We start from the raw sequence: 57,671 nt of genomic DNA, 5'->3' as shown, positions 1-57,671 counted from the left end.
ACCGCTCGGCATGCAGCGCGCTTTCCGGCCATCCCGCCATGCGTGCGTCCGTCATCACGCCCTCGATCATGCGCTCGGGTCCGCAGACATAGAGATGCGTGCCGAGCGGCTGGCGGGCGAGGATATCGCGGACCGAAAGCCGCTCCTGCCGCTCGCTGACATAGAGGTGGAGATTGTCGCCGTGTCGCGCCGCAAGCTCGGCGGCGAATGCGCCGCTTGCTGTATCGCGCATTGCATAATGAAGCTCGAAGGGCAGAGCGAGGGCATCGAGTTCCGCTGCCATGGCCGCAATGGGCGTGATGCCGATGCCACCGGCAACCAGGATATGCCGGCGGGCGGTGCGGTTCAGGGCGAAGAGGTTGATCGGCGCCGACAGGCTGAGGTCTGCTCCCACGGTCAGGTGATCATGGATGAAGGCGGAGCCGCCGCGCGACTGCGGACTGCGCTGTACTGCGACCTCATAGGCCGCGCCGCCGGCAAGCGTCGAGCCAAGGAGAGAGTATGCGTTGCGGATCAGCCGGCTGCCGCCATCGATCGTCAGCACCGTATGGGAACCGGCCGAATAGGCCGGCAGGGCCTGCCCGTCGCGCGGGGCCAGCCGCAGGCGCTTGACGGTCGGCGATATCGCTTCTGTCTCGATGACCCGCACGGGAAACTGCACGCCGCCGCTCATGCTCCGAACGCCTCTGCCGGCGGGATGTCGCCCGGTGCCTCGGCATCGATGGAAACGCCCATGAAGGCGCCGAGACGGCGGGAATAATGATCGCGCACCAGAAGGTGGATACCGCAATGGGCGCAGGTGGCGGGGCTTGCCGATACGCCGTCGGTGAAGCCCTTGCAGTGAACGCACTGGACGCGGCGGGTCGGAGCCCCACGATGTTCGGTCTGGATGGCGTCCGCATCGATGCCCTGATGCAGGGCCTCGCTGGTAACGCGACCGATGAAGTCCTCGCTGCCGCTGACATAGAGCCGGGTGCCCATGGTCGCCGTAGATAATAACGTCACGAGTTCGCCGAGCAAATCCTCGGCACTTGATGCGACGCTGAGCGCCTCGCAGGACAATGACGCCAGAAACGTCTCCTGCGTGCGATCGGTGCGGTACGGCGCGGGTGAAAAGAGGATGGTTGTGCGGGACAGGGCCTCGTGATCGCCGAAGGCTTCGATCACGGCGGACGCGCCTTCACCTTCGGCAATGGCGATGTGCCGCATGGCGTGGGCAACCGGAGCGAGGGTGCCGTAGAGGGGCCGGCTTTTGATAGGGGAAGGCTGCATGATCGTGTCTCGAAAGGATGTCAGGCTATCCGGGGGAGGACGGCGCCGTGAGACGCCGTCCTTTGTGCTGCAGGGTGTCAGGCGCTGAAGAACCAGTTGGACAGGAACACGACGGCCACACCGGCGATGAGCGTGAGGTAGGGGAGGATGCCGGCCTTGCGGTTCATGGTCTCGCCGGGCTTCACGCCGAGGTCCTCCAGCATTTGCGCGGGGAATTGTCCGCGATCCTGGATGTAGTGGCGGTAGAAGAAGACCGGGATGATCAGCGCCGCCGTGATGATGCCCGCCCAGAGCGCCATCGGGTTCCAGACTTTGGCGCCGGCGCCCATGAAGACGGCATTGAGGAAGGCGAAGATGCCGCCGAGTGCAAGAAGGACGGTCGGCGCCCTGTAGGGTCGCGCGATGTGGCCGGAGTCGATCCGGTGCAGCCAGCCGGCGTTCAGGTTGAGAAAGTTGAAGATGATGTAGCCGCAGTTCGACACCGCGAGGATGAAGAAGAAGCTGGTGGCATCGGCGCAGGCGATGGCCAGCACGACGAGATTGACGATGAGATCGGTCCACATGGCCCGCGTCGGCGCGCCGTGCTCGTTGACGTGGGAGAGGTACTTCGGCAGCCAGCCATCGACCGAGCCCTGGTAGAGCGTGCGCGAGGAACCGGCCATCGCCGTCATCAGGCAGAGCATGAGCGCGAGGATCATCAGCATGACCAGCAGGCTCTCGATGAATGCGCCGCCGCCCACCATGTGAGCCATTGCCGCAGCCACGCCGGAGCCATCGACGATCGGCGTGGCGAGCATGCCGTCGAGCCCGAGGACGCCCTGGAAGGTGAAGGGAACGAGGCTGAAGAGCGCGAGGCAAAGGAGGCCGGAGAAGAAGATGGCCTTGAACGTATCCTTGCCGGGATCGCGGAATTCGCTCGTGTAGCAGACCGCGGTCTCAAACCCGTAGGTCGACCATGCCGCGATGAACATGCCGCCGAGAACCAGCGTCCAGCCGGCGATGTTCCAGGCGCCGGGTTCCGGCGCATAGGCCGTGGCGAGCGGCACGAGCGGGGAAAAGTTCGACCAGTTGACGCCGCCGGTGACGAGCGGCACGACCCCGACGATGACCATGGGGATGATGACGACGAGGCCGATATATTTCTGCACCTTGGCGGTACCGAGAATGCCGCGATGCTGCACGGCGAAGGTGACGAGCATCAGGATGGCGCCGATGAAGAAGGCGGCATTGAGCGACAGGGAGACGGGTCCGAGCGTCGTCTGGAAGAGTGTCCAGGTGCGGATGGACGGCGTCAGTGCCGATACGGCGGCGGCCGCTTTTTCCGCATCTGGCACCGTCAGCGTCGCGCCATTGGCGGCGATCCAGTCGATGACGGAAGCGCTATCGACGGCCGGGACCGGCGCAAGCGCGTTCAGGATATAGGCGGCGGCGATGGAGCAGCCGAGCGAGAGCACAGGCGACCAGGCAAACCAGTTGCACCACACCGAAAGCGGCGCGATGGGCTTGGCATAGCGAACCCAGGCAGAGGCGCCGTAGATGGACGCGCCGCCTGACTTGTTGGGGAAGAGGCCGGCGATTTCGGCATAGGTGAAGGACTGGATGAAGCCCATGATCATGGAGACGATCCAGACCGCGAAGGCAAGCGTGCCCACCGTCCCGGCTATGCCGCCGATCGAGAAGAGGACCAGCGCCGGCACGCCGCTCGCGACCCAGAAGGCCCCTGTCCAGTTGATGCTACGATGCAGTTTTCCTGGCTCCGAAATCTCGGAGCTTATCACTGTGGTTGACATAGCTGTTCCCCGCCACGTTCTGTTTTGTATAAGTCGGACTGCTATTGGAGCCGATGAACATCGGCTTGCATGCGCAGCGGACCCTGTTCATGGCGGATCCTTGCTGCATACCTCGTACGGGATCGGGCGATCCCGTATGCCGTGCTCGCTTGCCCTGTTACCGCGGTGCCGGATGTTTGACCGGACCGGCTATCGGGTTCTTGCGGGGATCATGCTGCCGAGTTTCCGGTTTGTCAAAGGTTATTCTTAAAGAGAAACAAATTTTCTTCTTAATTTTTAGACTTGCCAATTTAATAGGCAGAATTCATGTTTTCGGGCAACGCTTGGTTATTCCGCAGGTCTTTGCAAACCGAATAGAGATTGCAGCACAGAGGACCGCCCTTCATAATGATGGGCCGTTTCCCCATGTTCGGGAACGCAGCCCGTGTCGCCGCAAAGCTTGTCCCAGCATGGGCCTTGCGAACTGGCACCCTCTTCAATCAACGGGAGACGATGTGTCGGAACCGGCCAAACCTGCGATATCCAAGCCTGTCATCCTTGCCCAAGACCCGCACGCGTTGCGCGAGCCGAAGGAAAACAATCTCGAAATGGCGATCGGCCATGAGGTGCGCGCCTATCGCAAGCGCCTCGGGATTACCGTATCGGATCTCGCAGGTGCGACCGGTCTGTCCGTCGGCATGCTGTCGAAGATCGAGAACGGCAACATCTCTCCCTCATTGACCACGCTTCAATCCCTGTCGAAGGCGCTCGGTGTGCCCCTCACTGCGTTCTTCCGCGGTTTCGAGGAACCGCGCAACGCGATCTTCGTCAAGGCCGGCGAGGGCGTCAACATGGAGCGGCGCGGCACCCGGGCCGGGCACCAGTACAGCCTGCTCGGCCATATCGACAACAATTCGAGCGGCGTCACGGTGGAGCCCTATCTGATCACGCTGACGACGGAGTCGGACGTGTTCCCGACCTTTCAGCATGAGGGAATGGAGTTTCTCTACATGCTGGAGGGCGCGGTCACCTACCGCCATGGCGACCGGACGTTCGATATGGAGGCGGGCGACAGCCTGTTCTTCGACGCAGACGCGCCGCATGGGCCGTGCGTGCTGACGAAGCTGCCCGCTCGATACCTTTCCATCATCTCCTATCCGACCAAGCGGAATGGAGGCGACGGGCCATGATTGCCTTAAAAGAAAAAAAGTTTCTTGAGGATTGATATCTCCAACCGTGCATGTTAGCCATTGTCCATCGAAGAACAGGATGGTGGCGATGTGCGGCATTGTGGGATTGTTTCTGAAAGACGAGACGCTGCGGCCGGAACTCGGCCGGTTGTTATCGGACATGCTGATCACGATGACGGACCGGGGCCCGGATTCCGCCGGCATCGCGATCTACAACGCCCCTTCGGCGGGAACCTGGAAGTTGACGTTGCAGTCGGCCCAGCCGGACGTCGATTTCGCAGGTCTTTCCGAAGCGCTTGAAGCCGGAAACATTTCCGCCCGCGTTACGCTCAAGGATACGCATGCGGTCGTCGAGACGACGGCCGCCGTTGCAGATGTCCGCGCGTTCCTTGGCCAGACTCGTCCGCAGATCCGTATCATGGGAACCGGCGAGAGCGTCGAGATCTACAAGGAAACGGGCCTGCCGAAAGATGTGGTCGACCGTTTCGACGTTCGCTCGATGGGCGGAACGCACGGCATCGGCCATACGCGCATGGCAACGGAGTCCGCTGTAACGACGCTCGGCGCGCATCCATTTTCCACGGGGGCCGACCAGTGCCTCGTCCATAACGGCTCGCTGTCCAACCACAACAATCTGCGCCGAACGCTGATCCGCGAGGGCATGACCTTCGAGACGCAGAACGACTCGGAAGTCGCTGCGGCCTATCTCACGGCCGAAATGGCCAAGGGCAAGGATCTCGGCGAGGCGCTGACCGGCGCTCTGGACGATCTCGATGGCTTCTTCACCTTCGTCGTCGGCACGAAGTCCGGCTTCGGCGTGGTGCGCGACCCCATCGCCTGCAAGCCGGCCGTCATGGCCGAAACCGATCAATATGTCGCCTTCGGCTCGGAATACCGGGCGCTGGTCAACCTGCCCGGCATCGAGACTGCCCGCGTGTGGGAGCCGGAGCCGGCCACCGTCTATTTCTGGGATCACGAGAAGGCTGCTTGAGAATGCCGACATTCGACCTGTCCTCCACGCCGCTGCGCGAGCTCAACAGTGCTCTCCACGCCCTTTCGAAAGGTGCCAACGACACGGCGTTCGACGTCGTCAATCCGCGCGGTGCGCACGCGGTAGCCGTTGGCATCGATGCGCCCGTTACCGTCGAGGTGCGTGGCTCCGTCGGCTATTACTGTGCCGGCATGAACGACGGTGGGGCGGTCACCGTCCACGGTTCGGCGGGGCCGGGCGTGGCCGAGAACATGATGTCCGGCACGGTCGTCATCGAGGGCGATGCCAGCCAGTATGCCGGTGCGACCGGGCAGGGCGGTCTTCTCGTCATCAAGGGCAATGCGGCCTCGCGCTGCGGCATTTCCATGAAGGGCATCGACATCGTCGTCCATGGCAGCATCGGGCATATGTCGGCCTTCATGGGCCAGTCCGGCCATCTCGTCGTGCTGGGCGATGCGGGCGATGCGCTGGGCGACAGCCTCTACGAGGCGAAGCTCTTTGTGCGCGGTACCGTGAAGAGCCTCGGCACCGACTGCATCGAGAAGCCGATGCGGCCGGAGCATCTGGAGACGTTGCGCGGGCTGCTCGAGCGGGCCGGGGCCACCGATGCGAAGCCGGAGGAGTTCAAGCGCTACGGTTCGGCGCGCACGCTCTACACGTTCAACATCGACAATGCCGACGCATACTGAAGGCCCGAGGGAACATCCATGAGCTATCACAACCCCTATACTCCGCCGCGCAAGTCGGCGACCTTCGACGATGCGACGCTGGCCGAGATCCGGCGCGCGGCCGCCACCGGCATCTACGACATTCGCGGAGCGGGCACGAAGCGCAAGCTGCCGCATTTCGATGACCTCCTGTTTCTCGGTGCCTCGATCTCTCGCTATCCGCTGGAAGGCTACCGGGAGAAGTGCGACACCTCCGTCGTACTCGGCACGCGGTTTGCAAAGAAACCCATCCGCCTGAAGACGCCGATTACCATTGCCGGCATGTCGTTCGGCGCACTTTCCGGCAATGCCAAGGAAGCGCTCGGACGCGGCGCGACGCTGGCGGGCACCTCGACCACGACCGGGGACGGCGGCATGACCGACGAGGAGCGCGGGCATAGCGAGATGCTGGTCTACCAGTATCTCCCGTCGCGCTATGGCATGAACCCGCGCGACCTGCGCCGCGCCGATGCGATCGAGATCGTCATCGGGCAGGGCGCCAAGCCCGGCGGCGGCGGCATGCTGCTCGGCCAGAAGATTTCCGACCGCGTCGCCCAGATGCGCAACCTGCCCAAGGGCATCGATCAGCGCTCGGCCTGCCGCCACCCGGACTGGACCGGCCCCGACGATCTGGAGATCAAGATCCTCGAACTGCGCGAGATCACCGACTGGGAAAAGCCGATCTACGTCAAGGTCGGCGGCTCCAGGCCCTATTACGACACGGCGCTTGCCGTGAAGGCCGGAGCCGACGTCGTGGTGCTCGACGGCATGCAGGGCGGCACGGCGGCGACGCAGGACGTCTTCATCGAGAATGTCGGCATGCCGATCCTCGCCTGCATCCGCCCGGCCGTTCAGGCCTTGCAGGATCTGGACATGCATCGCAAGGTGCAGCTTATCGTGTCCGGCGGCATCCGCTCGGGCGCGGATGTGGCCAAGGCGCTGGCGCTCGGCGCGGATGCGGTGGCCATCGGCACCGCCGCGCTGGTCGCGCTCGGCGATAACGATCCTAAGTGGGAAGAGGAATACCAAAAGCTTGGCACGACGGCCGGTGCCTATGACGACTGGCACGAGGGCAAGGACCCGGCCGGCATCACCACGCAGGACCCGGAACTCGCTGCCCGCCTCGATCCGGTTGCGGCCGGGCGCCGCCTTGCCAACTATCTCAAGGTCATGACGCTGGAGGCACAGACCATCGCGCGCGCCTGCGGCAAGAACCATCTGCACAATCTGGAACCCGAAGACCTCTGCGCGCTCACGATGGAAGCTGCCGCCATGGCGCAGATCCCGCTTGCCGGCACCAGCTGGTATCCCGGTAAGGGAGGCTTCTGACATACGCATGATGCGCCGTTCTATCCAGAGATGAAGCAACCAGACTTCACCGGATAGGCCGCTGCAAGACGACAAAGCCGGTCCGCATCTGGGAGGGTGCGGCCGCCTTCAAGACGTGTCTGATAATCCACAAGGGGAACGACGTGACACTGGACCTCTCGACCTATGCCGCAGAACACGGCATCCGCTATTTCATGATCAGTTACACCGATCTTTTCGGTGCCCAGCGCGCCAAGCTGGTACCGGCGCAGGCCATCGCCGATATGCAGGCGGATGGCGCGGGCTTTGCGGGCTTTGCGACCTGGCTCGACCTGTCGCCGGCCCATCCCGACCTCTTTGCGCTGCCGGATGCGTCCTCGGTCATTCAACTTCCGTGGAAAAAAGACGTGGCCTGGGTCGCGGCCGATTGCCGGATGGACGACAAGCCACTCGATCAGGCACCGCGTGTGCTTTTGAAGCGGCTGGTGGCGGAAGCCGCCGAGATGGGGTTGCGGGTCAAGACCGGCGTCGAGCCCGAGTTCTTCCTCACCTCGGCCGACGGCTCGATCATATCTGACACATACGACACGGCGGAAAAGCCCTGCTACGACCAGCAGGCGGTGATGCGCCGGTTCGACGTGATCGCGGAGATCTGCGATGCGATGCTGGAGCTCGGATGGAAGCCCTACCAGAACGATCATGAGGACGCGAACGGCCAGTTCGAGATGAACTGGGAATATGACGATGTGCTGGCCACAGCCGACAAGCACTCGTTCTTCAAGTTCATGGTCAAGTCCATCGCCGAGAAGCACGGACTGCGCGCCACCTTCATGCCGAAACCGTTCAAGGGGCTCACCGGCAATGGCTGCCACGCCCATATCTCGGTCTGGGATCTCGCGGGCAAGACCAATGTCTTTGCCGACAAGGATATGCCGTTCGGCCTGTCCGCGACCGGAAAGACCTTCCTCGGCGGCATCATGAAACATGCCTCCGCACTTGCCGCCATCACCAACCCGACCGTCAATTCCTACAAGCGCATCAACGCGCCGCGCACCGTTTCAGGTGCCACCTGGGCTCCGAACACGGTGACATGGACCGGCAACAACCGCACGCACATGGTGCGCGTTCCCGGCCCCGGCCGGTTCGAGCTTCGCCTGCCTGATGGCGCCGTCAATCCCTACCTGCTGCAGGCGATCATCCTTGCGGCCGGCATGTCGGGCATACGCTCGAAGGCCGATCCCGGTCCGCACCACGATATCGACATGTACCGTGAAGGCCACACGGTGACGAACGCGCCCAAGCTTCCGCTGAACCTGCTCGACGCCCTGCGGGACTACGAAAAGGACGGCGAGTTGCAGGCGGCGATGGGCAAGGATTTCTCCGCCGCCTATCTCAAGCTCAAGCATGGCGAGTGGACGAGCTATTGCAGCCATTTCACGGCCTGGGAACGCGAAACGACGCTCGATGTCTAGGTATCGGACGCTCTTCCAACGACCCGCAAGTCCGCTTTCAACCTCATCGTCGCACGCATCACGAAAGGACGCGTCTTGAACCCGTTCGTTCTCACCGTCACCTGCACCTCGCGTCGCGGCATCGTCGCCGCCATCTCGACCTATCTTGCTGACAAGCACTGCAATATCGTCGACAGCGCCCAGTTCGACGATCTGGAGACCGGTCGCTTCTTCATGCGCATCGGGTTTCGCTCGGAGGATGGCCTGTCACTCTCCGTGATCGAGGCGGATTTCGCCGCTGTCGCGCAGCCTTTCGCCATGGACTACCGGTTTCACGATCCGGCCACGCCGATGAAGGTCGTGCTGATGGTCTCGCGCTTCGGGCACTGCCTCAACGACATTCTCTACCGCTGGAAGATCGGCGCTCTGCCGATCGAGATCGTCGCCGTGGTTTCCAACCATTTCGACTACCAGAAAGTGGTGGTCAATCACGACATCCCGTTCCACCACATTCCCGTAACCAAGGCCAACAAGCCGGAGGCGGAGGCTCGCATCCTCGCGCTCATCGAACAATCCGGTGCCGAGCTCGTCGTGCTCGCCCGTTACATGCAGGTTCTGTCGGATGCCATGTGCGAGCGGATGTCGGGTCGGATCATCAATATCCACCACTCCTTCCTGCCGAGCTTCAAGGGGGCTAACCCGTACAAGCAGGCCTACGGGCGTGGCGTGAAGCTGATCGGCGCGACCGCGCATTACGTGACGGCGGAACTCGACGAAGGCCCGATCATCGAGCAGGACGTCGCCCGCATCACGCATGCGCAAAGTGCGGCGGACTACGTGTCCATCGGCCGGGACGTGGAGGCGCAGGTGCTGTCCCGCGCCATCCACGCGCACATCCACCACCGTGTTTTCCTCAACGGCAACCGCACCGTCGTCTTTCCCGCCAGCCCTGGCGGCTACGCCTCCGAGCGCATGGGCTGAGCCTGCGCCGCGACACCTGACGACGAAACGAGAGCGACGTAACTATGACCGCAACGATCATCGACGGGAAAGCTGAGGCCGCAAAGCTTCGGGCGGACGTGGCGCTGGGTGCGGCGGCCTTTGCCGCCGCGTATGGGCGCAAGCCAGGGCTTGCCGTGGTGCTTGTCGGCAACGACCCTGCCAGCGAGGTCTATGTCGGCTCCAAGGTGCGGCTGACGCGCGAGGTCGGCATGGAAAGCTTCGAGCATCGCCTTTCCCCCGACATCCGGCAGGAGGACCTCCTGTCTCTCGTGCGGCAGCTGAACGCCGACCCCTCTGTCGATGGCATTCTCGTGCAGTTGCCGCTTCCCGGTCACCTCGATGCCGGCAGCGTTATCGCGGCCATCGATCCGGGAAAAGACGTCGATGGGCTGCATCCGGAAAATGCCGGTCGGCTGATGAACGGGCTGCCGGGCCTTGCACCGTGCACGCCGCTCGGCGCGATGCTGCTGGTCTCGCGCACGCTCGAAACGGTCTCCGGGCTGAATGCCGTCGTGCTTGGCCGTTCGGTCCTCGTCGGCAAGCCCGTGGCACAGATGCTGCTTTCGGCCAATGCCACGGTGACGATGGCCCATTCCCAGACCCGCGACCTGCCGGACCTCTGCCGGCGTGCCGACATTCTCATTGCGGCGGTCGGCCGTCCCGAAATGGTTCGCGGCAACTGGATCAAGCCGGGTGCCGTGGTCATCGATGTCGGTATCAACCGGTTGACTGCGGGCGCCGATGGCAAGGCAGGCCGTCTTGTCGGAGACGTCGCCTATGAGGAGGCTCGGACGGTCGCCGGCGCCATCACGCCGGTCCCGGGCGGAGTGGGGCCGATGACCATCGCATGCCTTTTGCAGAACACGCTTCGTGCCGCGTCGATGCGCGCATCGGCCTAACGGTCTCCCCGGCCTGCGCGGCCCCTCTCAGTCTTCCAGAAACTCCGCGCTCATGCGGGCGAGATCGTCCCACAGGCTCTGGGCAAAGCCGCGCAGGACCATGATCTCGAATGTATCATCCCCCGTGCGGGTCAGGTGAGCGGCGATGTGGCCGATAAGCGCCGTCGTGGCGTGTCCTACAGGAAAGTTCGACAGCGAGAGATCGACAGCCGTACCCTTGGCCAGCATAGGCTCGACCATCGGGCCGGCGGCGCGAATACGGACGCGGCCAGCGCTCTGATCCACACCGAAGGCCTCCGGCTGAAGGCTCGCTGAGAGATCTGCAAGTTCGGCATGCGTCTTTGTCCGGTCGCCGACGATGAAGCACTGACCGGGACCTGCGGCGCGCACGGCATGCGGCGAGCCATCCGACATCGCCTCGAGCCGCGCCGTGAGATGAGGATCGCCGGGCTTACCCAGCACCTGGATCACATGCCCCTCCGGCAGCGCCTCGAGCATGATCGCCCGGCTGACGAGGCGTGTGCAGCCTTTGAGTGCGGCCTGCTGAGTGAGACGAAAATCAGACATGAAGCTTCTCGTTTTCCGGATCGAAAAAGACCGGATCGCACAGGCGGCCGGGCGTGAATTCATTGCGGATGCCATTCCAGATCGTCACCGTCTCGCCGTGGCGCGATGCGCCACGCTTGACGAGCGCAAGACCGATGGTCGATCCGATGTGGGGTGAATATGCGCTCGATGTGACATAGCCCTGGTCGTTTTCGAGAGTGGCTTCGGCGTTCAGCGCAAGAATATGGGACCCGGTGCGGAACGAGGTCTCGGGATCGAGCGGCCGAACACCCACGAGTTGGGCGCGCTCGGGATCCACAAGACCCGGGCGCCCGACCATGGCCTTGCCGATGAAGTCAGGCTTCGTGGCGGAGACCATCTTGCCGAAGCCGAGATCGCCCGCCGTTGCCGTACCGTTGATCTCGTTATGGGTGACGTGTCCCTTCTCGATGCGCAGCACACTCAGCGCCTCCACGCCATAGGGCTGGATGCCGTGCAGTGCGCCGGCGTCCATCAGCGCTTCGGCGACGCTCTCGCCATAGCCGGCGGGCACGGCGAGTTCGTAGGCCAGTTCTCCCGAGAACGAGATGCGGAACAGGCGTCCATGCAGAGCGCCGCCGAAGAGCGAGACCTCGCGGGCGGCAAGGAAGGGGAAGGCATCGTTGGACAGGTCCGCGTCCACGATGGTCTGCAGGATGCGACGCGCCTTCGGTCCCGCGATCGCCATCTGCGCCCACTGGTCGGTGGAGGAGGCGAGCCGCACATCGAGATCCGGCCACAGAACCTGCGCGCAGAACTCAAGATGGTTCATCACCCCGGCGGCGTATGCCGTCGTGGTCGTCATGAAATAGTGGTTCTCCGACAGACGGCTCGTCGTGCCATCGTCATAGATCATCCCGTCCTCGCGTAGCATCAGACCATAGCGTGCCTTCCCGACCGGCAGCTTCAGGAAGGCATTCGAATAAACGCGATTGAGAAACTCCGCGGCATCCCTGCCGCAGATCTCGATCTTGCCGAGCATCGAGACGTCGCACAGCCCTGCATGGGCGCGCACGTTCAGCACTTCGCGATCCACGCTCTCGCGCCATGTCGTTTCACCGGGGCGCGGGAAGAAGGACGAACGGTACCAAAGCCCGGTCTCGACGAAGGTAGCGCCGAGCCTGCGCGCCCAGTCATGCAGGGGCGAGCGGCGAACGGGCTGGAAGTCATGGCCGTGAGAGGCACCCGCCAGCGCACCGAAGGACACCGGCGTGTAGAACGGCCGGAAGGTCGTCGTGCCGACATCATCCGGAGAAACGCCACGCGCCTCCGCCAGAAGGCCGATGGCATTGACGTTCGACAGCTTGCCCTGATCGGTCGCCATGCCGTTGGTCGTATAGCGCTTGGCCAGCTCCACATGGCCGTAGCCCTCCTGAACGGCGAGATCGAGATCGCGCCGGTGCACGTCGTTCTGGAAATCGACGAAGGCCTTGCCCTTGACGCCGGGCACGGTCCAGAGCGGCCGGGCAGGGGGCGAGACGATGTCACCCTCGACGGCAATCGGGGCTGCCGGGGTGGTGTGGACGGATATCTCGTCCAGAAGAGCCATGGCTTTTCGCGCCCCGTCCTCAAAACAGGCGGCGATGCCTGACGTGGTGGCGACGGAACCGGCAAGATCGAGGCCGACGAGATTGCCAGGCGCAAGGAAGGCGGACTGTGCGTCCGACCATAGCGGCTTGGCCCCGCGATGGCAGGCGAGGTGGATGATCGGGCTGAAGCCGCCCGCCATGGCGAGCGCATCCACCGCCACGGTTTCCGTCTCCCCGTTCCGAAGCACCGTGATGGAGGAGAGTGCCTTGCCGCCCGCGGCATCCGAGACGACGGCACCCGTGACGACGCGTGCCTTGCCCTGATAGGGAAACGCCGCGTCAGCTCGACTGTCGACGATGATTTCGGGCACGATGCCGTGCGCTTCCAGATCGGTCGCCAGCGCATAGCCACTGTCATTGGTGGTGAAGATGGCAACCTGCCGGCCGGGCGCAACGCCATAGCGGTTCAGATAGGTGCGCATGGCACCCGCCATCATGACGCCCGGAATATCGTTGCCGCCGAAGACGAGCGGTCGCTCCTCCGCACCGGTCGCCAGCAGCGCCTTTTTTGCCACGATGCGCCAGAGGCGTTCCACTGCTCGTGCTGCGAGGGGCACCGGCACATGCTTCTGCACGCGCTCGATGGCTCCGAAGACATTGCCGTCGTACCAGCCAAACGCGGTTGTCCGCAGCAGCATCGTCACATTCGCAAGCGACGCCAGTTCCGCCATCGTCTGCGCGACGAAATCCTGCGCTGGCTTTCCGTCGATCTGCGCCGTCTCGGACAGGAGCATGCCACCGGCCGCCGCATGCTCTTCGACAAGAATGACCCGGGCGCCCGCGCGCCCGGCCGTCAGCGCTGCCGCGAGGCCGGCCGGGCCGGAGCCGATGACGAGAAGGTCGCAATGCGCCCAGCATTTCTCATAGGTATCCGGGTCTGCCGTGTAGCTCGCCGTGCCAAGTCCGGCAGCCTTGCGGATAAAGGGCTCGTAGAGTTTCTCCCACAAGGGCGCCGGCCACATGAAGGTCTTGTAATAGAAGCCCGCGCCAAGAAAGGGCGAGAGAAGGCCGTTCAGCGCGCCGATGTCGAAAGCAAGCGATGGCCAGCGGCTCTGGCTGCGTGCCTCCAGCCCCGCATAAAGTTCCTGCATCGTGGCACGGGTATTGGCTTCGGTTCGACCGCCTGTACCGATCGTCATCAATGCGTTCGGCTCGGCAGCACCAGCGGTGAGGATGCCGCGCGGCCGGTGGTACTTGAAGCTGCGGCCGAGGAGGAGGCGACCATTGCCGAGCAAGGCGGAGGCGAGGCTGTCGCCCGCGAAACCCGTCAGTGGCTTTCCGTCGAAGGTGAAGGACAGTGGCGTCCGCCGGTCGATGAGCCCGCCGGCCGGAAGGCGATAGGGCGTCATGGTCGTGCCTCTCCGGCTGCACCAAGCACGGCTTCGCGGCTTGCAGCGATCTCGTGCGTCGCTGTATCGCGCGTCACCACCAGCCAGCGGCGGCAGCCCGCCGTGTGGTGCCAGTGTTCGTCGTAGCGCCCGCGTGGGTTGTCGCGCAGGTAGACGTAATCCATCCACGCCGCCGGATCTGCATCCGCTGCCGGGCGCACGAGCGCCGCGCCCTTGATGGTGAATTCTTCCCTCGGTCGGGCGCCGCAATGCGGGCAGGGGACGAGACTGGCCATGTCAGGTGCTTCCTTGCAAAGGTTCAGTGAAGGTTGGGCTGCGCGCCCTGGCCTTTTTCGTCGATGAGATATCCGCGCTCGAACCGGTCGAGCCGCATCTGTCGCGTGGTGTCGTGCGAGACGCCCTTTGCCAGAAGATGGGCAAAGCAGAAGCCGGAGGCAGGCGTCGCCTTGAAGCCGCCATAGCACCAGCCGGCATTGAGATAGAGATTTTCGAGATGCGTACGGTCGATGATCGGCGATCCGTCCATCGACATGTCCATGATGCCGCCCCAGGAGCGCAGCACCCGGACGCGCGAGAGCGACGGGATCATCGCCTTGCCGGCTTCCGCGACATGCTCGACGGTCGCGAGATTGCCGCGCTGGGCATAGGAGTTGTAGCCATCGATATCGCCGCCGAAGACCAAGCCGCCCTTGTCGGACTGCGACACGTAGAAATGTCCGGCCCCGAAGGTCACGACGCCGTCGATGAAAGGTTTGAGGCCTTCCGATACGAAGGCCTGAAGCACATGGCTCTCGATCGGCAGCTTGATGCCCGCCATCTCGGCCACGCGTGAGGAATTGCCAGCGGCCGTAAGTCCGAGCTTGCCGCAGCCGATGAAGCCACGGCTGGTCTCGACGCCGGTGACGAGGCCGTTCTCGCGGCGGATGCCGGTGACCTCGCAATTCTGGATGATATCGACGCCACGCTGGTCGGCACCGCGCGCATATCCCCAAGCCACGGCATCGTGGCGCACCGTGCCGCCGCGCTTCTGCAAAAGGCCGCCCTGAATGGGAAACCGTGCATTGTGGTAGTCGAGGAAAGGCAGCATCTGCCGTACCGCCGCGCGGTCGAGCAGTTGCGCATCGACGCCATGCAGCAACATCGCGTTGCCGCGCCGCGTATAGGCATCGCGCTGGGCATCGGAATGAAACAGATTGAGCACGCCGCGCTGCGAGACCATGGCATTGAAGTTGAAATCCTGCTCCAGGCCTTCCCAGAGCTTCATGGACAGCTCGTAGAACGGATTGTTGCCGGGCAGCAGGTAGTTGGAGCGGATGATCGTCGTGTTGCGGCCGACATTGCCGGATCCGATATAGCCCTTCTCCAGCACCGCGACATTCGTGATGCCGAACGTCTTCGCGAGATAATAGGCGGTTGCCAGCCCGTGGCCGCCACCGCCGACGATGATCACGTCATAGTGCGCCTTCGGCTCTGGCTGGCGCCAGGCCGGCGTCCAATCCTTGTTGCCGCGAAGACCGTTCTTCAGAAGGGAGAGGGCGGAGTAACGCATGTCGGTGCCGTTGTGCCGGTCAATCGTGACCTGAGGATAGATCAGCGTCCGCATCGACGATTGCATCTATAGGACAGATTGATGTAGTTTTCGGTCATGCCACATTTGGATACACGCGCGCTCCAGCGCATGGGCTTCATATTGATGCCGAACTTCGCGCTGATGTCCTATGCGTCGGCGACCGAACCCCTGCGCGCGGCCAATATGCTGGCTGGCTTGCCGCTTTACGAGCCCGTGATGCTCTCACCGGGCGGCGGGCCGGTGCGCAGTTCCTCTGGCATATCGGTGGATTGTGCCGATCTTGGCGAAAGCGGTGCCGGCTGCCACACGATCTTCGTCTGCGCCGGCGGCAATGTGGTCGACTGGGGGGATCCGGGCGGTCTCTACGCGGCACTGCGTCGCTATGCCCGTCAGGGCATCCGCATCGGTGGCATTTCCAGCGGCGCCTATGTCCTTGCCGCCGCCGGGCTTCTCGAAAATCGCGATTTCACTCTGCATTGGGAACACGCGGCTATTTTCCGGGAGGCGTTTCCGCATCTTCAGCCCCGGCAGGCTCGATATGTCATTACGGGCGACCGCGTCACGTGCGGGGGCGGCGTCGCGCCGCTGGACATGATGCACAGGATGATCTCGGAGCGGATGGGTGCGGACTTCGCCCGCCGTGTCAGCGACTGGTACCTCCACACGGCCGTGGCGGAGCCGACGGCTTCGCAGCGCGGTTCCGCTGCCGAACGGTTCGGGACACATCATGCAGCACTTCTGACGGTGCTGGAGACGATGGAAACAGCCATCGAGCAGCCGCTCGACCGGGCAACGCTTGCGCGGCTTGCCGGCGTCAGTCCGCGCCACCTCGATCGCCTGTTTGCGCAAGAGCTCGGCCGTGGCTTCCTCGAAACCTACCGCCTGATCCGCCTGACCCATGCGCGGCGCCTGCTGGAACAGAGCTCGCTCTCCCTTTCCAGTATCGCCTTCGCAACGGGCTTTTCCAGCGCCAGCCACTTTTCCCGCGCCTGCAAGGCTATCCTCGGGCAACCGCCGGGCGCGTTCCGGCACAAGGGGATGGGAGCGCGTTCTGGGATCGCGTGAGAGAGGTTTCGCAGCCTTTGTTCCCGACGCTTTTCGACAGATGACCGCTTAAAGCAGCGTCTTCTGCGCCGGCTCGGATTCTGGTTCCTGCTTCTCCCGCCCACGCCGGGCGCGCTCGGTCGTCGCGGTGAAGCGGATGTCGATATCGCGACTACGGGTAAACTCGTCCAGTACCTCGTCGTCCAAACGGTCCCAGTTGCGTCCCCGTTCCGGTCCCGCAGGCACACGGGGCAGCAGGCCGGGAAGGGCGCTCCAGGCGAGCAACTGTTCGAGGGAAACCGCGTTCAGCATATCGCGCAGGTGATGCGCGGTGACATAGGCATCCGGCATTGCCCGGTGAGCCGGCAGGCCGATCTCATGCACCAGCCCTTCCGGCATCCGCAGGTAGCGCAGCATCTGGTTCGAGAAGCGCGGAAGATCCGGCCAGAGACGCAGCGCGCATTTCCAGGTGCAGATCCAGGGCAGGCCGCCGCTCAGTCTCGGCGTGCAATAGCGCTGCTCGAACGATGCGCGATGAGCCGCCAGTGCATCAATGCGCCCTTCCGGTCTGAGCACGCCGGGCGCGATCGCCTTCCAGAAGGGTGCGTCCGCTACGTGCGCATCGAGGATATGATGAACGGCGATCGTATCCGGCGACATGGGACGTCCGGGATTGACCAGCCGCGCGCCACGCTCTTCGGTGACACGCCAGAACCCGTCGTTCTCCTGCACGACATCCTGCCAACCGATCTCGCAGACATCGTCCGCGCCATTGCCGCCGGTCTCCAGATCGATGACGCGAACCCTGCCTTGTATCATATTGGAAACGCCGCCTCTCTCCACGCTACCGCCGCCCGTTATATTCCGTAGCCATTCGGCAATTCGCGAAGATGGACGATGGTTCCGCAGAAGCCCTCCCGCAACTCCCCTATACGTGTTAGCTCTCTGCTCCGATCTTGCCGCTGCGAGACTCCAGCCGATAGCGACTGGCGGGGTAGACGAGGCGGGCGAGCGAGACGGTATTCTGGAAAGACCATGTGCGGCGGCGGATGGTGAGGCAGGGCTCCGATGGCAGGATGACGAGCAGCTTGCACTCCCACGCCTGCGGCATGGCTGCTTCGACCACATGCTCGGAGCCGCTGAGCGGTGCCGCGGTCGTCAGGTAGGAGTTCGGAGTTTCCAGCGTGAAGTCCTGCGCCAGATAGTCCGGGGCCATCTCGGGATTGACGAAGCGATCCTCGATCTGCACGGGAACGCCGTTTTCGCTGTGCACGATGAGCGAGTGGAACACCTCGGCGCCGATGGGCAGGTCAAGTCCGTCCGCAACGTCCGGCGAAGCCTGCTCGCGCGTGAGCACGATCACCTCAGCCTCATGCAGATGACCGCGCGCCTTGATCTCATCTGCGATGTTGCGCACCTCGAACAGTTCGGAATAGCCTTTGCGCTCCGCAACGAACGAACCGACGCCCTGAATGCGCACGAGTTCCCCTTCGCTCGCCAGTTCGCGCAGCGCACGGTTTGCGGTCATCTTGCTGACGCCGAGTTCGGAGACCAGTTCGTTTTCGGACGGCACGCGATGGCGCGGCGGCCATTCGCCGCTCTGGATGCGCCCGAGGATCATCTGCTTGACCCCGGCATAGAGCGGCGCACCATCGCCTTCCGTTCCATCCCAGCTGAGAGCGGGGGACTTGCCGCCATTGCGTTTCATCTGCTTAATCCCTGAGCATACAAAAAATCTGCTTCTAATGAAGCGTTGCCACTTGCATAGCACATCAAAAAGCATATGGTACCATATACAACGTGGTTTTCCCGTCTCAGGGCAAACACGGATCGGAAAAGCCGGCGCAGATCGGCTCAAGGGAATGCGTGCAAACTCCGAGAGGAACCGGACCATGAACATCACCAAGATCCTGACTCGAAGCGCCATGGCGCTCGCGGCTCTGTCCACAATGGCGCTGACCACCCCGGCCGCCGTCGCCAAGGACTGGAAGACCGTCACCATCACGCTCGAAGGCGCCTATGCGCCCTGGAACCTGACCAACCCCGACGGCACGCTCGGCGGCTTCGAGCCGGAGCTTGCCAAGTATCTCTGCGACCATATGAAGGTCGAGTGCACGCTCGTCGCATCCGACTGGGACGGCATGATCCCCGCACTGACGGCCGGCAAGTACGACGTCATCATGGATGCGCTGTCGATCACGGAAGAGCGCAAGAAGATCATCGACTTCACCATTCCCTACGCCCATACCCACGCGGCCTTCGCGACCGCGAAGGACAGCCCTCTGGCGAACGCCGCCGGTACCGGCACGGTGATCAAGCTCGATCCCGGCGCGACTGCCAAGGAGATCGACGCGCTCAAGGAAGCTTTTGCCGGCAAGACGATCGGCATTCAGGCTGCCACCGTCTACTCCAAGTTCATCTATGACAACTTCGGCAGCGTCGCTACGGTGCGGGAATACAAGACCGGCGCCGAGCGGGATCTGGATCTCGAAAGCGGCCGTATCGATCTCGTCTTCGACGACGCCGTCTACCTGATCTCTGCCTTCGAAAAGGCCAACGGCACGCTCGGCTTCACCGGTCCGGAAATCGGCGGCACCATCTTCGGCAGCGGCGAGGGCCTCGGCCTGCGTCAGGCGGATACCGACCTCCGCGATATGTTCAACAAGGCCATTCAGGCGGCGCTCGATGACGGCACCATCAAGACGCTTTCCATGAAGTGGTTCAAGACCGACGTCACGCCCTGACGCAGCACTCCTCGCCGCAGCCAGCCACAAGTTTGCGCTGCGGCGAAGGGTTGAACAACCATCGACATCCGAATGCGCCCCCGCCGGCGCATTCGGCAGCGAGGAAGAAGGGCATTTTCGCGTATGGCATTCCTGCAGACCATCGGCTTCGGCCCCACAGGCTGGGGCGGGCTTCTCCTCATCGCCACGTTGATGACGCTCTGCGTCACCGCCACGGCCCTTGTGATCGGCATGGTCTTCGGCACGCTCATCGCCTGGGCGAAGCTCTCCGGCAGTCGCATCGCGCGCACCGTCGGTAGCGCCTATACCACCGTGTTTCGCGGCGTGCCGGAGCTGCTCATCATCTATCTCGTCTATTTCGGCGGCTCCAGTCTCGTGACCGCCGCCGGCTCCGCCTTTGGCTATCAGGGCTTTCTCGGCATGCCCTCCTTCGTGGCGGGTTCGCTGGCCGTCGGCATCATCTCGGGCGCCTATCAGGCGGAGGTCTATCGCGGTGCCTTTCTCGCCATTCCGAAGGGCGAGCTGGAGGCGGCACAGGCAATCGGCATGCACCGGTCCTTGCGCTTCCGCCGTATCATCGCGCCGCAGGTGCTGCGGTTTGCCATTCCCGGCATCGGCAATGTCTGGCAGCTGAGCCTGAAGGATTCCGCCCTCGTCTCCGTGACCGGGCTCACCGACCTCATGCGCACCAGCCAGATCGCCGCCGGCTCCACACGGCAGCACTTTCTGTTCTTCATCGTTGGCGGCTGCCTCTATCTCGTTCTCACAAGCCTGTCCGACCGGGTGTTCAACGGGGCGGAACGCCGCGCCAATCGCAGCATGCCCGCCGGCATCGGCCAGGCCTGAGGGAGACACGCATGGACCTCGATTTCATGGCCTCCACGATGCTAACGCTGGTGGCAGCCCTGCCGATGACACTGGCGCTGTTCTCGCTCTCGGTTATCTTCGGCGGCCTTCTGGCGCTCCTGGTCGTTTGGATGCGTGTCGGGGGCAATCCCGTCGCGCGCGGCTTTGCCAAGGGCTACATCTTCGTCTTTCGCGGCTCGCCGCTGCTCATCCAGATGTTCCTCGTCTTCTACGGGCTGGGGCAGTTCGGCTTCATCCGCTACAGCTTTCTCTGGCCGGCCCTGCGCGAGCCCTTCGTTTGCGCCGTCCTGTCGCTGTCGCTCTGCACGGCCGGTTATACGGCCGAGATCTTCCGGTTCGGCCTGCGCTCCATTCCCGCACGGGAGATCGAGGCGGCACGCGCGGTCGGCATGTCCGGCTTTCTGCTGACGCGCCGCATTCTCGCGCCCATCGCCTTTCGCAATGCCTTGCCCGCCTACTCGACCGAGGTGATGATGATGGTGAAATCGACCGCGCTCGCCAGCCTCGTCACGGTCTGGGAGGTGACGGGCGTGGCGCAGCGGCTGATCGCGCAGACCTACCGCACCATGGAGGTCTTTCTCTGTGCCGCTGCCATCTATCTCATTCTCAACTTCCTGATTTTGCAGCTGTTGGCGCTTCTCGAATACCGCCTTAGTCCGCACCGCCGCACGGCGCCGCTCTTCCCGGCAGCTCAACAATGACCGCAACCTCTTCCAGCCAGATCGGAACGCCCATGGCCGGCGCCCCCCGCCTTTCCGTCCGCAATATCACCAAGAGCTTCGGCCCCCATCAGGTGCTGCGCGGCATCTCGCTCGACGCCCAGGACGGCGACGTGATCTCGTTGCTCGGGGCGAGCGGATCGGGAAAATCCACCTTTCTGCGCTGCATCAACATGCTGGAAATCGCCGATGCGGGCGAGATCGTCGTCGATGGCGAAAAGATCGCCATGACGCAGCGCGGCGGCCGCACGGTGCCGGCGGACAGGCGGCAGGTGGATCGCATGCGCTCCGAACTCGGCATGGTGTTCCAGTCGTTCAATCTCTGGTCCCACATGACCATCCTGCAGAATATCATTGAGGGGCCGGTGCATGTTCTGAAGCGGCCACGCGCCGAATGTATCGAGGAGGCCGAGGCGCTTCTGGAAAAGGTCGGCATCGCCGACAAGCGCCATGCCTATCCGGCCCATCTCTCCGGCGGACAGCAGCAGCGCGCGGCGATCGCCCGGTCGCTCGCCATGAAGCCCAAGGTGATGCTGTTCGACGAGCCGACCTCTGCGCTGGACCCGGAGCTGGTAGGCGAAGTGCTGCGTGTCATGCGGGCGCTTGCCGAGGAAGGCATGACCATGCTGGTCGTCACGCACGAGATGAGCTTTGCGCGCACCGTGTCGAACCGGGTGATCTTCATGAAATCCGGCGAGATCGATTGCGACGGTGCGCCTGACACTGTTTTCACCGATGGTGCCTCGCCCGCCTTCCGCCAGTTCATCGGGAATTTCGGGGGCTGACGATGGATCCGGTGGTGTTGGAAACGCGGCTAGACTGGCGCGAGGTTGCACGCGTGGCGCACGGCGCTTCGTTGGTTCTGTCGAGAGCGGCCGTCGCGCGAATCGAGACGGCGCACAGCATCGTCGGCGCCCTGGTGGAGAGCGGCGTGCGCGCCTATGGCATCACCACCGGCGTCGGCGCGCTTGCCGATACCGTGGTCGATCGTCCGTCGCAGAGCCGCCTGTCGCGCAATATCGTCCTCAGCCACGCTTGCGGCGTCGGCCCGCTGCTCGAGGAAAAAGCGGTGCGGGCCATCATGGCGTCGCAGGTTGCCAACATGGCGCATGGTCATTCCGGTGTTCGCGGCGAGGTCGTCGCCCGGCTCTGCACCTTTCTCGAGAAAGACTGCATTCCCGACATCCCGTCACGCGGTTCCGCGGGCTACCTTACGCACAACGCTCATATTGCGCTCGTCCTCATCGGCGAGGGCAGGGCGCATGTGAGCGGCGTTTCCATGACCGGCGCCGAGGCGCTGGCGATGCTTGGTCTTTCGCCTCTGGTGCTGGAGGCCAAGGAAGGCCTCAGCCTCGTTAACGGAACGGCCTGCTCGACAGGCCTCGGCGCGCTCGCGCTCTCCCGCGCGGCAGCCCTCCTCGACTGGGCCGATGCCATCGCCGCCCTGACGCTGGAAGCGCTGGGTGCGCAGATGACCGCCTTCGACGCCGACGTACTGGCGCTCCGTCCGTCGCCGGGGCTTTTAGCGGTCGGCACGACGCTGCGCAGGCTGCTGGCGGGAAGCGGACTGATCGCGGCCGCTCGGGGCAAGCGCACCCAGGATGCGCTCAGCCTGCGCGCTGTACCCCATGTCCATGGCGCGGCGCGTGATGTCTTCGACGTCGCTGCCGCCGTCCTCGATCGCGAGCTTGCCTCTGTTACCGATAACCCGGCCGTTGCCGGCACACCGGACGCGCCGCTCGTGTTCTCGCAAGCCCATGCCGTCGCACCCGCGCTGGCGCAGGCGCTCGACAGCCTCGCCGTCGCGATTGCGCAGGTGTCCGCAATATCGGAGCGACGGATCGACCGCCTCGTCAACCCGCTCGTCAGCGGCCTGCCGCCCTTCCTTGCAACAGATCCCGGCGCGGGTTCAGGCTTCATGATCGCCCAATACACCGCCGCGGCGCTCGCCGCCGAGAGCCGCCGGCTGGCTTCGCCCGCGAGCCTCGATGGCGGCCTGACCTCCGGCAATCAGGAGGACTTTCTGGCCCACCCGACCGCTGCCGCAAACAAGCTTCTCGCCATCCTCGACAATGCCGAACAGATCCTCGCCATCGAATACGTCTCAGCCGCCCAGGCGCATGACCTTATCGTCGATGCGGGCGCCGCTGGAACGGCGGTCTCCGGCAACCGCGCGCCCGGCACCGAAAGCCTTCATCACCATCTGCGCCGCACCATACCTCTCTATGCCGACGACCGGCCCCTCGGGCAGGACCTCGAAGCCACACGCCGCCTGATGATGGAGATCGATGTAGCAACCGTGTAGCATCCGCATGTGCGTCCGCAATGATGCGCTTATGGATCTACGACAGGCTTGATGGGTGCTGACGTCTCGCTGCAGCAACTGCCGTCTTGAAGGGTCTGGGCCGCGACATGTTCATCGTTTGACCAGCCCCTCAAAAAGGAGAAACCCTGTCAGATGACAGGGCTACTCCTCGGCATCACGCTCGAACTTTTCCACCAATCGAGGCATTTCAGCCTGCAGGAAAGCGGAAAAAGCAGCGCCTTTCGGTCCGACATGGACGATACGTAACTCTTTCGCAGATACCTTAACCCGAGCGATGTCCTGACCACGCGTGTCACGAAGCGACAGACCGTCAGCCTCTGCATGAACAGGACCGGATTCTGGAGCCTTCAGCGCTGCGAGAGCCTGGCGAAAACGCTCATCCGAGCTCCCGACGACCTTCCCAGCGGATTGGAGCGTTCTTGCCAGAATGGCGGAAGCATCGGGTATCGTTGAAAAGCGTTTTGCGAAGTCGCCCCACCGAGGACGCCCGACCTTCGGCGCCCTGCCGATCATCTCGATGACGGCAAGGGGCACAGTCCGGTAAACGCCGCGCATGCGGGCGAGTTCGGCATCATCGATAGCAAGCGCCGCCTTGATGTCCCGAGGTTTGATCTGGGCCTCGTCCATCCGGGCAGCAAAAAGCGCCCGTTCTATCCACGTCAGGTCCTGACGCACTGCATTCTCGATCCCTTGCGAGACGACGAGATCGCGATCCGACATTTCGACCACCAGGGCACCCACCGGACGTCGTAGTTCCTTAGCCGCCTTAAGACGGCGATGGCCATAGATTACCTGGTACCGTCCTATATGCTCGGGATGCGGCCGGACTTGTATGGGAATCTTCTGACCTTCCGCTTCGAAGGTTGCCTTGAAGGCCGCAAAATCGGCATCATTGTCGTCGGCTAGGCGATCTGGAAACGGTGAGGGGTCGATCACAGACGCGTCCAGCTCAAGGCTCGCACCGGAGCCCGACTCGACAAGCGCTTTCAAACGGTCACGCTCATCCCGCAGTTCGCCGATCGAACGTTGCGCGGCGCCGATGACACCCGCACCGACGCGCGGCAAGGTGGGCGTCGTGGGCGCGCTCGGGTTGGCCGGCTGCGGATCTGCATCGACCGCAGCGGACAAAAGCCCGAAATTGGCGATGATCGATTTTTTTGTCTTGCTCATGTCCTGCCCCAGCTATCTCGGACGAGGTCGAGGATGCTTTCATTGACGGCATCCATCGCCTCGCGTGCGCGCCTCAGCGTGTCGCGGCCGACCTGTCCTATTTCCAGCTCGTAAAGGCTCCGCTTTGCAAGCCCTGCCGCCTCCACGGCCGTACTTTCAACGGCTGTCGCCAGAAGAACGTCGGAACCGAACAGGTGGCGCAGCATCGCAACCACCTGAGACTGGGGCTGATCGTTCGGATCATGCCGGGTGATCAGGTAACGGAAGAAATCCTGGCTTAGCTCGGCACCATTCTCGTTCAGCACCTGGATCAGGTCTCCCATCATCAGGAGAAACTGGCTCATCGACGCGACATCCAGCATGGCTGGATGCACGGTCACGATCATTCCCGTTGCCGCATAGATGGCACTGAGCGTTAGAAAACCGAGCGAAGGGGGTGTGTCGAGAACGACGATATCATAATCGCCCTCCACTTCCAGCAACGCCATCTTCAGCCGCTCGAAGAAGATTCCGTCCACACCGCCACCGCGTTGGGCAATGACACGCGGCGTATCATGCTCATACTCCATGACCTCGAGATTGCCCGGTATCAGGTCGATTCCGTCAAAATAGGTCTTCCGGATGATGTCGCGGATCGGGCGGCGTTGTTCGTCGTAGCGAAGTGCCGCATAGATCGTCTCGTTTGGGCCGACATCCACTTCGGGTTGCGCGCCGAACATCGCGGAGAGCGACGCCTGGGGATCGAGATCGATAGCGAGAACACGGTACCCATGAAGCGCAAGGAAATGTGCAAGATGAATGCTGGTCGTGGTCTTGGCGCTTCCGCCCTTGAAGTTGGAAATCGCAAGAACCTGAAGGTGCTCGCCTCCACGACGATGCGGCAGGAAGCGCTGGGCTTCTGCCGGTTTCTGCTCCGCGAAAAAGTTTCGTAACGCATTGATCTGGTTCAGCGTATAAGCTCGGTGGTTGTTTTCGAGACGACTTGGCACCGGGCCGCGGCCTTCAATCGACAGGAGCTTTAACGTCGAATTGGGAATGGATGTCAGTTTCGACACTTCGTTCGTCAGAAAGAACCGCAAGTGCTTTTCTGAATTCGGCGGATACATGCGGGCGCGCAATTGCTGAAGCTGGTTGGACAGCATTCCGGCGTGCCGCATGATTTTCGCGGCCGCATCCTCTTGCACGGAGATGTCTCGCCGCAGGTCATCTCTTGGCGCCATTTATCCCTCTTGTCGGGCAATATGCGTTTTAGCGGTCATTCGTCGCTATGCTACGCCACGATTCTCGTACGGCGTCCAGCAAAAAGACAACGTCATCGAATCGTCTTCATCCTCGGTCCGATCGTTGCTCCCTGGAATCGGGGCGTCGCCTGTATCCTTTTCATGGTAGCTAACATAAAACGACGAGGCGTTTGTCTGAACGCCTTGCTCGCCGAACTTCCGATGCAGTGGACATGATACCGATGAGCCCCGCGACTGTTTCTCCCGCCGTATTCCGCATGAACACAGAACTTGCGGCAGCCGATCCAACGCTCGTCGGAAACAGCGATCTCCTTGCCGCCGTGTTCGAAGGTTGCGCTGACTGCATCAAGATCCTCGATCTTGATGGCCATCTTCAGTTTATGAGCGATGGTGGCAAGCGGATCATGGAGGTCGATGATTTTAGCGGGATCAAGGGTTGCCCCTGGCCTGATTTCTGGGCGGGGGAAGGCAATGACGTTGCGAAGGCTGCGATAGCGTCGGCGAGGCAGGGCATTCCATCGCGTTTTTCCGGATTTGCGGTCACCTTGAAGGGAAATCCAAGGCATTGGGACGTGCAGGTTCTGCCGGTTCCCGGAGCTGACGGGAAGCCAACACATCTCCTGTCGATCTCTCGAGACATTACGGAAACGAAGCTTGCGCGGGAAGAGGCAAGCCAGCTGACGGCGAACCTCAAGGAAGTCGCGTTGCGAGAGGCGGACAGCATGCGCCGTCTCTTCGAGAGCGCTCCAAGCTTTCTCTGCACGCTTGAGGGACCACATCACGTCGTCAAGATTGTCAACGGTGCCTTCTCCCGCCTCATCGGTCCCCGCGCGATGGTCGGTCGTCCCTTTCGGTCTGTTCTCCCGGAGCTCGAGAGCCAGCAGGTGATCACGCTCCTCGACCGCGTCTACGCCACGGGTGAGGCCATGACGGGACGGGGCGAACTGATCCGATTGACGCGCCCGGACGGGGAAGGAGAAGACGACATCTTCCTCAACTTCGTCATTCAGCCTATCCGCGATCTCCATGGTCAGGTCACAGGCCTCTTCATCGAGGGGCATGATGTCACCGATCTGAAACGCGCAGAACTTGCGCTTCGACAGAGAGAACTGCAGCTGCAGCTGGCGCTCGATTCCGCTGAAATGGGTGTCTGGGAGGCCGCTCTCGTAAATGGACGTGTCGTTTCGACGTCGGAGGATGAGCGGTCAGCCTATCTCCTCGGGCGGCCCGCCGACCAGCAGCCGTCCTTCGACAGCTTCGTCAACCGCGTGCATCCGGACGATCGACCTGCGATCACCCGCTCCGTTGAGAAGGCTATGGATCCCCTCGGGGAAGGGCATCTCGATGTCGAATACCGCGTCCTTTCTGGCGAAAACCGGCCTGAGCGCTGGATTCACGCCAGAGCAAGGGTGGTGGACGGTGGGGATGCCGTGCGGCTCGTCGGCACCGTCCGCGATATCACAGCCATAAAGGACGCCGAAAGCCAATATGCCCTGCTGAATGGAGAGCTTCAACATCGGATCAAGAACACGCTGGCCATGGTCAGTGCCATCGCCTCGCAGACATTGAAAGGCGAGGCAATCCTGGAGCAGCGCGACACCTTCAACGCACGCTTGCACACGCTGGCTCACGCGCACGACCTTCTGATGGGGGAGGCGCAGGAGAAGGGCAGCATCCGCGACGTCATCGAAACGGCCCTGGCGCCGCATCGGGCAGGCGCGGCGCAGTTCGACATAGCGGGTCCCGACCTCCCGCTTTCGCCGAAGCAAACGCTCTCACTCGCGCTTGCCATGCATGAGCTGGCAACAAATGCCGCCAAATACGGCGCGCTTTCGTCTCCGAACGGACAGATCACGATCAACTGGGAACAGAACGCCAATGGTTCTGAAGCTCAGGCGTTCACGTTGCGATGGGAAGAGAGAAACGGCCCGCCGGTCACGCCGCCGACACGGTCAGGATTTGGCTCGCGACTGATAACCCGGGTCCTGGCTGCGGATTTTAAGGGGCAGGTCAAGCTTGACTATACCCCCGGCGGACTGGTCTGCACGCTCGTTTCACGCTTTCCCGTCGAAGCCGGTTGATAGGTTGCGACGAAAAAGGCCGCCAGTCTTTCGACTGACGGCCTTTCCGTGCTGGTCTCTAGCTGGGCTTAGACGGTGCGAACATCGTCCAGATCGCGCTTGGTGCCGGCAACGCCGCCGAACCATGCGGCAACGGCACCGAGTACGAGAGCAATGAAGCCGAGGATGGCGCCGGTCGAAACGGCTGCCGTTGCGGTCTGAGCGGCCTCGACAGCCTGCTGCTTGGCAGCTTCCATATTCTGGCGATACGTCTGTTCGTACTGCTGAACCTGGGTGCGAGCCTGATCGACAGGGATGTTCTGGGCGCGGGCCAGAGCTTCGGCCGCACGCGTCCGGGCGTCTTCGGCAGTCGCTTCGTCGCCGGTCACGAGAGCCTGAATGGCGGAAACGGCTGCGCTCTGCAGGGCCTGCGGGTCGTTGCCGGTCGTGTTGCGGATCTGCTGCTCGATGCCAGCCATCGGGTTTGCGACGTCAGAAAGCGCTGGTGCTGCAGTTGTTGCTGCCGTCGCAGCCGTACGGCCGACGCCGCCAACGACGCTTGACAGGCCATTGAAGGCGCCACCAACGATCGCACCGACAGATGTGGTCAGCAGGTAAAGAACGACGAGCGCTGTCACCGCCCAGGCGGTTACGCCATGGTAGCCACCGGTGGACTTGCTGGCGCGACCAGAAAGGCGACTTGCGACATAGCCGCCAACGAAGGAAGCGATAATGCCGGAGACCACGAACCACGCGCCGCCGGCGATGGAGAATGTGCTTGCCTGCGGGTTATCGTACTGTGCGGGATCGATAACGGCTGCGCCGATACCGACGCCGAGAAGGTTCAGAAGAAACTGAACGGCGAGTGCCAGTGCTACGCCAGCGAAGATGGAACCCCAGGATACTTTGTGCAATGACGCAGTTACTGAAGGCACACCACCGTAGACTGTTTCGGTCGGACGATAGGAGGAGGCTGGGATTGTCATGATGATCGGGTCCTTTGGAGCGTATCGCAAACGTGCGAGTGGTCAAAGAACGCAAGATTTCACAACAAGTTCCAGACATTAGGAAAACATGAAGGTTGGGTATGCGTTTGGCTACAAACAGCGCCCGGGTTGCCGCGATTCTCACCGGCTTTGGAACGAGAAAGAGGTGAAAGCGTCATGAATCTTGCACAGACCGAAACACCTGCCGACTGGAGTGACAGCATGCGTGTCTTTCGAGCCGCTATCCGTCTGGCATCAGCAATATGTGTGGCGGTGGCACCTGCTGCGCATGCAGAAGACGTTGATCATGGGCGGCGGATCTTCCAGACCTGCGCATCCTGTCACGTGCCCGATGCCGAGACGAACAAGTACGGACCTTATCTGAAAGGTGTCTTCGGACGGAAGGCTGGCGCGGTGCCGGACTTCCGATACTCGCAGGCGATGACAGACGCAGGTTCCTCGGGTCTCGTTTGGGACGACGAAGCACTCGCGGCCTTTCTCTACAGCCCGAAGAAAAAGGTGCCGGGGACAAGCATGCGCTTCTGGGGCCTGTGGAGCGAGGCGGAAATCCGCGACGTTATCGCCTATCTCAAGACGTTTCCGTAACGAAAGTTGCCATCCGAACGCGCTTCGATCAACTGATCGAAGCGATCGCGGTGCCGGCGTTCAGATAGGCGCCCTGTTCAGCTTGGATATGCAGACGTCCTGCGCGATGCGCGGTAACCTGCGTTTCCATCTTCATGGCTTCGAGAACGGCAATGAGGTCGCCTTCCTGAACCTCGGCACCGTCCGTAGCCTTCCACACCTGAAGTGTCCCGGTGATCGGTGCTGTGACGATTGCCGGGTCAATTTCGGACGGTGCCATTGCAGGCGCTGCGCCGGCCGAGGCATTGCCCGTGCCAAAACCCGCAAGCAGCATCGTCGGCAGGCCGACGGCATGCAGACGTCCGTCGATTTCGATGTGGGTGCGCACGATGCCCGAGGGGGTCGGCTGGAGGGGGCGAGGGGCGGCGTCCGGCAGGGCGGCGAAGTCCGTCTCGATCCAGCGGGTGTGCACCTTGAAGCCATCGTCGCCGCGGAAATCGGCAGTATCGATCGCTGCGCGGTGGAAGGGAAGGACGGTCGCGATGCCCTCGATGCGGAACTCGGCGAGCGCACGCCGGGCACGGGCCAGCGCCTGCTCGCGGTTGGCGCCGGTGACGATGAGCTTCGACGTCAGGGAGTCGAAAGTGCCGGGGATGGTCGAGCCGGTGACGACGCCGCTGTCCAGGCGAATGCCCGGGCCGGAGGGCGGGCTGAACTCGGTGATGACGCCGGGCGTGGGCAAAAAGCCCCGGCCAGGATCTTCCGCATTGATGCGGAACTCGATCGAATGTCCGCGCGGCTCCGGCGTTTCTGTTATGCCGAGCGGAAGCCCGTCGGCGATCCGCAACTGCTCGACGACGAGATCGATGCCGGTCGTTTCCTCCGTTACGGGATGCTCGACCTGAAGGCGTGTGTTGACCTCCAGAAACGAGATCGTTCCGTCGACGCCCAGCAGGAACTCGACGGTGCCCGCACCGGTATAGCCGGCAGCTTTGCAGATCTTTGCCGCAGACTGGTGGATTTCAGTCCGCTGTGCGTCGGTCAGGAAGGGGGCAGGTGCCTCTTCGACGAGCTTCTGGTTGCGGCGCTGGAGCGAGCAATCGCGGGTGCCGAGAACGACGACATGGCCATGGCGGTCGGCCAGCACCTGCGCCTCGATATGACGCGGGCGGTCGAGAAAGCGCTCCAGGAAACATTCGCCGCGTCCGAAAGCAGCCGTGGCTTCGCGCACGGCGGATTCGTAGAGATCGGCGATCTCCTCGCGTTTCCAGGCGACCTTCAGGCCACGCCCGCCGCCGCCATGCGCCGCCTTGATCGCGACAGGAAGCCCGTGAGCGTCGGCAAAGGCAATGACCTCGGCTGCTGTTTCGACCGGCCCGTCGCTGCCAGCAACGAGGGGGGCCCCGACGCTGGTTGCGATGCGCCGCGCCTCGACCTTGTCGCCCAGCGCCTCGATGACATGCGGATCGGGACCGATCCAGATAAGGCCTGCCTGTTGCACCGCGCGCGCGAACTCCGCGCGTTCGGAGAGGAAGCCGTAGCCGGGATGCACAGCGTCCGCGCCGGAGCGCTTCGCGATCGCGATCAGCTTTTCGATGTCGAGGTAGCTGTCTGCCGGACGGTCGCCGTCGAGGCCGTAAGCCTCGTCTGCAAGACGCACATGCAGCGCGTCGATATCGCAATCGGCATAAACCGCAACGGAGCCGACCCCGTAGTCGCGGCAGGCGCGGATGATACGGACGGCAATCTCGCCGCGATTGGCGATCAGGACTTTTTTCATGACAATCCTCCCTCTGAGGTGAGCCGTGACGGAGCCACCGGCGCAAGCTTGCGCATCAGTTTCTGGCCGGCACGATGTCCGCGAATGGCGCAATCGGCCTAAAGCGGATGTGGGCGTTGACCGGGATCTGCCCGGCGAGATCAAGATGATAGTCTGCAACCGTCGCGATGACGGGATAGCCGCCGGTCAGCGGATGGTCGGCAAGGAAAAGCACGGGCTGGCCGCTGTGCGGCACCTGTATCGCGCCGGTCGCCGTGCCTTCGCTCGGCAGCTCCGCCTTGTCCTTACGCTCCAGCGGGATATCGCCGGACAGACGGATGCCGACCCTGTTGGATTGCGGCGTCATGCGGAAAAGCTGGGACGTCAACGTGTCGATGCCAGTCTGTGTGAACCAGTCGCTGCGCGGGCCCATAACCACATCGAGCGTTACCACATCGTCCGAACCGGGATGCATGAACGCCGGCATTTCCTCCAGCGACACCGCGGTCAGCCCGCTTGTGTTCGAATGGACCTTGAGGACGGCGCCCTTCGCCACGGGATCAGGCCCGACCACCGCAAGCGTATCCGTCGACGTGCTGCCGAGGACGGGCGCCACATTGAAGCCGCCGCGCACCGCGAGATAGCTGCGCATACCCTTTGGCGCCTGCCCGAGCGTGACGATGTCGCCGGGCTCCAGAGACATCGGGCGATACGTCTCGGCCCGATGCACGTGCCCCTCCGTATCGCGGATCTCGATAGGGCAGGGGGCACCGGTAATGCCAATGACCGTGCGGCCGGTGACCGCGATGGAGAAGCCGCCGAGCGTGATCTCCAGACAGGTGGCGTTTGGCGGATTGCCGACGACGCGATTGGCTGCGCGGAAGGCGCTTTGGTCGAGCGCACCGGCGGACGATACGCCCTGCCCGGTCTGTCCGAAGCGGCCTGCGTCCTGAAAAAGTGCGGGCATGGGGGCTGCAAGGACGGTGAAAGAGACGCCCTCCGGTGTCTCTCCCACCGCAACAGCCTCAGCTCTTGCGACCGGTATGGCTGCAACAGGCGCGCGCTTTGCCAGATCGGTGAACCTGACCCGATATCCGGGCTGAAACAGCGCCGGTGGATCACGGGAGAGATCCCACATCTTCTCCGGCGTCGTACCGATGATCTGCCAGCCGCCGGGGCTTTCCTGGGGATAGACGCCGCTGAAGGCGCCGGCGAGCGCCACCGCACCGGCTGGAATGCGTGTGCGCGGGCTTTGGCGACGCGGCACCTGCAAGGTGGGATCTCCGCCCACGAGGTAGCCGAAGCCGGGGGCAAAGCCACAGAAGGCCACGGTGAACTCGCTTTCCACATGCCTGCGGACGACCTCCTCGACGGAAAGGCCCGTGAGTTCCGCCACGTCGGCCAGATCCTCGCCATCATAGCGCACGGGGATCTCGACGAGCTTGTCGGAAGGCGCGATCCGCGCCGAGAGGTCGCGTGTCGCCACTTCCCGTGCCAGCGCTTCCGGCGTCGTTGCGCCGGGGTGAAACCGGATCATCAGCGTGCGCGCGGCCGGCACCATGTCTGCGATGCCAGGGACGGGGTCGGCTTCCAGCGAGGCGAACAAGGCCAGCGTTTCCTGCAGATCGGCAAGCTCGACGAGCAGTGTGGTCAGGCTGACAGGGAGAAAGCGCATCGTGAACCTCAGGCGTGGTAGGCCGAATCCGGAATGTCGGTGATGAACATGTGTCCCGGCGCATGCGTTATGGCAAAGGGAACGCCGGATGCCATGACGGCTGCTTGCGGCGTCACGCCACAGGCCCAGAAGACAGGAACTTCGCCCGGCTCGATGCGCACCGCATCCCCGAATTCGGGTTTGCCAAGATCGGTGATGCCGATCTCGTCGGGCGCCCCGACGTGGACCGGCGCACCGTGGACGGCAGGAAAGCGGCCGGAGATGGTTGCAGCATCTGCAACACGACCGGCAGGTATTGGACGCATGGACACGACGAGATTGCCGTGCAGGCGCCCCGCCGGGCGGCAGGGGCGGTTTGTCAGGTACATCGGGACGTTGGAGCCGTCGGTGATATGACGGATCTCGATGCCGGCCTCGGCCATAGGCGTCTCGAAGGTGAAGCTGCACCCGATGAGAAAGCTGACGAGATCGGGATGCTCAGCCCACGCCGCGCTGGCATCAGCGGTCTCTTCGGCCAGCTTTCCGTCCCGCCAGATCCGGTAGAGTGGCAAATCCTTGCGCAGATCGGCGCCGGGTGCCAGCAGCGTTGCATGCGAACCGGGATCGGAAACATCCAGAACAGGGCAGGCCTTCGGGTTGCGCTGGGCGTACAGCAGAAAGTCGAATGCCCAGTCGCGCGGCAGAACGATCATGTTGGCCTGCGTGAAGCCGGGTGCGACGCCGGATGTCGGCGCGACACTGCCGGCGCGGTAGGCCTCGCGGGCGGCGCGCGCAGGCGTGGCGTCAACATGGCGAAGATGCTCGATGGCGATCATGACGCTTTCCTTTCGCGTTTAGTGATTGTTGAGGAAGGACGCCACGGCCAACCCGTCCGCCTCGAAGGCACGTCGGATTTCGCGGGCGATCGAGACCGCTCCGGGGCTGTCGCCATGGACGCAGATCGACTGGGCCTCGATGCGGATGGTGGAGCCGTCGATGGCCGTCAGCGTGCCGTCACGCGCCAGCTGAACCATACGCTGCGCGATGGCTTTCGTATCGTGGAGCACGGCGCCCGGTTCGCGACGGGAGACGAGCTGGCCTTCCGGCGTATAGGCCCGGTCGGCGAAGGCTTCCGCGACGACGGCAAGGCCGCTGCGCTTTGCCAGATCAAGGATCGGCGTGCCCGCCAGACCCATCAGGACCAAAGACGCATCGACCGCCTTGAGTGCGTCGATGACGGCCTGTCCCTGCTTCGCATCATTGGCGATCCGGTTGTACAGCGCGCCGTGCGGCTTGACGTAGCGCACCGTGGTGCCTGCCGCGGCCGCGATGCCTTTCAAAGCACCGATCTGGTAGATGACATCCGCGATGAGTTCGTCTGTCGTGACATCCATGTCTCGCCGGCCGAAACCGACGCGGTCCGGGTAGGAGACATGCGCACCGATCGCGACGCCCTTTTCCGCAGCTGCCTTGACGGTTTTCAGGATGCCCGCGGGGTCGCCGGCATGAAAGCCACAGGCGACATTGGCGCTGGAGACGATGGCGAGCATCGCCGTATCGTCGCCCATGCCCCAGGCACCATAGCTTTCGCCGAGGTCGCTGTTGAGGTCGATGGCTTTCATGTCACTCTCTCCCTTGCTTCTCGCCAGCTCCTTGTGAGCCGTGGTCTGTCGTTTCGATCCGGACGCAAACCGTGCTGCGCCCGGAGCGTTCAGGGTGTTACGCCGTCAGCAGCGCGAAGATCGGTCCAATCGACTTGTAGCCCATGTACCAGGTCAGCGCGCAGACGAGGACGCCAAGCACCAGAAGCCAGCGGGGATAGCGGTAGCCGCCCATCAGGTCAGAGCGCGCCCATGCCGCATAGATGAAGATCGACAGACCGATGGGCAGGATGAGGCCGTTCAGACCACCGACGAAGACCAGCATCTGGGCAGGTGGCGTTGTGATGAGCACGTAAGCAATCAACGAGACGCCGATGAAGATGACGGTCGCGATGTTGCGGGCGCGCTCGGTGATGTCCTGCTTGAAGACCGTGATGAAGGAGACCGACGTATAGGCGGCGCCGATGACGGAGGTGATGGCGGCAAACCAGAGGACCGCGCCGAAGATGCGGTAGCCGACGTCACCGGCCGCTGCCTGGAACGCCTGTGCCGCTGGATTTGCACCCTTGCCCGAAATGTCGATCACGACGCCGCTGGCGACCACGCCGAGGATGGCGAGGAACAGAACGTAGCGCATCAGACCGGTGACCGCGATGCCGGTCAGGGCTGCACGGTTCACCGCGCCGAGATTCTCGATGCCAACCGTGCCCTTGTCCAGCAGGCGATGAGCACCGGAATAGGTGATGTAGCCGCCGACCGTGCCACCGACGATCGTGGTGATCGTTGCAAAATCGATCGTGCTCGGCAGGAAGGTCTGGAACAGCGCGTCGCCGACGGGCGGTGCCGAGACGATCGCGACATAGAGCGTCAGAACGATCATGAGGACACCGGCAACCACGATCAGCCGGTCGATGGCAACGCCGGCCTTCTTCGACAGGAAGATGGCGATGGCGATGAGCGCGCTGATGGCGCCGCCCCATTTCGGATCAACGCCGAGCATGGCGTTCAGACCGAGGCCTGCCCCGCCGATATTACCGACATTGAAGAACAGGCCGCCGACGATGACGAGGATGGCGAGAAGATAACCGGTTCCGGGAATGGCGGCGTTGGCAATGTCGGACGCGCGCATCTTCGTGAGCGTGACGATCCGCCAGATGTTCAGCTGCACGACGAAGTCGATCAGGATCGATGCGAGAATGGCAAAGGCGAAGGCGGAGCCGAGCTTCGTCGTGAAGGTCGCCGTCTGCGTGATGAAGCCGGGACCGATGGCGGATGTCGCCATCAGGAAGATAGCCGCGATGAGCGCCGCGCGGCGCGATTTCGCAGACATGCCTCCAGGTGCGGGACTGCCCTGAGATGTCGATGCGGGGGATGCCGATGTATCTGCCATGTTACCCTCTTTGTTTGCCGCTTCTCCGCAAATCCTGCGGTGTGCGGTTGTTTATGACGGCAGCGTCGCGCTGTTTCACGATCCTGTCAATATCGTTCAACGATTTTGTTCTATCGTTCTACCAGACTGTATAATTGCTTTGCATTGTGCCGAGGGAAAAGGCGCTGAATCATGGAGCTCGCTCATATTTTGGGCGCTCGCGACGGCTTCCTGGTCCGGCAGTCAAAGGGGACACGTCCGCAACTGTTGAAATCGAAGAGAACGGTGTCCCTCATCGATCACCGGGAGGTTTCCCTTATGCCCGAAGCGCGATATCGCTTCGACCGTGGTGTGCCCGAACGGGAGGCGCGTCGAGGGCAGGTTTCGATGGCAGAGCAGGACACGATATCGGCGTTGGCGCCAAGGCTGGCGGAGGAGATCCGGGGGCGCTTGATCGCTGGCGAACTCAAGCCGGGACAACGGCTGTCGGAGGCAGCCCTGAGCGCGGATTTTTCCGTATCGCGGAATTCCCTGCGCGAGGCCTTTCGGCTCCTGACGAAGGAAGGATTGCTGCGCCACGAGCCTAATCGCGGCATGTTCGTCGCGACGCCCAGCATGGCGTCGATCATCGATATCTACCGGATCCGACGGATGATCGAATGTCAGGCGCTGGCCAAGGCCTATCCGCATCATCCAGCGGTCGCTCGAATGCGAGCCGCTGTCGACGCCGCGCGGATCGCGCGTGGCGAGAAGGCCTGGGGCGTGGTGGGCAGCCAGAACATGGTGTTCCACGCAGCAATCGTCGAAATGGCCGATAGCCAGCGCCTGAACGCGTTCTACGCCCAGATCGCTGCCGAACTTCGCTTGAGCTTCGGCCTGCTTGCCGATCCCGAGCTCCTCCACGCGCCGTATGTCGATCTGAACGCCGCCATTCTGGAACAGCTGGAGGCCGGCAAAACACAGGAGGCCGCCGACATGCTGGAGGCCTACCTCACCCAGTCGGAGCGAACTGTCCTCGCTGCGTTCTCCCGTATCCCCTGAACCGCGCTTCAGCCATCCATGCGCCGGCCTGCTTCGTCGAACAGGTGCAGTGCCTGCCGGCTGGCCGCGACCGGTATGATGTCATCCATGAGGATGCGGGACCGGCCGGCGACGCGGAAGATGATCGGCTGGCCATCCGTAAGGTGCCCATGGACATAGCTCTCCGCGCCGACCAGCTCCACGGCTGCAACCTTCACGTCCGCCCGGAAGACGTCCGCCGTGGTGTCGCCTTCCGCCGGGTGCAGGTCCTCCGGCCGGATACCGAGCGTGGCACTGCCCTGCGGCAGGGCGATATTCGGTGCAAGGCTCCAGGTCTGGCTGGAGAGGCCGGGCAGCAGGTTCATGGAGGGTGAGCCGATGAAGGTCGCGACGAAGGTGGTCGCGGGCTTTTCGTAAAGCTCGATCGGCGTTCCCACCTGCTCGATGACACCGCCGTTCAGCACGACGAGCCGGTCCGCCAGCGTCATCGCCTCCATCTGGTCGTGCGTGACGTAGACGCTGGTCGTCTTCAGCGATTTCTGCAGCCGCTTGATCTCGACGCGCATCTGTACGCGCAGCTTGGCATCGAGATTGGACAAGGGTTCATCGAACAGGAAGGCCGCGGGTTCGCGAACGATCGCCCGGCCCATCGCCACGCGCTGGCGCTGTCCGCCGGAGAGCTGACGGGGCTTCCGCTCCAGAAACGTTTCGATCTCCAGCGCCTTGGCGGCATCAGAGATACGCCGGTCGATCTCCGCCTGCGGCGTGTTGCGGTTCTTCAGGCCGTAGGCGAGGTTCTGGCGCACCGTCATATGCGGATACAGGGCATAGTTCTGGAACACCATGGCGATGTCACGCTCGGACGGCTCCAGCGTATTGACGACCCGGCCACCGATGGCAATCTCGCCGCCTGTGATGCTTTCCAACCCTGCGATCATGCGCAGCAATGTCGATTTCCCGCAGCCCGAAGGACCGACGAGAACGAGGAACTCGCCGTCGGCGATGTCGAGAGAGATGCCCTTGATGGCATCGACGGGACCGTATTTCTTGCGGACGTCGTTGAGGACGATATTGGCCATTATTTTTCCGTCTCCACGAGACCTTTGACGAACCAGCGCTGCATGAGCACCACGACGAGAATAGGGGGAATGATCGCAAGGATCGCCGTGACCATCACGTAGTTCCACGGCGTCGAGGCGTCGGTGAAGTCCACCATGCGCCGCAGCCCGATGATGACGGTGTTCATCTTCGCGTCATTGGTGACGAGCAGCGGCCAGAGATATTGCGTCCAGCCATAGATGAACAGGATCACGAACAAGGCGGCGATGTTGGTGCTCGACAGCGGCAGCAAGATATCGCGCATGAAGCGGAACGGGCCGGCATTGTCGATGCGCGCCGCTTCCACGAGTTCGCCCGGGATGGTCAGGAAGAACTGCCGGAAGAGGAACGTAGCGGTGGCGGATGCCATCAGCGGAAGCGTCAGCCCGGCATAGGTATCGATGAGCCCGAGATCGACGATGACCTTGTAGGTGGGGAGAATGCGCACCTCCACCGGCAGCATCAGCGTGACGAAAATCATCCAGAAGAAGGCCATGCGGAACGGAAAGCGGAAGAAGACGATGGCGAAGGCCGACAGGAACGAGATGACGATCTTGCCGACCGCGATCGCCACGGCCACCACGAACGAGTTGAAGAGCAGCCGTTCCAGACTGACGCCAACGACGCGCTCGACGCCGCCGGTCATGGCTTCGGTATAGTTCTCGACGAAATGCCCGCCCGGCAGCAGCGACATGGGCGGGCGGATGATCGCCTCGGATGTCGCTGTGGATGCGATGAACGTATAGTAGATCGGGAAGGCGACGACGATGATCCCGAGGATCAGAATGGCGTGGCCGACGAGATTGGCGATGGGGCGTTTTTCGATCATCTCGGGGCCTCAACCATAATGCACGCGCTTCTCGACGAAGCGGAACTGGAAAGCCGTCAGCGCAATCACAATGACCATGAGGATGACGGACTGGGCCGCAGAGGAGCCGAGGTTCAGATTGACGAAGCCGTCATTGTAGACCTTGTAGACCAGTGTCTCCGTCGCTTTTGCCGGCCCGCCGCCGGTGACGGAATGAATGATGCCGAACGTATCGAAGAAAGCGTAGACGGTGTTGACCACCAGCAGGAAGAAGGTGGTCGGCGCCAGGAGCGGGAAGACGATCGTCCAGAACCGCCGCGCGCCGCGCGCCCCGTCGATAGATGCTGCTTCGATGAGAGATTTCGGAATGGCTTGCAGCCCGGCGACGAAAAACAGGAAATTATAGCTGATCTGCTTCCAGGCGGCCGCGACGACGACGAGCGCCATGGCCTGATCGCCGTTGAGGAGCGGATCCCATCCGAAGCCGTTCCTGCGCAGAAGGTATGCAAAGGTGCCCATGGCCGGGTTGAACATGAAGAGCCAGAGCATGCCTGCAACGGCCGGCGCCACGGCATAAGGCCAGATCAGCAGGGTGCGATAGAAGGTCTGTCCGCGGACAACCTTGTCTGCGGCGGTCGCCAGCAGCAGAGCTACGCCCATCGAGACCAGCGCCGTGAGAATGCTGAAGACAACGGTAACCTGAAGCGCATGGATATAGTTCGGGTCCGACAAGACGGCGCGGAAATTGGCAAGCCCGACGAAGCCGCTCTTCAGCCCGAACGGGTCTTCGCGCATGACGGACTGGTAGAGTGCCTGGCTTGCCGGCCAGAAAAAGAAGATGACCGTGAGAACGATCTGCGGGGCGACCAGAAGGTAGGGAAGGATCTTGTTGGGAAAAGCGACGTTGTGCACCGGGTGCTCCTCGGGACGGCAGTCAGGCGTATCGCCGGCCAGAGGGTGGGCCGGCGATACCGTCAGCTGCGGCTCAGTTGCCGATGGCTTCGGCGATGGCTGCGTTTCCGCGCTCCACAGCCTTGTCGAGGGCAGCCTTTGCATCCTGCTTGCCGGCCAGCATCGCTTCGAACTCCTCGTTCATGATATCGCGAACCTGCGGAAGGTTGACGAGGCGTACACCCTTGGAGTTCTCGGTCGGCGCCTTGCCCATCATTTGCAGGATCGGCGTCTCGCGACCGGGGTTCTTGTCGTAGAAACCGGAGGTCTTGGTTTCCTCGTAAGCCGCGTTGGTCACCGGCATGTATCCGGAGACCTGATGCAGGCGGGCCTGGATCTTGGTCTGCGACAGGAAATTGAAGAACTGCGCGATACCGGCATATTCCGCATCGCTCTTGCCGCCGAAGACCCAGAGGCTCGCGCCGCCGGGGATCGTGTTCTGTGGCCCATGGCCTTCATAGTAGGGCAGCTGGCCGATACCATACTTCACGCCCGACTTGACGATATCGCCGAGACCGCCGGAGGACTCCGTCAGGATCGCGCATTCGCCCGACATGAAGAGCTGCTTGGCTTCGGATGTCCGGCCGCCATAGCGGAACGTGCCCTCCTTCGCGAGGTCGGCGATGGACTGGAAGTGCTCCACGAAGAGCGGTGAATTGAACTCCAGCTTCACGTCGTTGCCGCCAAGGCCATTTTCGTTGGTGCCATAGGCGACGTTGTTCCATGCGGCGAAATTCTCCGTCTGGATCCAGGTGAGCCAGGTCGAGGTCAAGCCGCAGGAAGCGGCACCGCTCGACTTGATCTTTCTCGCGGCCTCGAACACGTCAGGCCATGTCTTCGGCGGCGCCTCGGCGTCAAGACCAGCCTTCGCGAAGATATCCTTGTTGTAGTAGAGGATCGGCGAGGACGAGTTGTAAGGGAACGACAGCATCGTGCCGTCCGGCTTTGAATAATAGGCTGCGATGCCGGCGAGATATTGCGACTTGTCGAATGTGAAGCCGCCTTTCTGCAACACGTCGGCAGCGGGCATGATCGCGCCCTCGGCTCCCATCATCACCCCGCTGCCGGCGTCGAACACCTGAATGATTGCGGGCGGCTGCTTGGAGCGGAAGGCTGCGATGCCCGCGTTCAGGGTTTCCGGATAGGTGCCCTTGAACACAGGCGTGATGGTGTATTCGCTCTGGCTTTCGTTGAATTCCTTGGCGAGCTGGTTGACGACCTCGTTGTTCGCGCCGGTCATCGCATGCCACCACTGCAGATCGGTCGCCGCAAATGCGGCCACGGGTCCGGTAGCCGACAAAGCAAGGGCTGCCACCGTTGCCTTCAGGGTCGCTGCTTTCAGGATTGTCTTGAACATGAACGTCCTCCCAGTTGGGCGAAGCAAGAGGCTTGCTTCGCGTCATTCATGCGACGATCCTCCTCGAGCGTCGCTATATGGTTACATATGCCGGGCTTTTCTTCGGGCGGCAACCGCCAATCGAGCCTCTTCCACGGTCACGCGAATTTGCCGGAACTGTAGTACAGTCGTCACTGTCGAAGTCGTGATCTGCATTAATACTTTGTTAACCTTCAGGATATTGCTCGCATTTAAATAAATGTGGAACAAAAGCTTGTGCCGGTCATTTCAGCTGTAGTCTCAATGTCGAATGGGTATAGCGTCATGACCGAGAACACAGTCCGCCGGTGGCAGAACCGTCCGATCATCGACTATCCCGTCGTGATCATCGAAGATCATCTTCTTCTCGCGCTCGATCTGGAAGATGCCGTCTCGGCCGCAGGTTTGAATGCGGGCGTCGTCGGCTTCGCCAGCCGCAAGAAGCACGCCTTGCAGATCGGGGGCCTCGCTGCCATCGCCTTTGTCGACGTGAACCTTGCCGACGGGCCGAGCGGTCCCGAGATCGGTCGAATCCTTGCCGAGGATCACGATGTCACCGTTATCTTTACCACGGCCGATCCGGAGATGCTCGGCACGGGCGTGTCCGGCACCATGGGCGTCCTGAAGAAGCCCGTCAGCCCGGAGGCGGTGCGTGGCGCGCTGACATACGCGATCGCTCGCAGGCGCGGCGACCTCGCCATTGTGCCGCCAGAACTCACGCTGTTTGCCGGCTGAAGACTTCCTCAATGTCTTCGCTATAGTCTTCTGACAAGGGTCGAGCTCACTTAGCTCGGCCTTCATCGAATCTGCCCTCTTCCATACGTTCAATTGACGTTCCCTCGGACAGAGGCGCCTCGCTCCTGTCCAGTTTCAAGGCCCCAAGATGACGACCCTCGTTTCGCTTTCGCGCCGGCGTTTCCTCGGATGCACGGGTGTCGCCTCCGCGACGCTTCTCACAGGATGCTCCACGCAAGGCATCGGCGCGTTTTTCGAACCCGTCGTCAACGTGATCGCGCCCAAGACCTATGATGGGGAACAGCCCGATCCCGCCGTCATCTACGCGGCCCGCACGGACGAAGGCTTCAGCCTGCCGGCAATCCCCTACAAGAATATTCCGCAACGCTTCTATCGTCAGCGCGTCATCGACCCCACGGGTGAAGCGCCCGGCACGGTCGTCGTGGATACAAAGGCCCGCTATCTCTATCTCGTGGAGAAAGGCGGCACCGCCATGCGATACGGCGTCAGCATCGGCAAGGAGGGATTTGCCTGGCAGGGCGAGGGCGTGATCCAGTGGCGCAAGAAATGGCCGCGCTGGACGCCGCCCGACGAGATGGTCGCTCGCCAGCCGAAACTCGCCCGTTACTCCATCGCCAATGGCGGCCAGGAACCGGGCCTCAGGAATCCGCTGGGCGCTCGCGCGCTCTATATCTTCCAGAACGGGCAGGACACGCTCTACCGCCTCCACGGAAACCCGGATTGGCGCTCGATCGGCAAGGCGCAATCCTCTGGCTGCGTGCGCTTCATCAATCAGGATATCATCGATCTCTACGATCGCGTGCCGGAAGGCGCCCGGATTGTCGTCCGGCAGTAGTTTCTAGCGCGACGTCCGACGAGGCCGGAACATCTCCGCCGTCCGAGCCTTCCTCTCCCGATGCCGACCGTACGGGAGAGGGCCGCCGCCATATGAACAGACCAGTATCAGCCTCTGAAAGACCCTCTCTTCATCCGTTATCTCTCGGTCACGCTTTTCCCGGGGTCCTGACGATCACATTCCAAAGCCCGGTATCGGTCTGCATTCGCAGGGGCGATCTCGCGTGCTGACCTCTCTCGCACCTGCTCGTACCAACGGCTTCCTCCCGCTCGAGCACTATGCAGCACTGGGCGACGGGCGCTCGATCGCGCTTGTCGGCGGCGATGGCGCTATCGACTGGTGGTGCGCGCCGGATATGGATTCGCCACCGCTCTTCAACCGGTTGCACGACGCCGAGGGCGGTCACTTCTCGCTCTCTCCCACCGATGCCTTCCATATCGAGAGGCGCTATCTGCCTGAGAGCAACGTACTGGAAACGATCTTCATCACGAAGAGCGGGCGTGCGCGTGTGACGGAGTCGCTCAACAGCGGCAATGCCGGACGTCTGCCCTGGTGCGAGCTTGCCCGGCGCATCGAGGGGATTTCCGGCGAGGTTACGTTCGAGATGGTCCTTCGGCCGATTTCGAAGGACGAGCCGGTGCGGCGCATCGCGCATCCCAATGCCACCATTCGGTATGTCGGCGATCTCACCACCACCTTTTGCCACGACGACAGCATGGAGCTGATACATGATGACGATGCGCAGACGAAAGCGCGTCACGTCACGAGAGAGGGATCGCGAACCTGCATCGCGTTCCTCGTGGCGGACAGAGCACCGCTCGCCATGCCGGATCTTGCGGACATCGACCGGCGGATCGATTTCAGCGATGAGGAGTGGCGGCGATGGGCGCACGGACTGACCTATGACGGGCCTTTTCAAGCGGATCTCATCCGCTGCGCGCTGTCGCTGAAGTTCCTGCTGTATTCGCAGACCGGCGCCATCGCCGCAGCGGCAACGTCAGGTCTTCCCGAGCGGATCGGCGGCGACAAGAATTACGATTACCGTTACGCGTGGCTGCGGGATGCCGCCTATACGATCAAGGCGCTGCTCCGGGCCGGCGGCCTGTCCGAGGCGATCGCGGCATTTGGCTGGATCGTCCGAACGCTGGTCGGCGACGGCCCGGAGCCGAAGGTGGTCTACACGCTCGATGGCAAGGTCGTACCCGCCGAGCGCATCGTGGACGTGCCGGGCTACAAGGGTTCGACGCCCGTGCGGGTCGGAAACCGTGCCCGGCATCAGGTGCAGCTCAGCTGCTATGGCGATATTCTGGAAACAGCGGCACTTTTCGCGCGTATGGGTCATGTGCTCGATCCGACAGCGGCGCGCCTGCTGGAGCATCTAGCCGACCAATGCTGTGAGCGTTGGCAGGAGAAAGACGCCGGAATCTGGGAGCTCGAAGACCGCCAGCACTACACCTTCTCCAAGATCGGTTGCTGGCTGGCGCTCGACAGGGCTGTCGAGCTTTCTGAAAACAGCCATATCGATGGGCGCAACCGCGACCACTGGGCGCGTACACGTGACCGTATCAAGGCGTGGATCGACGAGCATTGCTGGTCGGAGGCCCGGCAGGCCTACACGTTCTACGCCGGCACCGATCGTCTCGATGCGGCTCTTCTACTGACCACGCGCTTTGGCTTCGAGCATGACGGGCGGCTGGCCAAGACCCGTGATGCGATCGAAGCGGAGCTTGCAGTCGGCCCGCTCGTCTATCGGTATAGCGGCGTGGAGATTGAGGAAGGCGCGTTCGTTGCGTGCAGTTGCTGGCTTGTGGAAGCCTATGCTTTTCTCGACGACGTGCCGCAGGCCGAGAAACGTTTGAAGGATCTGCTCGCCGTTCTTGGGAACAACTTCGGTATTCTGAACGAAATGGTCGATCCGAAAACCGGCGAAGGCCTCGGGAATCTGCCCCAAGGCCTCAGCCATCTCGCTCTGCTGCACGCCATCTTCTCCATTCAGGAGAACAGCTGAGAAGGACGCCCTATCTCCAGGTGGCTATCAGTTCTGTGTTTCCAACGCGGCCGGCGTTGCCGCCCGGGCATTGGCCAGCCCTCGAATGGCGTCCTGATTGCCTGTTGCGGCCAGAGTCTCGAAGGTGCGGATCGCCTGGTCGAAGCGCTTGAGCCCCAGATACGCATATCCCCGGATCACCATCAGGTCGATGCGTTCGGATGCCAGCTGCGCGCGGCGGTCGAGCAGCACCAGCGCCTCCGAGAACCGCTTCTGGTCGAAGGCGATCAGCGCGCGGTTCGAGAGAAGCGCTACCTGAATTTCCGATGCTTTCTGCGCGTCCATCGGCCCGCGTGTCGCAGCCACGGAGGCCTTGTCGGTCAGGCCCTGACGGAGGTAGGCGAGGCTCTGCCCGTAAGCGGCTTCGCTGCGGATACGCGTGTCTCCGGTGCGGATGGCCGCGTCGAAATTGCGAACGGCCTCAAGCGGCCGGTTCAACTCCATAAGGCACCAGCCGCGCCGCAGGGCTTCGCCGGCGGACAGACCGGATGGGTCCGTGAAGGTGCTGCAACCCCGGCCCGACGCCGGCGCTGCGGCGTTACGGCTGGGTGCGGCGGTGCGTGCGGGACGCTGGCGAACCGGCTCCGCCGGCGCGACGCCTGTTTGTGCCGATACGGTTTGCACAGGCTGGCGTGCCGTCGAGCGGGATGGCTGGCGCACGGGTTGATCGACAGCGGCTCCGGCCTGCACGCGTTGCGGCACCTGCGCTTGATCATCCTCCTCGCCGAGCAGGGCGATGCGCGGGGAGCGGCCGGCCCACTGTTTCTGAATACGCGCAACATCGTTCGTCATACCCAGCTGGTTTGCGGTGATCGCAAGACCATAGGCCGAGGCTTCCGTGTCCGGCTTCCACGTCAGCGATGTCGAGAACCATTGAAGCGCAAGCTGCGGCTGTTCGAAGGCGCGGGCATACCAGCCGAACTGTTGGGCGACGTCGGAACTACGGGCGCGCATCGCCTCCTGTGCCATACGTTGCAGCACGTCCGCTTCGATCACGATGGGCGGATCGAGAGCGAGCAGGTTGGACGCCGCCGCGAGATAGGTGTCGCGCGTATCATCCGAGGTATCGCGCCACGGATAGAGAACGGCTTCGGCCTCCTTCGGATTGTTGCGTGCGATCAGCGTCAGCGCGAGGCCCTGCGACGCTACCGCCGAGTCCTCTGCTGTCCGCGCCCGCCGAAACCAGGTCTCCGCCCGTTCGGCACCGTTGCGGCGCACGTAGTACCAGCCAAGCAGCAGAGCATCGGACGCTTTCCCGTCCGCCTCGGCAACGCGCTCCAGCCGGTTCAGGTAGGCTGGGGGGACGACCAGCTTCGGGTCTTCGCCGGCGGCGGCAACGAACTGGCGGGCCAGATCGTCCTTCACCGGCTCGAACTCGCCCTTGCCGGAAGGATCGGTCTTTTCCTGCGCCAGGAGCTGCTCGACCATCGGGCGCGGCAGCAGGGAAGCCGCCTTCTGCAAGGTCGCCAGCCGGTCGGGCCCTTCGGTGCAACTGGAGAGGACATAGGTATAGGCATCCAGCGCGCGCTGCTGCCGGTCGGTTTTTGCAAAGGCTTCGGCGAGGCGCCAGAGAATATCGATTTCGCTGCACACGAGAAGCTGCGGTGTTTCCGCCGCGACATCAACGACGACCGGAAATTGCTGGAGGTTCGAAGCGTTGACCAGACGCTGACGCGCTTCGCCGAGCGCGAGCATCGAAAGAAGGTTTTCCGGCGGCTGCCAGCCGGGTTCGCGCGACTGGCGCTCGGTGATGGCCTTGCGGACTTCGTCATAACGCGTCTGTCCATAAAGCGCCCACATGGCTTCGAGCTGCGTATCGACATTTTGCGGCACGGCGAGCGGATCCACCGGGGGTTCCCAGTCGGGGTAGAGCGTGCGCAATCGCGCGATCTCTGCCTGGAGGCGCACGGTATCGCCCAGTCGAGCGAAATAGCGCAGAGCGCCTTCATCAACAGTTGGTTTCTGCGGAGCCGGTTGCGTTTGTGCGGGCGGCGACGCCGGCGTCTGAGGTTGCAGCTGCGCCTTGACGACAGGTTCCACGCTTTCGATGGCGCTGTCCGCAGACGGCTTGTCCAGCGCTTCGACGGACGCATCCGGTGCGGCGGCCTCGCTGTCGGCTGCAGGGACTGCCGGCGGAAGCGCCTGCGACGGGTCGGCCATTCGCCGGTCGCCATGGCGCATGGCCGGGCCGGGCGGGATCAGACTCAACCGGTTGCCCTTCTCGTCCACGGCGGGCGGTGCGACGATCGTACCGGTCGTCAGTTCCCTCTCGGGCAGCCAGTCGGAGCCATAATAGGCCGCTGTCGCGGTTGCTGCGGCCAGCGTCGAGAAAAGCAGGATGCGGGCGGTTGTCATGGGAACTCCCGGTAAACAGTCCGAGGAAGGAGGGACGCTCGGCGGGCGCGCGTCGATGCAAAGCCCGGCAGGGCGGATCGTGTCGGGCTCTGCCCACGTGTCTGTCCGTTTGTCGCTCTCATCGACTACGTCCCAGCAGGCGCAGCATCAGCGTGGTGATAATGCCGAGAAGGGCGAAGCCGGCGATGAACATCACGGCGAAGAAGAGGATGTTGGTCGACAGCCAGTTCGCTGCGATCAGGCGCCAGTTCGCGATCGAGAAAGGTTGCGTCGGGTTCAGATGCAGGTCGTGCACCGGCACCATCGCGACGTTCCCGGTCGCCTCATCAAAGGTCGTGATCCGGCCTTCAAGGCCATTCCAGCGCGCTTCCTGCACCATCGCGCTCATGCCGGTCTGGAGGCTTGCAGGCGTCGGTCCGGTCGCAAGCGTCCATGTTCCCGCGCCGGACGGGCTGCGACCCTGGGCGATCATGAAGCTGACGTCATCTGCCGGAGAGAAATCCTCTTCCTTGCCGGGCAGGAAGCGCAGCGAATCCATGGATAGGTCGAGGTCGCTCTTCAGCCAGGCTTCGAGCCGCGATCCCTGACCAAGCCAGCTGCCGCCGGAAACCTTCTCGCGCCATTCCTCAAACAGGGTGCCGCTGTCGCCGTCCGCCTGCCGGCCGGTATGGTGCGTGCCCCAGTTTGCCGGCGCCGCGCCGATCTGCATCTGCGTCAGCAATGGCGGGGGAAGCTGTGACATGGTGCCGACGATCAGCGCGTTGCGATCTCCGAGCGCTGCGGGAGAGGCCACGGTTTCGAGCGCAAGCGGGTTTCCCGCAGCGACCGCAAGGCGCCCGACGAGCGTTGCCGCAGCCGAGAGCGTCTCGGGGTCGAGGCGGTCGAGATAAAGGGCTGTCGGCTGTTGCGCCCGGCGATAGGGCTGGCCCGTCGAGGATGTTGCCGCAAGGCTCGGGCTGCTGTCGATCCGCGCGAAATCCGGCATGTGAAATTCGGTGGTGTCGAAGAGCGCGAAACGCGGCGTGGTCTGAGCCGGCGTGCCCGTGGCGCAGACGTCGTCGTCTTCCGTCAACAGCACGGCTTCGATGGAGATGCGGTTCACGCCCGGTACGAAGTGGCGCAGCGTCACGGTGATCGGGAGATGGCTGAGGATACCCCCGCCAGCCGTGGAGAGGGGCGTGGTCGTAGCAATATTGCCATTGACATAGACGTCGATGCGGCTGCCGGGCAGGACCGACGCTGCATAGCCGGCATCGAGCAGGATCACGGCATCGCCGTAGGCGCTGGCGTAGAAATCCGCGGGAACGCCGAGCATGAACTCTGTCCGGAACCGGCGACCGCCAAATTCGCTGGTGGTGATGCCGAGCTGCGAGAGCGCGATGCGTGTATCACCGACGATGATCGGCGCATCCGGCGTGCTCCACGCCTTGGTGGAGAAGGTGGTGCGCGAGGTGCCCGGCGCAGCGTCCAGCGGGCTGGCCAGCGTTTCCACCGCCTGCCGAAGAGCTTCCGCCGTGGGGCCAGTGACGACAAGGGTGCTCAAGCCCGGCGTTGCAGCCGGCGCGAAGTTGACGGTTGGACCGACCTCGGTTCCTGCCGGCAGAGCGGGGATCAGGCCCTCGATTTCCAGTTGCGTCCCGACGAGAACGGTCAGCGTGCCTGGCACCGGTGCCGTGGGCATGGCCGACTGGAAGGCGATCGTCTGGTTCGGCATCTGCACGCGCAGCGCCAGAGCCTGCGCAAGGCGCAGCAACATGTTCGAGCGGCTGGGGTTCGTGAGGGCCGGCGCGACGATGTCGATGGTCGTTGCGCCCGTGGCGTCTAGGCCCACGGCCGGGATATCGTCGATGCTGGAGAAGCGATTGCCGACGGGGGCGTTAAACGTCAGGTATGTCCGGCTCGGGTCTATATTGGTCCAGAGGTCGTAGGTCGACTGGATGCTGCAATCGGTGCGGTGGCGCTGTTGCGTGGCAAGGCGGACAACGTTCGCACCCGCCTGAAGCGCGCCTTCCGGAAGTGGAAGCATGAGATCGCGGACTGTCTCTGCCGAGGCGACGGGCACCTGTCCGATGACGCTGCCATTGAGCTCCACGGAGAATGTCGAGGCTTCCGGCGCGACGACGATGGAGTTCTGATAGCCGATGGTGATGGCTGTGGCTGCACTCGCCTGCTCGGGCGTGACATAGATCGTCCATGTCCGTCGGTCCGCCTCGCCGGAAAGGCTCAGTTTGCCGAACGGCAGGATGTAGCGGCGGCGTGCGTCCGTGTCAGCAGTCGTCTGGGCACGCGGTTTCGCCTCGGTCTGCGGAGGAGCAGACGGTGAAGGCGATGCCGGCTTTTGCTGTGCGGGCTGGGCTGCCGGGCGGGCCGGCGCTCCGGGTGAGACCTGGAAGGGCGCCGGTTGCTGCGGGCGAGCCTCAGGAGGCGTTGCGGGTGGCTGAGCCGGAGTTTGAGCTTGGGGCTTGCTCGGCACTGGTGAAGGTGCCGGCTGGGCCTGCGTTGCCGGCCGTTCGCGGGACATATCGAACGGCGTTGTCTGGGCAAGGAGCTGCGACGGTGCGAGGAGGGCGAGCGTGCAGGCGATGACGAACGGCTTCATGGTCTCGCCGCCTCCTTCTTGACGGGGGCTGTTGCTTCCTTCGCGCCGCCGAGGCTGCGGAAGAAGTAGAAGAGACCGCGATTGGTCTGGAAGAGCGCAATCGCGAAAAAGCTGATCGTGCCGCGGATGAGGCCGGGATTGCGCCGCCGTCCCATCTGGAATTCCGTCCACTGCGCCGAATTGCCAAAGATGATGTCGGCGAGCAGCCGCCGTTCCTGCGGTTCGCGCGGGGCAAACGTGCAGCCGACAAGGAGGAACCCATCGCCCCGGCCGCTGCGCACGATCTTGACCGGTATGGAGGATGGCGCGCCCGGGCTGAAGGTCTCGACGCGGATCTCTTCCATCGCGCCCACTGTTAGTGGCTGCATGGAGCGATCGTACACGTGGACGAGAAGACCGTTGACCGACACGTTTTCGATGACGCCCGGATACCACTGCTCTCCCACACGGAATTCGCAGCGGCGCTTGACGTTGACACGCCTTGATGCGGCCTTCTCACTTCGTTCCGACACCACGCCCAGCGCGCAGCCGGCGAAGATCAGATTGAGGAAATTCCAGCCCGCAACCACCAGCGTGACGTCGGATTTGTAGGGCTCGGCATAAAGCTTGTAGAGCGACATGATGGTGGCGATGAGCAGAACGCCGAAGATGACGAAGAAAGGCCGGCTGATCTCCGAAAGCCTGTTGTCGCTGATCGACTCGTCCTTTGCCGTCACCTTGAATGTGGGCTTGGTCGGGTTGAGGATGACTGAAATGACTGCCGGCAACAGATGCACCGTCTGAACATATTCATAGAGCTCTGAAATCCAGGGCCAGCGGAAGCGGCCGTAGAGATAGTTCTGCATGAGCAGGTTCACGAGCATGTACGTGGTCGTATAGGCGAGAAATTCTCCACCGGAACCGACGAAGATCTCGAGATCGAAGAAGATGTAGAAGAGCGGCGCGAACAGGAAGACGGTGCGCGGAAACGGGAAGAGCCAGAAGAGCGTCGAGGACATATAGCAAAGGCGCTGCGGCATGCTCAGACCGCGCTTGAACAGCGGCATGCGGAACATGAGGATCTGCATCATGCCCTGTGCCCAGCGGCTGCGCTGGCCGATGAAGCTTGCGAAAGTCGCCGGCTGGAGCCCGGCAATCAGCGGCTTGTCCACGTAAACGCTGTTCCAGCCGCGCGCATGAAGCGCAAGGGCCGTTTCGCAGTCCTCTGTGATGCTGACGCCGCTGAAGCCGTTGGTGTCTTCAAGGGCGCGCCGGTTCAGCACGGCGGCAGAACCGCAGAAGAACGCGGCGTTCCACTTGTCGAGACCGCGCTGGATGATGCCGTAGAACATTTCGTTCTCGCTCGGCATCGTGTTGAAGGTCTTCAGATTGCGCTCGATCGGGTCCGGATTGAGGAAGAAGTGCGGGGTCTGCACGAGGAAGAGGCGCGGATCTTCTTCGAAATAACCGACCGTCTCGCGCAGGAAGTCACGGGCCGGCGCATGGTCGGCGTCGAAGACTGTGATGAGGTCCCCGTGGGAGTGGTTCAACCCGTTGTTGAGATTGCCGGCCTTGGCATGTTCGTTGCGGTCACGCGTGAGATAGTTGGCGTCGAGGTTTCGGCAAAGCTCCTGGAGCTCGTCGTGGCGATTCTGGGCGGCCTGCGCGTCCGGAATGCTGGCAGAATTCCGCTTTTGCAGGGTGCCGCCGTCGTCGAGGAGCCAGACCGTCAGCTTCTCCGGCGGGTAATCCATATTCTTGGCGGCGGCGAGCGTGTTGGCCAGCATATCCGCGTCTTCGTTGTAGGTCGGGATGAAGACATCGACCGACGGCGCGTAATCGGGCGAGCCCGGGCGGGGCCGGTTCGGCGGAAGCGGCATGGAGACGATGAAAAGGCTGAGCGCCAGCATCGCCACGCTGTACATCTCGGCGAGATACAGCAGGAAGCCGGGAATGAAGTTCTCAAGCTGGTTGACCGGCGGCAGCGTGCTGGTGGTCCGCCAGTAGACGTAGCGCAGAACGATGGCCGTGCCGAAGCCAAGCCCGATCAGGCGCCAGTTGCCTTCGGCCTTCAGCACCTTCAGCACGGCGAGAAGCGCCATGCAGAGGAAGGCGGCAACCAGATGCGTCTGGAGGCTTACGGGTAGAGTCGTGATCGCCACGATGACGATCGACATGCAGATCCATGCAATGACGATGAGCGCCTTGACCATGACCCTAATTTCCTTGTCGCGAATGCAGATGGATGTGGCTCATGGTTTACATGTCCCCCGCACAGGAGCTGGTCGGGGAGATCGTGCAGGGGACGGCCGGAATGATGGGCCGGGTCTGCATGGGAGAAGCGCTCGATACGCGTGTGAGGTCCTGCTGCCCCAGTTGGCTGGTCGGCCTCGGTGTCTGGAGAGTATCGGATCCGTTTGCCGGACCTGTCGCAGGTGTCGCCGCCGGACCCGGCAACTGCGGGGTGCCAGACTGCGTCTGGGGTTCCATCGCGGCCCCGGGCGGACGGTCCGTCACAGGCTGGCGCGTAACCATGCTTGGCGAAGGGATGGCGACGGCGGGGACGATCGGCCTGACGATCTCGACGCGCCGGGCCGCAGGGCGCGTGTTCTGGCTTTCCAGGCTGCGGATCGCAGTACGGACGGGAGCGGCAGGTGCTACGACCGGTGTCGGTGGCTGAAGCCGGGCGCCGGAGCCTGCGGCGTAGATCGGCCGGCCGAGCTGCCCGACCGAGGGGTCGAGAGGCGGAACGTTGCCATACGGGTTCCAGCCGATGCTGTCGAAGGCACCGGTCAGCGTATAGTGGTACATCATCGACAGCAGTTCGTCGCGAGACGCACCTGTCTGGCAGAAGCGCACGCGGGTCTGTATCCTGCCGAGGTAGTGGAAAGTGCGCACCTGGTTATCAGGTGCCTTGATCTGCTGCCAGCCGTAGAGGCAGGCATCGCCGGAGCGCGGATTCGTCCCGTAAGCATAGGCGAAGGCGCCGTAATTGTTCTGCACGAAGCTCGGGGAGATGCTCATCCGGATGGTCGGGAATTCCGACCGCATCTCGCCGACTGCCTGCGCTGTCGTCATGAGCCCCGTTGGCAGCCGTGCCGCGCCCGCAAACGGCGTGGATGCAGGACCGAAATAGCGCACCTGAATGTAGTTCTGGCCGCTGATGCTGGCGTCTGTCGCCAGAATGATGTCCTGTTGGACCGCATTGGAGAAGTTTCGCTCGATCACGCTGACGATGGCAGGGCCGCCCGGCGGCGGAAATGCCAGCGCCTTTTCAGCCGCAATCTCGGTTGGCGCCGACGTTAACTTGAGGCCGCCTGTCTGCGTGCAACCGGAAAGTGCCGAGGCGCCCAAGGCTAGAAACGCGCCCTGCATGGCCGTTCTTCCTGCAATTGCGAAAGCTGTATGAAACATGGGCGGCGTGCATCCGGTGATAGAATCAGGGTTCCTCCACCTTATTTCCTGCCGGTATGGTTAACGTCTAGTTAATATTCGCTAACCCCTTCCTATTCTTGCTCTGCAGCTGACGATTTATCGCAAATCCGAAGTTGCAAGGGCATTGCGGGCGATGAGGGAGCCGCGGACAGCACGCGTGGAAACGTTTTCGGTAGCGAATCACTGTTGAAGTCCGCGGCAGGCAGAGCCGATGCGTCGTATGCAACTGTCTTCAGGAAGATTATATCGCGTGACGCTTTCGCGCCTCCAAAGCGACGCCCGCAAGCATGAAAATGCTCTACTGCGCGCCGGTGGTCGGCCCAGGATTGTTCGGTGTCGTCTGGATGTCCGCGGGCGGCGCGGGCGCAGTCCCTCTTGCCGGATCGTTCTGCGAAGGGCTCATGACAAGCCAGCCGATCACGATCATGATGACGAGGAGGATGGCGATGCTCAGGGCCGTTCGGTTCAACGCCATATTACGTCACCTTTTTTCAGCTCTTGTCCGGTGTGATTATGCTCGCCTTCGGGTCAACTCGACCTGAAGCATCCTCGACACGTGACGAAGCCATGTAAACGAACAGGATGCAGACGACGGACATGGCGACGACCACGATGACGGATTGGTTTCCAGTGCGTACTCTCATGCCGTGTAAAGACGCCTGCGTGTCGTAAGTTCCACTCAGTGACAGCTTTGGTCGAGACATGCTCCCGTGAGCGTTAAGCATGTTGCGGATTTATCGCAGGACCGGGATTGTCGGCGTGCAAACGCTGACATGGCCGGTCGATTTCCGCACGAATGTCCTGTAAGACGCAATTCACCCACAGCAACGATAGGGTGCCGCCATGGTCATGACCTTCCTGACAAAGAATACGAAGACCAGTGTGAGCTTCACCGAGGCTGACACGACGCTGGTGCTCGTCAATGACGTGACAGTGACCGCAGCCGATAGCGGCATCCTTGCGTCCGGCCTTGCGAAAGCGCGTGCCGTCGTGGTCGACGGGAAGATTACGGCCGGTGTGTCCGGCGTGATCTTCGGCGCATCCAGCGCCGACGATCTTCAAGGGTCCGTCGTCGTCTCGGAAAGTGGATCGATCGTTGCAGGCGCCTTCGGCATATCAGCGACGGCTGCCGGGATGGATATTGTCAATCGTGGCAGTCTCTCCGGCAAGCAGGCCGGGATCAGCGTGGCCGGTGGCAGTGCGAACGTAGCGAACGAAGGCACCATTTCGTCTACGGCCGGCAGCGCGGCCCTGGTGGTGGGCGCGGCGGCTATGGTCGTCAACAATGGCCGGATGGCCGCACAGACGGATGCCGTGAAGCTTTCCGGCGACCGCGGCGCCATGACGAACAACAAGGATGTGTCATCTGCCACGGCCGCCGGCATCGTCATCGATGGGCTGGGATCGACCGTTACCAATAATGGATCGATTGGCGCTCGCAGCCATGGCATCGTGGCAACAGGCGCGTCCGAAACGATCACCAATAACGGCTCGATCGGTAGTGGCGCCAGCGGCATCGTTGCAAAAGGCAAGAGTGCCATCATCACCAATTCCGGCGCCTTGCAGGCGAGCGTCGATGGTGTTGCGCTTACCGGCGCGAACGGCACGGTAACGAACAGCAAAACGATCGCCGTCGGCGGCACTGGCATCAACATTACCGCCGGTGGGGCCATTGCCAACAATCTGGGCACGATAAGCGGTGCCGTCGGGATCGCCGTCGTTGGTGACGCCGCGCGCGGCGCCAACAGCGGCACGATTTCCGCGTCCAAAGGGAGTGCGGTCGATTTCACAAAGGCGGATCACGCCAGCTTCAACAATAGCGGCGTTCTGTCCTCGGCTTCAGGCATCGCATTCAAGGGCGGCGATGGCCAGCAATCGCTGACAAACAGCGGCACGATCAAAGGGGATGTGTTTCTGGGCGGCGGCAACGATTACTTCGATGGTCGCGGTGGCGCCGTCACGGGCAAGGTTGCCGGTGGTGCCGGCCATGACACCTATCTCATCGACAACGCGCGCACGCTGCTGGTCGAAGCCAAAAGTGCCGGCAACGATCTCGTCATCTCCAGCGTCAGCTATACGCTGGCCGACAATTTCGAGTTCCTGACACTGGGCGGCAGGGCAGCCGCGAACGCGACGGGCAATGCTCTTGCCAACCAGATTCATGGCAACGGCGCCGGCAACCGGATCGACGGCAAGGCGGGCAACGACATGATCTGGGGCCATGGCGGCGCGGATGTTCTTACAGGCGGTGCCGGTATCGATCAGTTCGTCTTTGCCACCGGCGACGCGCGCGATGTCATTACCGATTTTGCCGCCAGCGGCAAAGCGCACGACATTCTCGACCTGACCGGCGTGAAAGCGATCACCAGCTTCACCGACCTGATGGCGAACCATGCCCGGCAGGTGGGCAGCGATGTGATGATCGATGCCACAGGCGGCGACAGCATCCTGCTCAAGGGCGTGAAGCTCGCCCATCTCGACAAGGGCGACTTCTTTTTCTGATCTCTCGTCGTGTGCTGCCGGCTCAGGCGGCGGCGCGCTGGAGCATGCCGAAGAGATCACGCGGATCGTCCGGATCGGCAATGATATCGATCTGCTGGAAGAAATCCGTACCAGCCAGCGCAGAGCGCACATAGCGAAGCGCGGAAAAATCCTCCACCGCGAAGCCGACACTGTCAAACAGCGTGATCTGCCGGGGATCGCGCCGGCCGGCAGCTTCGCCGCGTACGACCTTCCAGAGCTCTGTCACCGGGTAATCCGGCGCCATCTGCTGGATCTCGCCTTCGATACGAGTCTGTGGTGGATATTCGACAAAAGTGTCCGCCCGCAGCAGGATATCCCGGTGCAACTCCGTTTTCCCCGGGCAATCACCGCCGATCGCGTTGATATGCACGCCGCTGCCGATCATGTTGTCGGTGAGGATCGTCGCATACTGCTTGTCTGCCGTGCATGTGGTGATGATGCCGGCGCCCTCGATCGCTTGTTCGGCACTTTCGCAAGCGTGCAATGCGAGGCCCGAGCCAGTGAGATTGCGGATGGTCTTCTCGGTCGCCCTGATGTCGATGTCGTAGAGTCGTACATCCGTGATGCCGAGTACGGCTTTCATGGCCAGCGCCTGGAACTCGGCCTGCGCGCCGTTGCCGATCATGGCCATGACCCGCGTTCCCTCCGGAGCAAGGTGCCGGGCCGCCATGGCGGAGGTCGCGGCTGTGCGTAGCGCCGTCAGCAGCGTCATTTCCGTCATCAGCACGGGATATCCTGTCGCGACGTCCGCCAGCAGCCCGAAGGCCGTCACCGTCTGAAGGCCCGCGGCCATATTCTTCGGGTGTCCGTTCACATATTTGAAGCCGTAGATCTCGCCGTCCGAGGTCGGCATCAGTTCGATCACGCCGTCGCGTGAATGCGAGGCGATCCGTGGCGTCTTGTCGAATGTCTCCCAACGCCGGAAGTCATCCTCGATCGTGTCGGTCAATTCAGAGAGGACGCGCTCGATGCCCAGATGATGCACGAGCCGCATCATGTTCTCGACGCTGACGAAGGGGATCAGGGCCTTTTCGGAAGGCAGGGCAGACATGGGGTGTTTCCTCGTTGCAGAGGTCGATGGTAGCAATCGCAAATGCTCGCGGAAACGGAAGATGGTTGTCACACTCCGTCTGCAATCGAGCAAGTTGCGCAGTCCGATTGCGCAAACTGCGCAATCAGCGCGAGAGGAGATATTGCCGTGGAGGGCTGCCCATCATCCGGCGGAACATGGTCGTAAAGGCCGCGATGTTCTCGTAACCGGCATCGAGCGCGACGCTGGTGATCGAGTGCCCGGCGGCAAGCCGTGGCAGCGAGGCGAAAAGGCAGGCCTGCTGGCGCCATGTCACGAAGCTGACGCCGGTCTGCGCGCGGAAGAACCGGGTGAAACTCCGGCGGCTCATGGCAAGCGTCGTGGCCCAGTCGTCGATGCTCGCAACGGCGCGCGGCGCCTGTAGAAACGCCCGGCAGACAGCGGCAAGGCGCGGATCGTTCGGAAAGGGCAGGCCGAGCGGTACTTCGGGCAGTTGCTGCATCTCGTCCAGCAGCAGATCCATGATCAACTCCCGCCGCCGTGGTTTCGGGAACGGCGGCTCGTCGCGCACCAGCTCGTCCATCAGGTTCGCCGCGAGCGTGGTGACGTTCACCACTTTCGGCCGCTCGACGAAGGCCAGCTGCGTGTCGACGTAGATCGACAACATCTCCACAGGGCTCATCGTCTCCGATGCGTGCTCCAGTCCTGCCGGAATGATGAGGCCGTGGCCGGGCGGGATCATCCAGCGCCTGTCGCTTGTGCCAACCACCACCACGCCGCGGCGCGCGTGCCAGAGCTGCGTCTTGCGGTGCGAGTGCATGGGGCTGCGCATGCCGGATTTGTAGCTCCGGCCAATCGCGTAAAGTGGCTCCTGCGCCGCATCGATCCGGTTCAGGCTCTGCCGATGCTCATCGAGATCGACACCGATCGTCGGAAAATCCACAAACCGCATTTGGCCCACTCACGAAAGAAGTGGACCAGAGCGCAAATGCAGGCCAGCGTCAAGATCTGTAGGAGGAGCGGACGGCGCGGTATGTGCCGAAATGGATGGGG

48 protein-coding genes (1 of these 48 running past the window's edge) are annotated in these 57,671 nt (G+C 62.9%); 20 read left to right on the top strand and 28 right to left on the bottom strand.

Annotated elements, in window-relative coordinates; genetic code table 11:
* The 3 genes from BSG19_RS14515 to BSG19_RS14505 form a co-directional block, all read right to left on the bottom strand.
* On the bottom strand, positions 1-673 hold the 5' portion of the coding sequence (locus BSG19_RS14515; RefSeq protein ID WP_092988740.1) for a PDR/VanB family oxidoreductase. Its footprint begins 293 nt before the window's first position; only the first 673 of its 966 coding nucleotides appear in the window; its start codon is at positions 671-673; its stop codon lies off the left edge, out of view.
* Positions 670-1,272 carry a dimethylamine monooxygenase subunit DmmA family protein gene (locus BSG19_RS14510; protein WP_092988739.1) on the bottom strand — a complete coding sequence of 201 codons (603 nt, stop codon included), beginning with the start codon at positions 1,270-1,272 and terminating at the stop codon, positions 670-672. The genes BSG19_RS14515 and BSG19_RS14510 overlap by 4 nt, the downstream gene beginning before the upstream one ends.
* Before the next feature lie 77 nt (positions 1,273-1,349).
* Entirely contained in the window at positions 1,350-3,062 is a 1,713-nt protein-coding gene (locus BSG19_RS14505) for a trimethylamine N-oxide permease (protein ID WP_092988738.1), read from the bottom strand.
* A gap of 587 nt (positions 3,063-3,649) precedes the next feature.
* Between BSG19_RS14505 and BSG19_RS14500 the strand changes: the two genes are divergently transcribed.
* From BSG19_RS14500 to folD, 7 genes are all read left to right on the top strand, one after another.
* Entirely contained in the window at positions 3,650-4,231 is a 582-nt protein-coding gene (locus BSG19_RS14500; RefSeq protein ID WP_244529283.1) for a helix-turn-helix domain-containing protein, read from the top strand.
* Between the two features lie 88 nt (positions 4,232-4,319).
* The gene (locus BSG19_RS14495) at positions 4,320-5,222 is read left to right on the top strand and encodes a class II glutamine amidotransferase (RefSeq protein ID WP_092988736.1); all 903 of its coding nucleotides are present in this window, start codon (positions 4,320-4,322) and stop codon (positions 5,220-5,222) included.
* A gap of 2 nt (positions 5,223-5,224) precedes the next feature.
* A complete protein-coding gene (locus tag BSG19_RS14490; protein ID WP_092988735.1) occupies positions 5,225-5,911 on the top strand; it encodes a GltB/FmdC/FwdC-like GXGXG domain-containing protein in 687 nt (228 codons plus the stop codon).
* A gap of 18 nt (positions 5,912-5,929) precedes the next feature.
* Positions 5,930-7,258: an FMN-binding glutamate synthase family protein gene (locus BSG19_RS14485; protein ID WP_092988734.1), complete on the top strand. Its 1,329-nt coding sequence runs from the start codon at positions 5,930-5,932 to the stop codon at positions 7,256-7,258.
* A gap of 143 nt (positions 7,259-7,401) precedes the next feature.
* Positions 7,402-8,709, top strand: a complete 1,308-nt coding sequence (gene glnT, locus BSG19_RS14480; protein ID WP_092988733.1) for a type III glutamate--ammonia ligase — start codon at positions 7,402-7,404, stop codon at positions 8,707-8,709.
* Between the two features lie 75 nt (positions 8,710-8,784).
* Positions 8,785-9,669 carry a formyltetrahydrofolate deformylase gene (purU, locus tag BSG19_RS14475; protein ID WP_092988732.1) on the top strand — a complete coding sequence of 295 codons (885 nt, stop codon included), beginning with the start codon at positions 8,785-8,787 and terminating at the stop codon, positions 9,667-9,669.
* A 44-nt stretch (positions 9,670-9,713) separates the two neighbouring features.
* Entirely contained in the window at positions 9,714-10,589 is an 876-nt protein-coding gene (gene folD, locus BSG19_RS14470) for a bifunctional methylenetetrahydrofolate dehydrogenase/methenyltetrahydrofolate cyclohydrolase FolD (RefSeq protein WP_092988731.1), read from the top strand.
* A gap of 27 nt (positions 10,590-10,616) precedes the next feature.
* Here the strand turns inward: folD and BSG19_RS14465 are convergent, their stop codons facing one another.
* From BSG19_RS14465 to BSG19_RS14450, 4 genes are read right to left on the bottom strand one after another with little or no spacing between them, the layout of a single operon-like run.
* Entirely contained in the window at positions 10,617-11,156 is a 540-nt protein-coding gene (locus BSG19_RS14465) for a sarcosine oxidase subunit gamma family protein (protein ID WP_092988730.1), read from the bottom strand.
* Positions 11,149-14,112, bottom strand: coding sequence for a sarcosine oxidase subunit alpha family protein (locus BSG19_RS14460; protein ID WP_092988729.1), 2,964 nt, complete (start codon positions 14,110-14,112; stop codon positions 11,149-11,151). The genes BSG19_RS14465 and BSG19_RS14460 overlap by 8 nt, the downstream gene beginning before the upstream one ends.
* Complete coding sequence (locus BSG19_RS14455) at positions 14,109-14,387, bottom strand: sarcosine oxidase subunit delta (RefSeq protein WP_092988728.1); 279 nt, start codon at positions 14,385-14,387, stop codon at positions 14,109-14,111. The genes BSG19_RS14460 and BSG19_RS14455 overlap by 4 nt, the downstream gene beginning before the upstream one ends.
* Before the next feature lie 23 nt (positions 14,388-14,410).
* Complete coding sequence (locus BSG19_RS14450; RefSeq protein WP_092989079.1) at positions 14,411-15,661, bottom strand: sarcosine oxidase subunit beta family protein; 1,251 nt, start codon at positions 15,659-15,661, stop codon at positions 14,411-14,413.
* Positions 15,662-15,757: 96 nt separating this feature from the next.
* On the opposite strand from BSG19_RS14450, the gene BSG19_RS14445 reads away from it, so the two are divergent.
* A complete protein-coding gene (locus BSG19_RS14445) occupies positions 15,758-16,747 on the top strand; it encodes a GlxA family transcriptional regulator (protein WP_092988727.1) in 990 nt (329 codons plus the stop codon).
* Between the two features lie 48 nt (positions 16,748-16,795).
* Here the strand turns inward: BSG19_RS14445 and BSG19_RS14440 are convergent, their stop codons facing one another.
* On the bottom strand, positions 16,796-17,545 hold the full coding sequence (locus BSG19_RS14440; RefSeq protein WP_092988726.1) for a DNA polymerase III subunit epsilon: 750 nt from the start codon (positions 17,543-17,545) through the stop codon (positions 16,796-16,798).
* Positions 17,546-17,663: 118 nt separating this feature from the next.
* Positions 17,664-18,434: a histidine utilization repressor gene (hutC, locus tag BSG19_RS14435; protein WP_092988725.1), complete on the bottom strand. Its 771-nt coding sequence runs from the start codon at positions 18,432-18,434 to the stop codon at positions 17,664-17,666.
* 184 nt (positions 18,435-18,618) lie between these two features.
* On the opposite strand from hutC, the gene BSG19_RS14430 reads away from it, so the two are divergent.
* The 5 genes from BSG19_RS14430 (at position 18,619) to hutH (ending at position 23,361) form a co-directional block, all read left to right on the top strand.
* Positions 18,619-19,470, top strand: coding sequence for a transporter substrate-binding domain-containing protein (locus BSG19_RS14430; RefSeq protein WP_092988724.1), 852 nt, complete (start codon positions 18,619-18,621; stop codon positions 19,468-19,470).
* A 123-nt stretch (positions 19,471-19,593) separates the two neighbouring features.
* Positions 19,594-20,316, top strand: a complete 723-nt coding sequence (locus tag BSG19_RS14425; protein WP_092988723.1) for an ABC transporter permease — start codon at positions 19,594-19,596, stop codon at positions 20,314-20,316.
* 11 nt (positions 20,317-20,327) lie between these two features.
* Positions 20,328-21,038: an ABC transporter permease gene (locus tag BSG19_RS14420; protein WP_092988722.1), complete on the top strand. Its 711-nt coding sequence runs from the start codon at positions 20,328-20,330 to the stop codon at positions 21,036-21,038.
* A gap of 32 nt (positions 21,039-21,070) precedes the next feature.
* Complete coding sequence (locus BSG19_RS14415; protein ID WP_092988721.1) at positions 21,071-21,841, top strand: ABC transporter ATP-binding protein; 771 nt, start codon at positions 21,071-21,073, stop codon at positions 21,839-21,841.
* A gap of 2 nt (positions 21,842-21,843) precedes the next feature.
* Complete coding sequence (gene hutH / locus BSG19_RS14410; RefSeq protein WP_092988720.1) at positions 21,844-23,361, top strand: HAL/PAL/TAL family ammonia-lyase; 1,518 nt, start codon at positions 21,844-21,846, stop codon at positions 23,359-23,361.
* A 162-nt stretch (positions 23,362-23,523) separates the two neighbouring features.
* Here the strand turns inward: hutH and repB are convergent, their stop codons facing one another.
* Positions 23,524-24,552 carry a plasmid partitioning protein RepB gene (gene repB, locus BSG19_RS14405; RefSeq protein ID WP_092988719.1) on the bottom strand — a complete coding sequence of 343 codons (1,029 nt, stop codon included), beginning with the start codon at positions 24,550-24,552 and terminating at the stop codon, positions 23,524-23,526.
* Positions 24,549-25,772: a plasmid partitioning protein RepA gene (gene repA, locus BSG19_RS14400; protein ID WP_092988718.1), complete on the bottom strand. Its 1,224-nt coding sequence runs from the start codon at positions 25,770-25,772 to the stop codon at positions 24,549-24,551. The genes repB and repA overlap by 4 nt, the downstream gene beginning before the upstream one ends.
* Positions 25,773-26,014: 242 nt before the next feature.
* On the opposite strand from repA, the gene BSG19_RS14395 reads away from it, so the two are divergent.
* On the top strand, positions 26,015-27,874 hold the full coding sequence (locus BSG19_RS14395) for a PAS domain-containing protein (protein WP_170865983.1): 1,860 nt from the start codon (positions 26,015-26,017) through the stop codon (positions 27,872-27,874).
* Positions 27,875-27,942: 68 nt separating this feature from the next.
* Here BSG19_RS14395 and BSG19_RS14390 read toward each other — a convergent pair whose 3' ends face one another.
* Positions 27,943-28,839 carry a PhnA-like protein gene (locus BSG19_RS14390; RefSeq protein ID WP_092988716.1) on the bottom strand — a complete coding sequence of 299 codons (897 nt, stop codon included), beginning with the start codon at positions 28,837-28,839 and terminating at the stop codon, positions 27,943-27,945.
* Between the two features lie 177 nt (positions 28,840-29,016).
* On the opposite strand from BSG19_RS14390, the gene BSG19_RS14385 reads away from it, so the two are divergent.
* Positions 29,017-29,445 (top strand): c-type cytochrome, encoded by a 429-nt coding sequence (locus tag BSG19_RS14385; protein WP_244529254.1) that lies wholly within the window; start codon positions 29,017-29,019, stop codon positions 29,443-29,445.
* A 28-nt stretch (positions 29,446-29,473) separates the two neighbouring features.
* On the opposite strand, the gene BSG19_RS14380 is transcribed toward BSG19_RS14385, so the two are convergent.
* The 5 genes from BSG19_RS14380 to BSG19_RS14360 all read right to left on the bottom strand — a co-directional run bounded on the left by BSG19_RS14380 (position 29,474) and on the right by BSG19_RS14360 (position 35,768).
* Positions 29,474-31,204, bottom strand: coding sequence for an acetyl/propionyl/methylcrotonyl-CoA carboxylase subunit alpha (locus BSG19_RS14380; protein ID WP_092988715.1), 1,731 nt, complete (start codon positions 31,202-31,204; stop codon positions 29,474-29,476).
* A 55-nt stretch (positions 31,205-31,259) separates the two neighbouring features.
* Positions 31,260-32,858, bottom strand: coding sequence for a 5-oxoprolinase subunit B/C family protein (locus BSG19_RS14375; RefSeq protein WP_092988714.1), 1,599 nt, complete (start codon positions 32,856-32,858; stop codon positions 31,260-31,262).
* 8 nt (positions 32,859-32,866) lie between these two features.
* On the bottom strand, positions 32,867-33,673 hold the full coding sequence (locus BSG19_RS14370; protein WP_092988713.1) for a putative hydro-lyase: 807 nt from the start codon (positions 33,671-33,673) through the stop codon (positions 32,867-32,869).
* An 18-nt stretch (positions 33,674-33,691) separates the two neighbouring features.
* Positions 33,692-34,459, bottom strand: coding sequence for a LamB/YcsF family protein (locus BSG19_RS14365; protein ID WP_092988712.1), 768 nt, complete (start codon positions 34,457-34,459; stop codon positions 33,692-33,694).
* Between the two features lie 97 nt (positions 34,460-34,556).
* Positions 34,557-35,768 carry an NRAMP family divalent metal transporter gene (locus BSG19_RS14360; RefSeq protein WP_092988711.1) on the bottom strand — a complete coding sequence of 404 codons (1,212 nt, stop codon included), beginning with the start codon at positions 35,766-35,768 and terminating at the stop codon, positions 34,557-34,559.
* A gap of 426 nt (positions 35,769-36,194) precedes the next feature.
* On the opposite strand from BSG19_RS14360, the gene BSG19_RS14355 reads away from it, so the two are divergent.
* Positions 36,195-36,848 carry a GntR family transcriptional regulator gene (locus tag BSG19_RS14355; protein WP_092989077.1) on the top strand — a complete coding sequence of 218 codons (654 nt, stop codon included), beginning with the start codon at positions 36,195-36,197 and terminating at the stop codon, positions 36,846-36,848.
* Positions 36,849-36,856: 8 nt separating this feature from the next.
* Here BSG19_RS14355 and BSG19_RS14350 read toward each other — a convergent pair whose 3' ends face one another.
* The 4 genes from BSG19_RS14350 to ugpB all read right to left on the bottom strand — a co-directional run bounded on the left by BSG19_RS14350 (position 36,857) and on the right by ugpB (position 41,041).
* The gene (locus tag BSG19_RS14350; protein ID WP_092988710.1) at positions 36,857-37,906 is read right to left on the bottom strand and encodes a sn-glycerol-3-phosphate import ATP-binding protein UgpC; all 1,050 of its coding nucleotides are present in this window, start codon (positions 37,904-37,906) and stop codon (positions 36,857-36,859) included.
* Complete coding sequence (ugpE, locus tag BSG19_RS14345; RefSeq protein ID WP_092988709.1) at positions 37,906-38,754, bottom strand: sn-glycerol-3-phosphate ABC transporter permease UgpE; 849 nt, start codon at positions 38,752-38,754, stop codon at positions 37,906-37,908. The genes BSG19_RS14350 and ugpE overlap by 1 nt, the downstream gene beginning before the upstream one ends.
* Positions 38,755-38,763: 9 nt before the next feature.
* A complete protein-coding gene (ugpA, locus tag BSG19_RS14340; protein WP_092988708.1) occupies positions 38,764-39,645 on the bottom strand; it encodes a sn-glycerol-3-phosphate ABC transporter permease UgpA in 882 nt (293 codons plus the stop codon).
* A 73-nt stretch (positions 39,646-39,718) separates the two neighbouring features.
* A complete protein-coding gene (ugpB, locus tag BSG19_RS14335) occupies positions 39,719-41,041 on the bottom strand; it encodes a sn-glycerol-3-phosphate ABC transporter substrate-binding protein UgpB (RefSeq protein ID WP_092988707.1) in 1,323 nt (440 codons plus the stop codon).
* Positions 41,042-41,344: 303 nt separating this feature from the next.
* Between ugpB and BSG19_RS14330 the strand changes: the two genes are divergently transcribed.
* The 3 genes from BSG19_RS14330 (at position 41,345) to BSG19_RS14320 (ending at position 44,658) form a co-directional block, all read left to right on the top strand.
* The gene (locus BSG19_RS14330; RefSeq protein WP_092988706.1) at positions 41,345-41,794 is read left to right on the top strand and encodes a response regulator; all 450 of its coding nucleotides are present in this window, start codon (positions 41,345-41,347) and stop codon (positions 41,792-41,794) included.
* A 148-nt stretch (positions 41,795-41,942) separates the two neighbouring features.
* On the top strand, positions 41,943-42,650 hold the full coding sequence (locus tag BSG19_RS14325) for a L,D-transpeptidase (RefSeq protein ID WP_092988705.1): 708 nt from the start codon (positions 41,943-41,945) through the stop codon (positions 42,648-42,650).
* Between the two features lie 223 nt (positions 42,651-42,873).
* Entirely contained in the window at positions 42,874-44,658 is a 1,785-nt protein-coding gene (locus BSG19_RS14320) for a glycoside hydrolase family 15 protein (RefSeq protein WP_092988704.1), read from the top strand.
* Positions 44,659-44,685: 27 nt separating this feature from the next.
* Here BSG19_RS14320 and BSG19_RS14315 read toward each other — a convergent pair whose 3' ends face one another.
* The 5 genes from BSG19_RS14315 to BSG19_RS26100 all read right to left on the bottom strand — a co-directional run bounded on the left by BSG19_RS14315 (position 44,686) and on the right by BSG19_RS26100 (position 53,540).
* Positions 44,686-47,052 carry a tetratricopeptide repeat protein gene (locus BSG19_RS14315; RefSeq protein ID WP_092988703.1) on the bottom strand — a complete coding sequence of 789 codons (2,367 nt, stop codon included), beginning with the start codon at positions 47,050-47,052 and terminating at the stop codon, positions 44,686-44,688.
* A 118-nt stretch (positions 47,053-47,170) separates the two neighbouring features.
* Entirely contained in the window at positions 47,171-49,651 is a 2,481-nt protein-coding gene (locus tag BSG19_RS14310; protein WP_092988702.1) for a cellulose biosynthesis cyclic di-GMP-binding regulatory protein BcsB, read from the bottom strand.
* Positions 49,648-51,843, bottom strand: a complete 2,196-nt coding sequence (gene bcsA / locus BSG19_RS14305; RefSeq protein ID WP_092988701.1) for a UDP-forming cellulose synthase catalytic subunit — start codon at positions 51,841-51,843, stop codon at positions 49,648-49,650. The genes BSG19_RS14310 and bcsA overlap by 4 nt, the downstream gene beginning before the upstream one ends.
* Positions 51,844-51,889: 46 nt before the next feature.
* Positions 51,890-53,005, bottom strand: a complete 1,116-nt coding sequence (bcsN, locus tag BSG19_RS14300) for a cellulose biosynthesis protein BcsN (RefSeq protein WP_170865981.1) — start codon at positions 53,003-53,005, stop codon at positions 51,890-51,892.
* A 358-nt stretch (positions 53,006-53,363) separates the two neighbouring features.
* On the bottom strand, positions 53,364-53,540 hold the full coding sequence (locus tag BSG19_RS26100) for a hypothetical protein (protein ID WP_170865980.1): 177 nt from the start codon (positions 53,538-53,540) through the stop codon (positions 53,364-53,366).
* Positions 53,541-53,908: 368 nt separating this feature from the next.
* On the opposite strand from BSG19_RS26100, the gene BSG19_RS14295 reads away from it, so the two are divergent.
* Positions 53,909-55,567 (top strand): calcium-binding protein, encoded by a 1,659-nt coding sequence (locus tag BSG19_RS14295; RefSeq protein ID WP_092988699.1) that lies wholly within the window; start codon positions 53,909-53,911, stop codon positions 55,565-55,567.
* A gap of 22 nt (positions 55,568-55,589) precedes the next feature.
* Here BSG19_RS14295 and BSG19_RS14290 read toward each other — a convergent pair whose 3' ends face one another.
* Both BSG19_RS14290 and BSG19_RS14285 read right to left on the bottom strand, forming a co-directional pair.
* Positions 55,590-56,639: an ornithine cyclodeaminase gene (locus BSG19_RS14290; RefSeq protein WP_092988698.1), complete on the bottom strand. Its 1,050-nt coding sequence runs from the start codon at positions 56,637-56,639 to the stop codon at positions 55,590-55,592.
* 124 nt (positions 56,640-56,763) lie between these two features.
* On the bottom strand, positions 56,764-57,570 hold the full coding sequence (locus BSG19_RS14285; protein ID WP_092988697.1) for an AraC family transcriptional regulator: 807 nt from the start codon (positions 57,568-57,570) through the stop codon (positions 56,764-56,766).
* Positions 57,571-57,671: the final 101 nt, after the last annotated feature.

Origin of the sequence: Rhizobium sp. NFR03 (assembly GCF_900111275.1) — a bacterium.
In the GTDB taxonomy this organism is placed as follows: Bacteria; Pseudomonadota; Alphaproteobacteria; order Rhizobiales; family Rhizobiaceae; genus Ferranicluibacter.
The sequence above is the reverse complement of the archived record's forward strand: the minus strand, read 5'-3'. Positions and strand labels throughout refer to the sequence as shown.

Excerpts from the sequence above, each read along its gene's own strand:
- BSG19_RS14510 (WP_092988739.1), bottom strand. The coding sequence starts at position 1,272 with ATGCAGCCTTCCCCTATCAAAAGCCGGCCCCTCTACGGCACCCTCGCT.
- BSG19_RS14505 (WP_092988738.1), bottom strand. The coding sequence starts at position 3,062 with ATGTCAACCACAGTGATAAGCTCCGAGATTTCGGAGCCAGGAAAACTG.
- BSG19_RS14500 (WP_244529283.1), top strand. The coding sequence starts at position 3,650 with ATGGCGATCGGCCATGAGGTGCGCGCCTATCGCAAGCGCCTCGGGATT.
- BSG19_RS14495 (WP_092988736.1), top strand. The coding sequence starts at position 4,320 with ATGTGCGGCATTGTGGGATTGTTTCTGAAAGACGAGACGCTGCGGCCG.
- BSG19_RS14490 (WP_092988735.1), top strand. The coding sequence starts at position 5,225 with ATGCCGACATTCGACCTGTCCTCCACGCCGCTGCGCGAGCTCAACAGT.
- BSG19_RS14485 (WP_092988734.1), top strand. The coding sequence starts at position 5,930 with ATGAGCTATCACAACCCCTATACTCCGCCGCGCAAGTCGGCGACCTTC.
- folD (WP_092988731.1), top strand. The coding sequence starts at position 9,714 with ATGACCGCAACGATCATCGACGGGAAAGCTGAGGCCGCAAAGCTTCGG.
- BSG19_RS14465 (WP_092988730.1), bottom strand. The coding sequence starts at position 11,156 with ATGTCTGATTTTCGTCTCACTCAGCAGGCCGCACTCAAAGGCTGCACA.
- BSG19_RS14460 (WP_092988729.1), bottom strand. The coding sequence starts at position 14,112 with ATGACGCCCTATCGCCTTCCGGCCGGCGGGCTCATCGACCGGCGGACG.
- BSG19_RS14455 (WP_092988728.1), bottom strand. The coding sequence starts at position 14,387 with ATGGCCAGTCTCGTCCCCTGCCCGCATTGCGGCGCCCGACCGAGGGAA.
- BSG19_RS14450 (WP_092989079.1), bottom strand. The coding sequence starts at position 15,661 with ATGCGTTACTCCGCCCTCTCCCTTCTGAAGAACGGTCTTCGCGGCAAC.
- BSG19_RS14445 (WP_092988727.1), top strand. The coding sequence starts at position 15,758 with ATGCCACATTTGGATACACGCGCGCTCCAGCGCATGGGCTTCATATTG.
- BSG19_RS14440 (WP_092988726.1), bottom strand. The coding sequence starts at position 17,545 with ATGATACAAGGCAGGGTTCGCGTCATCGATCTGGAGACCGGCGGCAAT.
- hutC (WP_092988725.1), bottom strand. The coding sequence starts at position 18,434 with ATGAAACGCAATGGCGGCAAGTCCCCCGCTCTCAGCTGGGATGGAACG.
- BSG19_RS14430 (WP_092988724.1), top strand. The coding sequence starts at position 18,619 with ATGAACATCACCAAGATCCTGACTCGAAGCGCCATGGCGCTCGCGGCT.
- BSG19_RS14425 (WP_092988723.1), top strand. The coding sequence starts at position 19,594 with ATGGCATTCCTGCAGACCATCGGCTTCGGCCCCACAGGCTGGGGCGGG.
- BSG19_RS14420 (WP_092988722.1), top strand. The coding sequence starts at position 20,328 with ATGGACCTCGATTTCATGGCCTCCACGATGCTAACGCTGGTGGCAGCC.
- BSG19_RS14415 (WP_092988721.1), top strand. The coding sequence starts at position 21,071 with ATGGCCGGCGCCCCCCGCCTTTCCGTCCGCAATATCACCAAGAGCTTC.
- hutH (WP_092988720.1), top strand. The coding sequence starts at position 21,844 with ATGGATCCGGTGGTGTTGGAAACGCGGCTAGACTGGCGCGAGGTTGCA.
- repB (WP_092988719.1), bottom strand. The coding sequence starts at position 24,552 with ATGAGCAAGACAAAAAAATCGATCATCGCCAATTTCGGGCTTTTGTCC.
- repA (WP_092988718.1), bottom strand. The coding sequence starts at position 25,772 with ATGGCGCCAAGAGATGACCTGCGGCGAGACATCTCCGTGCAAGAGGAT.
- BSG19_RS14395 (WP_170865983.1), top strand. The coding sequence starts at position 26,015 with ATGAGCCCCGCGACTGTTTCTCCCGCCGTATTCCGCATGAACACAGAA.
- BSG19_RS14390 (WP_092988716.1), bottom strand. The coding sequence starts at position 28,839 with ATGACAATCCCAGCCTCCTCCTATCGTCCGACCGAAACAGTCTACGGT.
- BSG19_RS14385 (WP_244529254.1), top strand. The coding sequence starts at position 29,017 with ATGAATCTTGCACAGACCGAAACACCTGCCGACTGGAGTGACAGCATG.
- BSG19_RS14380 (WP_092988715.1), bottom strand. The coding sequence starts at position 31,204 with ATGAAAAAAGTCCTGATCGCCAATCGCGGCGAGATTGCCGTCCGTATC.
- BSG19_RS14375 (WP_092988714.1), bottom strand. The coding sequence starts at position 32,858 with ATGCGCTTTCTCCCTGTCAGCCTGACCACACTGCTCGTCGAGCTTGCC.
- BSG19_RS14370 (WP_092988713.1), bottom strand. The coding sequence starts at position 33,673 with ATGATCGCCATCGAGCATCTTCGCCATGTTGACGCCACGCCTGCGCGC.
- BSG19_RS14365 (WP_092988712.1), bottom strand. The coding sequence starts at position 34,459 with ATGAAAGCCATCGACCTCAACAGCGACCTCGGCGAAAGCTATGGTGCC.
- BSG19_RS14360 (WP_092988711.1), bottom strand. The coding sequence starts at position 35,768 with ATGTCTGCGAAATCGCGCCGCGCGGCGCTCATCGCGGCTATCTTCCTG.
- BSG19_RS14355 (WP_092989077.1), top strand. The coding sequence starts at position 36,195 with ATGGCAGAGCAGGACACGATATCGGCGTTGGCGCCAAGGCTGGCGGAG.
- BSG19_RS14350 (WP_092988710.1), bottom strand. The coding sequence starts at position 37,906 with ATGGCCAATATCGTCCTCAACGACGTCCGCAAGAAATACGGTCCCGTC.
- ugpE (WP_092988709.1), bottom strand. The coding sequence starts at position 38,754 with ATGATCGAAAAACGCCCCATCGCCAATCTCGTCGGCCACGCCATTCTG.
- ugpB (WP_092988707.1), bottom strand. The coding sequence starts at position 41,041 with ATGTTCAAGACAATCCTGAAAGCAGCGACCCTGAAGGCAACGGTGGCA.
- BSG19_RS14330 (WP_092988706.1), top strand. The coding sequence starts at position 41,345 with ATGACCGAGAACACAGTCCGCCGGTGGCAGAACCGTCCGATCATCGAC.
- BSG19_RS14325 (WP_092988705.1), top strand. The coding sequence starts at position 41,943 with ATGACGACCCTCGTTTCGCTTTCGCGCCGGCGTTTCCTCGGATGCACG.
- BSG19_RS14315 (WP_092988703.1), bottom strand. The coding sequence starts at position 47,052 with ATGACAACCGCCCGCATCCTGCTTTTCTCGACGCTGGCCGCAGCAACC.
- BSG19_RS14310 (WP_092988702.1), bottom strand. The coding sequence starts at position 49,651 with ATGAAGCCGTTCGTCATCGCCTGCACGCTCGCCCTCCTCGCACCGTCG.
- bcsA (WP_092988701.1), bottom strand. The coding sequence starts at position 51,843 with ATGGTCAAGGCGCTCATCGTCATTGCATGGATCTGCATGTCGATCGTC.
- bcsN (WP_170865981.1), bottom strand. The coding sequence starts at position 53,005 with ATGCAGGGCGCGTTTCTAGCCTTGGGCGCCTCGGCACTTTCCGGTTGC.
- BSG19_RS26100 (WP_170865980.1), bottom strand. The coding sequence starts at position 53,540 with ATGGCGTTGAACCGAACGGCCCTGAGCATCGCCATCCTCCTCGTCATC.
- BSG19_RS14295 (WP_092988699.1), top strand. The coding sequence starts at position 53,909 with ATGGTCATGACCTTCCTGACAAAGAATACGAAGACCAGTGTGAGCTTC.
- BSG19_RS14290 (WP_092988698.1), bottom strand. The coding sequence starts at position 56,639 with ATGTCTGCCCTGCCTTCCGAAAAGGCCCTGATCCCCTTCGTCAGCGTC.
- BSG19_RS14285 (WP_092988697.1), bottom strand. The coding sequence starts at position 57,570 with ATGCGGTTTGTGGATTTTCCGACGATCGGTGTCGATCTCGATGAGCAT.